Raw genomic sequence first — 56344 nt, forward strand, 5'->3', positions numbered from 1 at the left:
AGCCGCGTGTAGTAGCTGCGGCCGGCATGCAGCACCGGTGTGAAATCGCTGATCGAGGGCAGGATCAGCTGCACGTCGACGCCGCGCTGCGCGGCCTCGCACAGCGCGTCCACCATGTCGCGCCCGGGCGCGAAGTAGGCCATGGTCAGGTGCACGCTGCGCTGCGAGGCATCGATGGCGCTCAGCAGCATCGCGTAGATCTGGTTGTACTCGTCGTCCGGCGTCGACGGCAGGATGCGCACCAGCTGCGCGCCGACCGGCCGGGTCGCCGCGGCGGCCGGCGGGGGCAGCGCGCCGCGGCAGCCCTGCTGGCGCCAGGTTTCGCGCAGCAGCTCCTCCAGCGCGACGGCGGCGCTGCCGCGCAGCAGGATCTGGGTGTCGCGCCAGCCCTCGTCGGCCGGGGCCGAGGCCGCCGGTGCTGCCGGTGCTGCGGCGGGCGCACGGCGGCCGAAGGAGCCGAGCGCGTAGACCGCGCTGATATTGATGCCGCCGGTGAAGCCGGTCGCGCGGTCCACCACCAGGATCTTGCGGTGGTCGCGGTGCGTGATGTCCCAGTAGCCGGGGCGCGCGGCGGGGCCGACCGGATTGAAGGCGCAGACGGCGATGCCGGCGGCGGCCAGGCCGTCGAAGTAGGCGCGATCGGTGCCCCGCGAGCCCAGCGCGTCGTAGAGCATCGCGATCTGCACGCCCTGTTCGCGCTTGCGCTTGAGCAGCGCGGCCAGTTCCTGCGCGATCGGCGCATGCTCGACGATATAGCTCTCCAACAGCACGGTCGAGCGCGCCCGCTCGATGGCCTGGAACATCGCGGCGAAGGTGGCGGGCCCGTCGATCAGCAGCCTGGCCTCGTTGCCGGCATGCAGCTGCACCGGGCCGAGGCCCGCCATCGCGGCCAGGTGGCGCTGCATCAGCGAGGCCTTGCCCTGCTCGCCGACGCGCTGCAGCAGGGCCGCGCGCGCCTCGGGGCCGAGGCGGCCGCGATGGCTCTGCACGGCGACCTGGCGCGCCACCGCGCTGCTGGATGTCGCGGCGGGCGGCGGGGGCAGGTCGGCCCGTGGCACGATGGTTTTGAGGGAAGCGCAGGCGCCCAGCCCGAAACTCAGCAGGCAGCTCAGCAGGCAGGCCAGCAGGCAGCGGACGGGCGCCGGGTCCGGGTCCATGACTCAGCCATCCAGCACGCCGGCGACGACGGGGATGACAGCGAAGATGAGGACCCTGCTGCGCATGATGTGACTCCTGCCGAGTTTGGAGGGCGAGCCGTGGCGGCCCGGGCTGTGAGCTTCACTCTAGGATCCGCCCCCCGGGGCCCGGCATCGGTGTTGCGCACCCATCCCTGTAGGACGGCGCCGCGTCCCTGCGCGGCGGCCCGGCCCGGTGTAACGCGGGGTGACGCCGGTAATGCCGGGTAATTCGGGCGATGCGGCATCGTCCTACAGCGCCAGGGGGCAGGTCCCGACAACGACGCTCCGCCGCGCTTCCTAGCATCTGTGCATGGACAGTCTCGAACCCACCCCCTGTTTCATCCCACCCCATGGCGCGCCTCCGAGCGCCAATACCGCACTCGACGCCGCACTCGATGTCGAACTGCTGCTCAGCACGCCGCTGAGCATCGTGGTGCGCGCGCGCGCCGAGTTCGACGATGGCTCGGCCGCGCAGGAGGCGGGGCTGGTCATTCCGCGCCAGTCCTGTCGCGGCGATCGGCCCTGTCGCGCCGCATTGCTGGCCGCGGCAACGCGGTGCGCGGCGCGCCTGGCCCGCTGCGGCAAGGGCATGCGGCGGGTCAGCCGGCTGCAGGTCCGCGTGCAGGGGCGCTGGCAGGCGCTCGATGTGGCGCGCGCGGCGCGCCGTCAGGACGGCCGCTGATCGGCCTCAAGGAGAACTCATGGTCAAGACCCTATCGATGCTGGCTCTGGCCCTGCTTGCGGCAGCGGCCGAGGCCAGTACTCTCAGCATCTACCAGCAAGAGCGTGCCGACTGCCTGGCCGGTCGCAGCACGCAGGATCGCCAGACCTGTCTGAAGGAGGCCGCTGCCGCGCAGGCGGAGGCGCGCAGCGGTCGGCTCGAGTCCGGCGCCACCGCGCGCCAGCTGACCGACAACGCGCTGGCCCGCTGCAAGGTGGTGCCGGCCGAGGATCGCGCCGCCTGCGAAATCATGGCGCTGGGCGGCGGCAAGCGCAGCGGCTCGGTGGCCGAAGGCGCCGTGCTCAAGGAACTGGTGACGCGCAGGATCGAGCCCGCGCCGCCCGAGCCGGCATCCGCGCCGGCGCGCTAATCCTCCCGTTAATCCCCAAGCGGCACGATGCCGAACAGGAGAACGCCATGCTGATCAAGAAACTGGCCTTGCTGGCCGCCGCTTCTCTGGCCACCGCCGCCATCCAACGCTGGTGGACCGGCGCGCTCGGGGCGGCACGGCGACGCAAGCAAGAGCAGCGTGAGGCCGTGCATCGCTGGGAGGACGAGGGCGGGTTGGTGCCCGAGGTGGAGGCCCAGCTGCCGCCGGTGCCGAGCGCCAGGGTTGTGCCGCGCCGCACCCGCACCCGCGCCGCCCACTGAGCGCCGGGGGCTACCCCGCCACCCGAAAAGAGGCTAGAACGCTGCTGTGATCCCAGGGCCTCCAGGGAGGAGCCGGCATGGTCGAGGCAGCGGCGGGCACGCCGAGAGAGGGCGTGCCCATGGGCGTGGCGCATTGGGCGGTGCTGGGCCTGGCCTGGCTGGCCGGTAGCGCGCTGCTGCAGCGTGCGGCACAACTGCCGGATGCGCGCCAGCTGGCGATCGAGGGGCTGCTCCTCGTTCCGCTCTGCCTGCTGCTGCGCCAGGCGCGACGCGCCGGCTGGCGCTGCCTGCTGGCCGCATTCGCCCTGATATTGCTGGCCCATCTGCATGCCGCCTGGCGCGCCCAGCTGCGGCTCGCCGACGAGCTGCCCGCGGCCTGGGAGGGGCGCGACCTCTGGCTGGTAGGGCGCATCGATGCCCTGCCGCAGCCCATGCTGGGGCAGGGCGGAGCGCCGGGCTGGCGCTTCGCCTTCGCGGTCGACGCGGCCGAGGATGCGGCCGGCGGCGGCACGCCGGTGCGGCTGCCACGACGCCTGCTGCTGAGCGCCTATGCGCAGCCGGGTCAGGTCTTGCCCCAGGCCCTGCCGGCATGGCAGGCCGGCCAGCGCTGGCGCTTGCTGGCGCGGCTGCGCCGGCCGCATGGCCTCTCCAACCCGCATGCCTTCGACTACGAGCTGTGGCTGTTCGAGCAGGAACTGCGCGCCACCGGGCAGGTGCGGCGCTGGCAGCTGCTGGAGCCGGGCAGCGCCTGGCACATCGACCGCTGGCGCCAGCGCCTGCGCGAGGCGATACAGCGCCGCGTTGCCGACCCGGACCGGGCCGGCGTGCTGGTGGCGTTGAGCCTGGGCGAGCAGGCGGCGATCGCGCGCGCCGACTGGAGCCTGTTCCGCGCCACGGGCACGGGGCATCTGATGGCCATCAGCGGGGTGCATATCACGATGCTGGCCTGGGGCGCCGCGCTGCTGGCGGCGCAGCTGTGGCGGCTCGGCGGGCGGGCCTGCCTGCGCCTGCCGGCGCCGACGGCCGGGCTGTGGGCCGGGGTGCTGGTGGCCCTGTTGTACGCGCTATTCTCGGGCTGGGGCGTGCCGGCGCAGCGCACCGTGTGGATGCTCGCCGGCCTGGCCCTGCTGCGCCAGGCCGGGCTGCGCTGGCCCTGGCCGCTGGCGCTGCTGGCCAGCGCCTGTCTGGTCTGCCTGCTCGATCCCTGGGCGCTGTGCCAGGCGGGTTTCTGGCTGTCCTTCGCGGCCGTGGCGCTGCTGATGGCCGGGGGCGCGGTCGGGCCGGGTTGGTACGCCAAGCTGTGGGCTGCGCTGCGCAGCCAGTGGGTGGCCACCCTGGGCCTGGCGCCGCTGACCCTGATCTTCTTCCAGCAGATTTCCCTGGTCGGGCTGGCCGCCAATCTGCTGGCGATCCCGCTGGTGAGCCTGGTGATCACGCCGCTGACCCTGGCCGGCGCGCTGCTGCCGGCGGCATGGGACGCGGCCGCCTGGCTGCTGGACCTGCTGATGGCCTATCTGCGCTGGCTGGCCGGGCTGCCCGCGGCGGTCTGGAGCCTGGCGGTGGCACCGGCCTGGGCCCAGCTGCTGGGCCTGCTGGCGGCCGCGCTGATGGTGTTGCCGCTGCCCTGGCGGCTGCGCGCCCTGGCCCTGCCGATGCTGCTGCCGCTCATATGGCCGGCGCTGCCGCGGCCGGCGCCCGGCCAGTTCGAGCTGCTGGCGCCCGATGTGGGGCAGGGCAGCGCGGTGCTGCTGCGCACCGCGCGCCATGCGCTGCTCTATGACGCCGGCCCGCGGTACACGCCGCAGGCCGACGCCGGCCAGCGCGTGCTGCTGCCGCTGCTGGGTGCGCTGGGGCAGCGCGAGCTGGATCTGCTGCTGCTGAGCCACCGCGACCAGGACCATGTCGGCGGCGCGGCCTCGCTGCTGGCAGGGCTGCCGGTGCAGGGCCTGCTGAGTTCGCTGGAGGACGGCCATCCGCTGCGCGCCGCCGGCCCGCCGCACCGGCGCTGCGAGGCCGGCCAGGCCTGGACCTGGGACGGTGTGCGCTTCGAGCTGCTGCAGCCGCCCGCCGCGAGCTACGGCCTGGGCCTCAGGAGCAATGCGCTGTCCTGCGTGCTGCGCGTCGTCGCCGGCTCGGGGCGCGCCGTGCTGCTGAGCGGGGACATCGAGGCTGGGCAAGAACTGACCCTCGTGGCCGCGCTGGGTGCTGCGGGCCTGCGCAGCGATCTGCTGCTGGTGCCCCACCACGGCAGCAAGACCTCCTCCGCCGGGGCCTTGCTGGATGCGGTGGCGCCGCGCCTGGCCCTGGTCCAGGCCGGCTACCGCAACCGCTTCGGCCATCCGGCGCCGCCCGTGCTGGCACGCTACCAGGCGCGCGGCATCGCGGTGCTGAGCTCGCCGGATTGCGGCGCGCTGCATTGGCGCAGCGACGCCGCCGGCGCGCAGTGCCAGCGCGCGCTGGCGCCGCGCTACTGGCACGATCGGCCGTCGCGGGCCGAGGGGCCGGAAGGCCCGCCCGAGCCCGATCAGGGCTTCTGAGCGTCCGGCGGGCTGCCGGCCTCGCGGTAGCCGCGCAGCGCCCGGCCCATCTCGATCACCGCCATCGCGTAGTAGCTGGACCAGTTGTAGCGCGTCAGCACATAGAAATTGGCCGTGCCGGCCACATAGACCGGCGCGGCATCGCCCATCTGCAGTTCCACCAGGGCCAGCGGGCCGGCATGGGCCGCGCCCTCGTCGGCCAGCCGTGCCCCCGCCTCGGCGAACTGCGCGGCGCTGAAGGAGGGCACGATGTCGGGTGCCAGCAGGCGCGCGCGCTCGGTGCTGTCGACCGGCGCGGCCACCGCGTAATGCGTGGGAAGACCCGGCTGCCAGCCATGCTGGAACAGATAATGCGCCACCGAACCGATCGCATCGGCCGGGCTGGCGGCCAGGTCCACATGGCCGTCGCCGTCGAAGTCGATCGCGTAGCGGTTCCAGCTGCCCGGCATGAATTGCGGCCAGCCCATCGCGCCGGCATAGGAGCCCTTGACGACCAGCGGGTCCAGCCCCTCGCGGCGGCACAGCTTCAGGAATTCGGCCAGCTCCTCGCGGAAGAAGGCACTGCGATCCCGGCGTCCGGTCGGGAAGTCGAAGCTCAGGGTGGCGAGCGCGTCCAGCACCCGGAAGCCGCCCATGACGCGTCCGTAGAAGGTCTCCACGCCGATCAGGCCGGCGATCAGCTCGGCGGGCACGCCGAAGCGCGCCTCGGCCCTGGCCAGCGCGGCCTCGTTGGCGTTCCAGAAGGCCAGGCCGGCCTGCAGGCGGCGCGGCTCGACGAAGCGGGCGCGGTAGGCGGCCCAGTCCTTGGCCGTGCCGGCCGGCGGCGGCATGATCAGGCGCTGCACCACGGCCTGGCGGCGCGCCTGGGCCAGCAGGGCGCGCAGCGGCGCCTCGTCCCAGCCTTCCCTGGCCGCCAGCTCGGCAGCGAATTCCATCAGGTCGGCGCGCTCGCCGTACTGCGGTGCGGCGACCATGGCCGCGGGTGGTTGGGCCTGGCGGCGGGGCTTGTTCTTCGCGGTGGCCAGCGCCGCCGCGGGCAGAGCGAGGGTCAGGGCGATGGCCAGAGCGAGGGGCAGGGCGGCCGGCAGGGCCAGGGACGGTCTTGGGGTCGGCAACAGCATCAGTTCGGATTCCGGGTCTGAGCGCGCAGCATACGGCTTGCGGCGCGAAACTCGCGCAGCCAGCGCCGGCGCGCCAGCCAGCCCTCGGCGCCGGGCTGCTCCCGCGCGGCATAGCGCGCCAGCTCCAGCGCCAGCAGCATGCGCGCCGGCGTCTCGGCCGCGGCGCCGTGGCGCGCCGTCAGCAGCGCGGCCCATTGGCGCGGTGCCTGGTGGGCCTGGGCCTGCACGTCCAGGCGCCCGAGCTCGCGCAGCAGGGCGGCGCGCTGGCGGCTCCAGCCGTCGTGCGGGCGGTTCTGCCAGGCGATCCAGGCGCTGCCCAGGCCGGCCAGCAGGGCGATCAGGGCCGCGCTCAGCTGGGCCAGCGCCTGCCAGTCGGGCGCGCTCCAGCCCAGGCGCTTGAGCAGATCGAACTGGTCGTTGCGCGAATAGTTCAGCACATGCTGCTGCCAGCGGTTGTTCAGGTTCTCCCAGCCGCGCCGCAAGCCCTGCAGGCCTTGCCACAGCGCCGGACTGAACTGGCCCATCGCCCCGGCCAGCGCGCCGGGCGGCGGCCGCAGGGGCCGGCCGGCATTGACGCGCTCCGGCGCCACCGCGGCCGTCGGATCGACGCGCCGCCAGCCGCGGCCTTCCAGCCACACCTCGGCCCAGGCATGGGCCTGGCTGTTGCGCACCACCAGATAGCCGTCCTGCAGCTCGCGGTCGGCGCCCTGGAAGCCGGTGACGACGCGGGCCGGCAGGCCCAGCGCGCGCATCACGACCACGAAGCCGGCCGCGAAATGCTCGCAGAAGCCCAGGCGCCGGTCGATCCAGAATTCGTCGATCAGATGCGGCGAGACCTCGCCATAGCGGCCGGGCGCCAGCGTGTATACATAGTCGGCCGTGGCAATGTGCTGCAGCACCGCGCGCACGGCCGCCGGGCCGTACTCGGCCGGCGCCTGCGCGGCCAAGCGCTCATGGCGCAGCGCGGCCGCCCAGGCCAGGGTGCGCGGGTTCAGGCCGGCGGGCAGCTCCAGATACGGCGACAGGTCGGCACCCACACGAACGGGGCCGCTGTCGTAGTCCAGATAGGCCTGGGCCTCGACGCGCAGCCGCTCGGTGATGGGGCGCGGCGACAGCCACTGCAGCTCGGCGCCGCGCCACAGGCTCAGGCCACCGGCCAGCTCCAGGCGCGCGCCCGGCGCCTCGGGGCCGGACTCCAGCAGGGGCAGCACCGACAGGCGCAGCGGCTCCATCGTCAGTTCGTAGCGCAAAACCTGGCCCCGCACGCGCGGCGCCGGCCCGCCCGCCGCGAAGGAGTTGCCGGGGTTGCCAGGGTTGAGCGGGCGCCAGCGGCTGCCGTCGAAGCGGCCCAGCACCGGGCCGCGGAAATACAGGGCCTGGGGCGGCGGCGGCGGGCCGGCGAAGCGCAGGCGCATCGCGATGCTGTCGTCGTTGGCGATCTCGCTCATCGCGCCGAACTGCAGCTCGCTGGACAGGCCGGTCCTGCCCACCGCGTCGGCGGGCACACCCCACAGCGGCGCGATGCGCGGGAACAGCAGGAACAGCAGCACCATCAGCGGCAGGCCGATCGCGGTGGTGCGCGCGGCCTGGGCCGCGGCCAGCCTCAGGCTGGGCTGGCCCACCGGCATCTGGGCCAGCACCAGGGCGCTCAGCAGCGCCCAGACGCTGATCAGGGTCCACAGCCCGGTCAGCAGCGACTGCGAGTAGAGGTACTGGGTCAGCACCAGGAAGAAGCCCAGGAAGAAGACGACGAAGGCGTCGCGGCGCGCGCGCAGCTCCAGGGTCTTCAGCGCCATCAGCATCACCAGCATGGTGATGCCGGCCTCGCGGCCGAGCAGGGTGCGGTGGGTCGTCAGGGTCAGGCCGGCCGTCAGCACGATCAGGGCCAGCAGGGGCCAGCGTCCCGGCAGCGGCGCGCCGCGCCAGGCCAGCTGGCCGCGCCACAGCAGGATCAAGAGGGTCAGCGCGCTGCACCAGGGCGGCACATGCTCGGCATGGGGCAGCACCGTCGCGGCGATCGCGCCCAGCAGGAACAGGGTGTCGCGCGCCTCGCGCGGCAAATGGGCCAGGCGCTGGCGCAGCGCGGGGCGCGGGCCGGCGCGGCTCATCGCGGCGCCTCCGCCGGCGCCGCGGCCAGCAGCTCGAGCGCCGCCTGGCGCTGCAGCGCCCCGCTGTCCGGGGCCAGGTCCGGCTGGGGCAGCGGCGCCAGGCGCAGCCCCCAGGGCTGGCCCAGGCGCTCGGCCTGCAGCACCCAGGCGGTCAGGCGCGACAGCCGCGCCTCCCAGTCCAGACCGGCGGTCTCGGCCAGCGCCAGCCAGCGCTGCCGGCTGGCCGGGGCCAGGGTCTCGCGCACCAGCAACGGCGCGCCGGAGGCGCCGCCCTGGGCGGCCTTCTTCCACAGCACCTGGCGCATCGAGTCGCCCTGGCGGTAGGGGCGCACGCCCTCGAAATCCTCGCCGCGCACCAGCGTGCCGCCGGCCACCGCGCCGTCGCCGGGGCGCAGCGCCTGGGCCGGCAGGGGCGGCGCCGGTTCCTCGGGGCGCGGATAGATCCAGACCCGCGCGGCCGGCCGCCAGATGCTCCAGGCGCCGAACAGGCCCAGCGGGAAGCGCGTCTCGATGCGCAGCGCCGGCAGGCCCTGCAGACCGCGCGCCGGCGCCGGGCAGCTCAGGCGCAGCAGCGCATGGCCGAGGGCCGGCACGTCCACCCAGGCCGGTTCGCCGCCGCCGTCCAGCACGCGCACGCCGACGCCGAAGCGCGCGCGGCCGCTGTTGTGCAGGCGCAGCTCCAGCTGCAGTTCGTCGCCGGCGAAGCCCGGCGCCGGTGCCTTCAGGTCGAGGCCGAGGCCGCGAAGATTCGCATGGGTGGCATGCATGGACGCGAAGCCGGCGCCGGCCAGCAGAAAGGTCAGCGCATAGCCCAGGCTCAGCTGCTCGTTGATCGAGGCCAGCAGCAGCACGCCCAGGGTGGCGCAGAAGAACAGGCCCGGCCGGCTGGGCAGGATGTAGATATTGCGCTGGCCCATCAGGTGGGTGTCGCTCAAGGGATGGCGGGCCTGCCACCAGGCGCGCCAGCGCTGGCGCAGACTCATGCCCGCGCTTCCTGCATTCCCGAGCGGACGCCGCTGATCCGGCTTTGCCGGGCAGCCGGCGTCGCCCCCTTGAGGGGGCGCGCGAAGCGCGTAGGGGGTGGGCTCACGGCAGGGGAGTTGCTTCGATCATCGCGCGCACCTGCTCGCGGGCGCCGCGGCCGGCGCCGGCCTTGGGGCGCAGGCGATGGGCGATGGTCTGCGGCAGGATGGCCTGCACATCGTCGGGCGAGACATAGTCGCGCTGGTCCAGCAGGGCGCGGGCGCGCGCCGCGCGCAGCACCGCGAGGCCGGCGCGCGGGCTCAGGCCCTCGACGAACCACCGGCCCGAGCGGGTGGCGGCCAGCAGGGCCTGCAGATAGTCCAGCAGCGGCGGCGCCGCGTGCACGCGGCGCACCGCGGCCTGGGCGGCCAGCAGATCGGCCGGGCTCATCACCGGCCGCAAGGCCTTGATCGCGTCGCGGCTGTCCACGCCGGTCAGCAGCTCGCGCTCGGCGCGCTCGTCGGGATAGCCCAGCGAGATGCGCATCAGGAAACGGTCCAGCTGCGACTCGGGCAGCGGATAGGTGCCGAGCTGCTCGCTGGGGTTCTGGGTGGCGATCACGAAGAAGGGCTGGGGCAGGGCATGGGTCTGGCCGTCGACGCTGACCTGCTGCTCCTCCATCGCCTCCAACAGCGCGCTCTGGGTCTTGGGGCCGGCGCGGTTGATCTCGTCGGCCAGCAGCACCTGGGCGAATACCGGACCGGGATGGAAGGCGAAGCGGCCCTGCTCGCGCTCGTAGACGCTGACGCCCAGCAGGTCGGAGGGCATCAGGTCGGAGGTGAACTGCACGCGCGAGAAGCGCAGCCCCAGGCAGACCGACAGGGTGTGGGCCAGCGTGGTCTTGCCGACGCCGGGCAGGTCCTCGATCAGCAGATGGCCGCCGGCGATCAGGCAGGCCACGCAGTCCAGGATCTGCGCCGGCTTGCCCTTGATGATCGTGCTAATCTGCCGCTGCAGTGCGTTGAGTTGCTGAACCAGCGCGGCCGACTGGAGTGGGGCTTCTTGCATCATGCGAGCGACCATAACTCAAAACATTCGACGCGAATCCTTGTATTGCCGCCATGTCCACAGCCTTCATCAGCCATCCCGATTGCCAGCGCCATGACATGGGCGGAGGCCACCCCGAGTGCCCGCAGCGCCTGGCGGCGATCGAGGACTGGCTGATCGGCACCGGGCTGGACGTGGCGCTGCAGCGCGTCGACGCACCGACCGTCAGCCTGGCGGCCGTGGAGCGGGCCCACAGCCACCACCATGTGGCGCATCTGCGCGACCTGCTGGAGTCGCTGGCCGCCAGCGGCGAATCGCGCGCATTGGACCCCGACACGATCGCCAACCCCTACACCTGGTCGGCCGCGCTGCGCGCCGCCGGCGCGGCCGTGCATGCCACCGACCTGGTGCTGGATGGCCGGGCCGAGAACGCCTTCTGCTCGGTGCGGCCACCCGGCCACCATGCGACGCGCGACCAGGCCATGGGCTTCTGCTTCTTCAACAATGTGGCGATCGCGGCGCGCCATGCGCTGGACACGCGCGGCCTGAAGCGGGTGGCGGTGGTGGACTTCGACGTGCACCACGGCAACGGCACCGAGGACATCCTGGCCGGCGACGAGCGCGTGCTGATGGTGGGCATCTTCCAGCATCCGCTCTATCCCTACTGCGGCGCCGTGCCCAAGGGCGAGAACATGCTCAATGTGCCGCTGCCGGCCTACACCAAGGGCGCCGAGGTGCGCGAGATGGTCGAGGCGATGTGGATGCCGGCGCTGGAGCGCTTCAGGCCCGAGATGATCTTCGTCTCGGCCGGCTTCGACGCCCACCGCGAGGACGACCTGGGCCAGCTGGGCCTGGTCGAGGCCGATTACGAATGGATCACCTTGCGCATCATGGACGTGGCGCGGCGCCACGCCCAGGGCCGCATCGTCTCCTGCCTGGAGGGCGGCTATCACCTGGGCGCGCTGGCGCGCAGCGTGGGCGTGCACCTGCGCGCGCTGGCCGGGCTGTAGTCTCGCCCCGCGTCGGCCGGCCGGGCCGGCCGTGGCGGCTACTTGCGGTTCAGCAGGGCCTGCACATGTTCGACCGGCATCGCATAGCTGATGCCGGTCGGCGCGCTCAGCGCGGATTCCCGGGTGCCCTTGATCAGCACCATGCTGACCACGCCGATCACCTCGCCCGTGCCGGTGTCGAACACCGGGCCGCCGCTGTTGCCCGGGTAGGCCGTGACATCGAGCTGCAGCACCTCGAAGCTGCCCTGGCGCAGCTGGCTGATGGCGCGCGCATTGAGGGCCTGTGCGCCCACGGCCGGCAATGCGATCGCGGTGCGCGCCGCGAGGATGCCTCGGTGCGTGACATGCGAGAAGCCCAGCGCGCCGCCCACCGGGAAGCCGATCAGCGCGATCTCGCTGCCCTCGCGCAGCGCTGCGTTGGCCGCCAGCCTGAGCGGCGGCAGCGGCGGGCCGTCGAAGCGCAGCAGGGCCAGGTCATGCGCCGCATCGACGGCCACCACGCTGGCCTCGCGCTGGCGCCACTGGCGCTCGCCGTCGTAGACCTGCACGGCCATGCGTCGCTCGCCGCCGGCGCTCTGGTCGGGCGGCAGCAGCACATGGGCATTGGTCACCGCATGGTTGCCGTCGCCGACCGCGAAGCCGGTGCCGCGGAAGCCGAAGCGCGGGCTGTCCAGCAGGCCGAAGCTGCCGACCAGCAGCACCGAGGGCTTGGCGCGCGCCACCAGCTCGGGCAGGGGTTCGGCATGGGCGCGGCCGGCCAGCGGGGGCAGCAGCGCCAGCAGCGCGGCCGCCAGCAGCGGGCGCCGCCGGATTCTCGATAAAGCGGGAGGGCTCATGGCTTTCCAGGTGGCAGGCTTCTACCCCGCACGATAGCAAAGCGGCCGGTGGGCGCGCGCGACGCACCGACAATGCGGGCATGAACCAAGCGATGACCGTTACCGAACTGCAGGCCCTGTGGCAGGCCCTCCTGAAACCCGCCGCCCTGACCGAACTGGCTCTGGTGCTGGCCTGCCTGGCGCTGGCCTGGCTGATCGTCTGGCGCCTGAAGACGCGCCTGGACGGCCAGCCGGGGCCGCAGTCGGTGCTGTTCGGCCGCCATGTGGTGGACGGCGTGCTGTTCCCGGTGCTGGCCCTGCTGCTGGCGCTGGGCGCGCGGCGCCTGTTGCCGGGGCTGGGCATGGCGCCGGCGCTGTTCAAGCTGGCGGTGCCGGTGCTGGTGTCGCTGCTGGCGATCCGGCTGACCGCGCGGGTGCTGCGCGCGGCGCTGCCCGAGTCGGGCTGGGTCAGGCTGGTCGAGCGCAGCGTGTCCTGGCTGGCCTGGGGCGGCTCCATCCTCTGGATCACCGGCGTGCTGCCGGTCGTGCTGGACGAGCTGGACCAGGTGCGCTGGAAGATGGGCGCCAACCAGGTCTCGCTGCGCGCGTTGCTGGAGGGCGGGCTGACCGCGGTGCTGGTGCTGGTGCTGGCGCTGTGGCTGTCCTCGGTGATCGAGGCGCGGCTCTTACGCAATGTCACCAGCGATCTGTCGATGCGCAAGATCGGCGTCAACATCACGCGTGCCCTGCTGCTGTTCGTCGGCCTGCTGTTCGCGCTGTCGGCCGCCGGCATCGACCTGACCGCGCTGGGCGTGCTGGGCGGTGCCCTGGGCGTGGGCATCGGCTTCGGCCTGCAGAAGCTGGCGGCCAACTATGTGAGCGGCTTCGTGATCCTGGCCGAGCGCTCGCTGCGCATCGGCGACATGGTCAAGGTCGACAACTTCGAGGGCCGCATCAGCGACATCAAGACCCGCTACACCGTGATCCGTGCGCTCAATGGCCGCGAGGCGGTGGTGCCCAACGAGATGCTGATCACGCAGCGCGTCGAGAACAGCTCGCTGGCCGATCCGCGCGTGGCGCTGAATACGGTCGTGCAGGTCGGCTACGGCACCGACCTCGACGCGCTGATGCCGCGCCTTGCCGAGGTGGTGGCGGCGGTGCCGCGCGTGCTGGCCGAGCCGGCACCGGCCGTGCAGCTCTCCAGCTTCGCGGCCGACGGGCTGGAGCTGACCCTGAGCTTCTGGATCGCCGACCCGGAGAACGGCGCGGGCGGTGTGCGCTCGGATGTCAACCTGGCCCTGCTGCGCCGTCTGAACGAGTTGGGGATCGAGATCCCGTTCCCGCAGCGCGTGCTGCACCGCGCCCGGCCCGCCGCGTGATTTGTGCCCGCTTTCCCGCGGGTCGTGCGGGCGTCCGGGCCGAACGTCTCCTTACCATCCCCGCAGTTTCATAACTCGAACAGGGGACGACGATGAGATTCATGCAGCGTGTGAGTCTGGCGCTGGCGGTGCCGGCCGGACTGGTGCTGGTGCTGGGTGTGGTGGTCGCCATCGGCACGCATTCGATGGAGCGTCTGCTGGGCGACTATTTCGCTCACGAGGATGCCCTGGCCGCCGAGGTCAACGAGATGTATGCCCAGGGCCTGCAGATGGGCCAGGCGCTGCGCAATATCGTGCTGGACCCGGCCAACAAGAAGGCCTACGAGAACCTGGACGCCGCCGCCAAGGCCTACGACAAGGCCGAAGGCCTGGCTCGCGCCGCCGCCCAGGCGGAGCAGGGCGCCAAGCTGCAGGCGATGGCCGGCATGCGCAGCAAGCTGGCCGATGTGCAGCAGCAGGTGCGCGGCCTGGCCCAGCAGGATGCCGCCACGGCCGCCGCGCTGCTGAACAAGCAGGAGACCCCGGCCTGGCGCGAGCTGCGCGCCGAATTGCTGGAACTGAAGAAGGCCAGCGGCGCCGACAAGGAAGCGGCGCGGACGCGGGCCGCGGCCGCGATGGGCTCGGCGCGCTGGACCGTGCTGGGCCTGGTGGGCCTGAGCGTGATCGTCGGCCTGGTGGCGCTGCTGGCGCTGCGCCGCCATGTGCAGCGCGAGCTGGGCGGGGACCCGGCCATCGCGCGCGAGGTGCTGGAGCGCGTCGCCGCCGGCGACCTGCTGGCCGCCGTGCCGGTGGCGCAGGGCGATGCGTCCAGCATGATGGCCGCGCTGCAGCGCACCCGCGACGCGCTGCGCGCGCTGGTGGCCGATGTCAACGAGACGGCGCAGAGCATCGCGCTGGCCTCCGGCGAGATCGCGGCGGGCAACCAGGACCTGTCCGGCCGTACCGAGCACCAGGCCAGCAGCCTGCAGCAGGCGGCCTCTTCGATGGACCAGCTGAGCTCCACCGTGCAGCACAACGCCGAGTCGGCGCGCCAGGCCACCTTGCTGGCCAGCAGCGCCAGCGGCGTGGCCAGCCAGGGCGGTTCGGCGGTCGGCCAGGTGGTCAGCACGATGCAGGCCATCAGCGCGCAGAGCCACAAGATCGCCGACATCACCGCGGTGATCGACGGCATCGCCTTCCAGACCAATATCCTGGCCCTGAATGCCGCGGTGGAGGCGGCGCGCGCCGGCGAGCAGGGGCGCGGCTTCGCGGTCGTGGCCTCCGAGGTGCGCAGCCTGGCCCAGCGCTCGGCCCAGGCGGCGCGCGAGATCAAGGGCCTGATCGCCGAGAACGTCGAGAAGGTGGAGGACGGCGCGCGCCAGGTGCAGCAGGCCGGCCAGACCATGGGTGAATTGGTCGGACAGGTGCAGCGCGTCTCCAGCCTGATCAGCGAGATCTCCAGCGCCACCAGCGAGCAGAGCGGCGGCATCCAGCAGGTCAGCCTGGCGGTCGGCCAGCTCGACGAGGTGACCCAGCAGAACGCCGCGCTGGTGGAGCAGAGCACGGCCGCGGCACAGAGCCTGAGCCAGCAGGCCGAACGCCTGAGCGCGCTGGTCAGGGTGTTCCGGGTGGCCTGATCAAGCCTGTGGTCAAGCGGGCCGACGGTGCTCGTGGCGCCACCAGGCAACCAGGCCCGCGGCCCCCAGCAGCAGGGTCGCGCTGAAGGCCGCGGGGCGGCCCAGCAGGGCCAGGCTCAGCAGGCCCGCGCCGGCGTACAGCGCCGGCAGCTTTTCATACCAGAACGTCGAGATCCACATCGCCCCTCCCCGGGTTCGTCGCAGGCGGCGTCCCGGCGTCGGTGCCGCAGGGCGCCGCGCTTTTTCGTGGGGATGACCGATGCGGGATCTTGCCCCGGCAAGACCCGACCCCGCCATCCTCCCTGAGAGGGAGGCGCCCCGCGGCGCCGCGTCAATGCGCCGTCATCGCGGCGGGCGGGCCTGGTAGTCGCCGGCGGTGGAGATCACCCAGGCGGCGGGCTGCAGATGGCGGCGCAGCGCGGCATTGACCTCGTCCAGGCCGATGCTGCGCAGGCGTTTCTCGTCGCGGTCCAGGCGCGTCCAGTCCTCGTCGCTGTCGAACTGCTCCAGCAGCAGGCCGGCCAGGGCGGCGTCCTCGCTGCGCAGGCGCCGGCGCGCCTGCAGCAGTTCGTTGCGCGCGTGTTCCAGCTCGGCGGCGCCGAAGCCCTGGCTCAGCAGATTCGTGATCTCGGCCTGCAGGCCGGCCAGGATGCGCTCGCGATTCTCCGGCGCGAAGTTGGCGCTGACCAGCCAGGCGCCGGCCTCGTCCCAGCGCTCGGCCTGCAGCTGCGAGCCGAGGCGGTAGCTCAGGCCGTCCTGCTGGCGCAGCCGCCGCGCCAGGCGCGAATCGATGCCGCCGCCCAGCATCTGGTTGGCCAGCAGCAGGGCGGGGTAGTCGGCCGCGTCGTTGGACAGGCGCAGCTCCTGGCGCATCAGCAGCACGGCATTCGCCTTGTCGCCGACCTGCACGTCGACGCGCAGCGGCGGCACCGGCCGGTACGGCGTGCGCCAGCGCTGGAAGGCCGGTGCCGCGGGCTTCTTCCAGTCGCCGAACAGGCGCTCGATCTCGGTCTCCAGGCCCTCGGGCAGGGAGCCCACCGCGGCGATCTCGGCGCTGTTGGCCGACCAGTAGCGCTGGTAGAACTCGCGCACATCGGCGAGCTCGGTGGCGCGCAGCTGCTCCAGGCGCTCGGCGCGGCTCCACAGATAGCCGGGCTGGCCGGGGTTCAGGCCGCGCGCCTGGTTGTAGTGCTGGCGGACCTGCTCCTGGCGCAGCGACTCGGGGTCGCGGCCGCCGGAGGCGAGCGCGGCCAGCGCCTGGCCCTTGAGCCGCGCGAAGGCCGGCTCCGGCAGGGCGGGCTGGCGCAGCAACTGCTGCACCAGGGCCAGCAGGGGCAGCAGGGTGTCGCGCTCGGCCTGCAGCAGCAGGGTGGCGCCCTGCGGGTGGCCGCCGATCGTGAAGCGACCCTTCAGCCTGACGGCCTCGTCCAGCAGGGCTTGGCGGTCGCGGGTCGCCGTGCCCTCGGCCAGCATGCGGTCGACGAAGGCGGCGCCGCGAGCCTGGGTCACCTCGGGCAGCGCGGCCCAGCGCAGGCGCATCTGCAGCAGCACCGCATCGCCGCGGTTCTGTTTGGGCAGCAGGGCCAGCTTGATGCCGCTGGGCAGGCTCAGGCGCTGGGTGCGCGCCTGCAGCGCGGCGGGGCTGGGGTCGAAGACCTCGCCCTCGGCCAGCAACTGGTCGAGTTTCAGCCCATCGAGGCCGGCGTCGCGCGCGCCCACGGCCGGGATCTCGACCCGGTCGGCCTGCTGGACCGGCAGATAGCGGCCCAGGTTGCGGTTGGCCGGGCGCAGATAGCGGGCGGCGACGCGCCGCACATCGTCGATGCCGACGCTGCGCACGCCATCCAGGGTCTTGAACACCAGGCGCCAGTCGCCGGCGGCCACCGCCTCGGACATCAGCAGCACCGCCTGCTCGGGCGTCTTGAGGATCTGGCGGTAGCCGAGTTCGAACTGGGCGGCGATGCGCTGCACCTCCTCGGGCCCGAAGCCCTCGCGGGCGCGGTTCTCCACCTCGTCCAGCAGGCGGCGCTCCAGCTCGGCGAGGTTGGCGCCCGGCGCCGCCAGCGCGCCGACATTGAAGAGCCCCGGATCCCAGCCGCCGCAGCCCCCGGCGAAGACCTGGGCGGCCAGCTTGCCCTCCACCAGGCTCTTGTGCAGGCTGCCGCCGGGCGCCTGGGCCAGCAGACGGCTCAGCACCGCCAGTGCGGCGCAGTCCGGGTGGGCGAAGGCCGGCACATGGTAGGCCGCGAGGAAGAGCGGTGCGCCGCCGACATGGCGCAGGCTCACCATGCGTTCGCCGTCCTGCGGCGGCTCGACCGTGTAGACCTCGGGCAGCGCGGCGGCCGGGCGCGGCAGCGGACCGAAGCTCTGCTGCACCAGGGCCAGGGTGCGCGCCTTGTCGATCTGGCCGGCCACCATCAGCACCGCGTTGTCGGGCCGGTAATGCTGGCGGTAGAAGGCCTGCAGGCGCTCGATCGGCACCTGCTGCAGATCGCTGAGGGTGCCGATGGTGGGCTGCCCATAGGGATGGAAGCGATAGGCCACGCTGGTGACGCGCTGGCGCAGCAGCTGGGCGGGGTTGTTCTCGCCGATCTCCAGCTCGTTGCGCACCACCGGCATCTCGCGCTCGAGGTCGGCGCGCAGGATGTTGGAGCGCAGCATGCGGTTCGCTTCCAGCCGCAGTGCGAAGGCGAGCGTCTCGTCGTCGGCATTGAAGCTGCTGAAGTAGTTGGTGCGGTCGGCGGTCGTCGTGCCGTTGAAGCGCATGCCGCGGCGGCTCAGCTCGCCGGGGATGTCGGCGTACTCGGGCGTGCCCTTGAACAGCAGGTGCTCCACCAGATGGGCCATGCCGGCCTCGCCGGCGCCCTCGTGGCGGCTGCCGACCTTGTAGACCAGGTTCACCGTGATGGTCGGCTTGGAAACGTCGGGGAACAGCAGCAGCTGCAGGCCGTTGGCGAGCCGGTACTCGTCGATGCCGCCGAGTTCGCGCACCAGCAAAGGGGGCGCAGGCGCCGGTGCCGGGGCGGGCGCCGCCACCACCGTCGCCGCGGGCTTGCCCGGCTTCCTGGCCGGTGCGGCCAGCGCGGCGCCGCTCAGGATGGTGACGGCCGCGATCAGCAGAGCGCTGCGCCCCCGGAATCTGCTCATCGATGCTCCCCGACGGATTGGCCGGTCGAGTGTAGGCGCAAGAAAAAGGCCACCGCTGGGCGGTGGCCTGATGGGCGCGGCGCGCCGGACGGGATCAGCCGGCCGCCACCGGGATCTTGACGGCCTTGCCGCTGGCGATGCGCTCCTGCCACTCGGCCGGGCCGGTGATGTGAGCGCTGGTGCCGCCGGCGTCCACCGCCACGGTGACCGGCATGTCCACGACGTCGAACTCGTAGATCGCTTCCATGCCCAGGTCCTCGAAGCCGACCACCGGGGCGGACTTGATGGCCTTGGACACCAGGTAGGCGGCGCCGCCGACGGCCATCAGGTAGGCGCTCTTGTGCTTCTTGATCGACTCGATCGCCACCGGGCCGCGCTCGGCCTTGCCGATCATCGCGATCAGGCCGGTCTGCTCCAGCATCATGTCGGTGAACTTGTCCATGCGCGTGGCGGTCGTGGGGCCGGCCGGGCCGACCACCTCGTCGCGCACCGGGTCGACCGGACCGACGTAATAGATCACGCGGTTCGTGAAGTCCACCGGCAGCTTCTCGCCCTTGGCCAGCATCTCCTGGATGCGCTTGTGGGCGGCGTCGCGGCCGGTCAGCATCTTGCCGCTGAGCAGCAGGGTGTCGCCGGGCTTCCAGCTGGCGACCTCTTCCTTGGTGAGCTTGTTGAGGTCGACGCTCTTGCTCTTGTTGTAGTCCGGCGCCCACTTGACGTCGGGCCACAGGTCCAGGCTGGGTGCTTCCAGATAGCTGGGGCCGGAGCCGTCCAGCACGAAGTGGGCGTGGCGAGTGGCCGCGCAGTTCGGGATCATCGCGACCGGCTTGGAGGCGGCGTGGGTCGGGTAGGTCTTGATCTTGACTTCCAGCACGGTCGTCAGGCCGCCCAGGCCCTGGGCGCCGATGCCCAGCGCATTGACCTTCTCGTAGAGCTCGATGCGCAGCTCCTCGAGCTTGTTTTGCGGGCCGCGCTCCAGCAGCTCGTACATGTCTATGTCGTCCATCAGGGACTCTTTGGCCATCAGCATGGCCTTCTCGGCGGTGCCGCCGACGCCGATGCCCAGCATGCCCGGCGGACACCAGCCGGCGCCCATCAGCGGCACGGTCTTGAGCACCCAGTCGACCAGGTTGTCGCTGGGGTTCATCATCGCGAACTTGCTCTTGTTCTCCGAGCCGCCGCCCTTGGCCGCGACCATCACGTCCACCGTGGCACCCGGCACCAGGCTCATGCTGATGACGGCGGGCGTGTTGTCCCTGGTGTTCTTGCGCTCGAAGATCGGGTCGTTCAGCACCGAGGCGCGCAGCTTGTTGTCCGGGTGGTTGTAGGCGCGGCGCACGCCCTCGTTGACCGCGTCCTCGATCGAGCCGGGGAAGTCCGCGAAGCGCACGTCCATGCCGATCTTCAGGAACACGTTGACGATGCCGGTGTCCTGGCAGATCGGGCGGCGGCCCTCGGCGCACATCTTCGAGTTGGTCAGGATCTGCGCGATCGCGTCCTTGGCCGCGGCGCTCTGCTCGCGCTCGTAGGCGCGGGCCAGATGCTGGATGTAGTCGGCCGGGTGGTAGTAGCTGATGTACTGCAGGGCGGCGGCGACGCTGTCGACGAGGTCGGCGTAGCGGATGGTGGTGCTCATGGCGTGAGGTCCAGTCGGGAAAAACTCTGAGAAACTGGACCGCAAGTTTACTGAACCAGGGGAGGACCTGCCGATGACGCCGGGATTGAGGAAGTTTTTTGCCAGTGAATCGAGCGGCGGCATCGTGCTGGCGATCGCCGCGCTGGCCGCGCTGATCATCAGCAATTCGCCCTGGGCACCCCTGTACCAGGCGTTCACGCAACTGCCGGGCGAACTGCGCATCGGGCCGGCGGGTTCGGAGAGCGCCCTGATGCTGAGTAAACCGCTGATCGTCTGGGTCAACGACCTCTGGATGGCGGTGTTCTTCCTGCTGGTGGGGCTGGAGATCAAGCGCGAGTTCGTCGCCGGCGAGCTGTCGACCCGCTCGCAAGCGGTGCTGCCGGCCGTCGCCGCGCTGGGCGGCATGGTGGTGCCGGCGTTGATCTATGCGGCGATCAACTGGGGCGACGGCGAGGCGCTGCGCGGCTGGGCCATTCCGGCCGCCACCGACATCGCTTTTGCGATCGGCATCGTGATGCTGCTGGGCTCGCGGGTGCCGGCCTCGCTGAAGATCTTCCTGACCGCGGTGGCGATCATCGACGACCTGGGGGCCATCGTCGTGATCGCGCTGTTCTACACCCATCAGCTGTCGCCGCTGATGCTGCTCGGGGCCGGGGCTTGCCTTGCCGTGCTGGCGCTGCTGAACCGTGCCGGCGTGAGCCGGGTCGACGTCTATCTGGCCGTCGGGCTGCTGATGTGGCTGTGCGTGCTGAAGTCCGGCGTGCATGCCACGCTGGCCGGCGTGGCCACCGCGCTGTTCATTCCGATGCGCGCCAGGGAGGATGCCGGCCATTCGCCGCTCGAGACCCTGGAGCATGGCCTGCATCCCTGGGTGGCCTTCGGGGTCCTGCCGATGTTCGCGTTCGCGAATGCGGGGGTGTCGCTGCAGGGGCTGCAGCCCGCGGACCTGCTCGATCCGCTGTCGCTGGGCATCGCGCTGGGCCTGCTGCTGGGCAAGGCCGTGGGCGTTTATGGCAGCTCCTGGCTGATGATCAGGCTCGGGCTGGCCGCCAGGCCGGCCGGCGCGAGCGCCGCGCAGTTGTTCGGCGTCTGCGTGCTGTGCGGCATCGGCTTCACGATGAGTCTGTTCATCGGCGGCCTGGCCTTCGCGGGCCTGGACGCCGGCTTCGAAACCCGCGTCAAGCTCGGCGTGCTGGGCGGCTCGCTGATCTCGGGCGCTTTGGGCGCGCTGATCCTGGCGCGGGCACGCCCGCCGCGCTGAGCGGGTTCAGTGCTTGTTGTCGCCGCCGCCGTGCGCGGGGCCGGACAGCAGGCGGTCGGTGGCGGCGATGGCCAGCGCCGACAGCAGGAAGGCGATATGGATCAGGGTCTGCCACAGCAGCGTCTTCTCCGCGTAGTTGTCGGCGTTGATGAAGGTCTTCAGCAGATGGATCGAGGAGATGCCGATGATGGCGGTGGCCAGCTTGACCTTCAGCACCGAGGCGTTGACATGGCTCAGCCATTCCGGCTGGTCGGGGTGGCTCTCCAGGCCCATGCGCGAGACGAAGGTCTCGTAGCCCCCGACGATCACCATGATCAGCAGGTTGGAGATCATCACCACGTCGATCAGGCCCAGCACGACCAGCATCAGGATGGTCTCGTTGAGCTTGGCGATCGGCTCGTAGCCGATGATGGCGCCGGCCACGTCCTTGATCGGCGTGGCCTTGTAGCCGATGCTCTTGACCAGCATGGCCAGCGCGTCCTGATGGCCGAAGGCGGCCTCGATCAGGTGCACCAGTTCGGTCCAGAACTGGAACACATAGACGCCCTGCGCCAGGATCAGGCCCAGGTAGAGCGGCAGCTGCAGCCAGCGGCTGGCGAAGATCAGATTGGGCAGGGGACGCAGGGGGCGCTGGCTCATAGGGTTATCGCGTATCGATGATGGGGCTTTGACGGGGGGCGATTCTAGGCCGGGCCCGTGACAGGGCCGCTAGAGTAAGGGGTTCGTCAGAGACCGCACGCACAGTTGCGCCAGTTTCGCAATAACGGCGTGCCCGAGGAGACAAGCGATGACACAGAGCAAGCAATATCTGCCCAGCCCCGCCTGGGTGGCGTCGGCCCATGTCAAGGGCATGGAGGGCTATCTGGCCCTGGTGGCCGAGGCCGAGGCCGACCACGAGGCCTATTGGGCGCGTCTGGCGCGCGAGCTGGTCAGCTGGCAGACCCCTTTCACCAAGGTGCTGAACGACAGCGATGCGCCGTTCTTCAAGTGGTTCGAGGACGGCCGGCTCAATGTCTCCTACAACTGCCTGGACCGCCAGATCGAGGCCGGCCTGGGCGACAAGATCGCGATCATCTTCGAGGCCGACAACGGCGATGTCAGCAGGGTCAGCTACCGCGAGCTCTTGAACAAGGTTGCGACCCTGGCGAATGCGCTGAAGGCGCGCGGCGTCAAGAAGGGCGACCGCGTCGTCATCTACATGCCGATGTCGGTGGAGGGCGTGGCCGCGATGCAGGCCTGCGCCCGTATCGGCGCCACGCACTCGGTGGTGTTCGGCGGCTTCTCGGCCCAGAGCCTGCGCGACCGCGTGCAGGATGCCGGCGCGGTGATGGTGATCACGGCCGACGAGCAGCAGCGCGGCGGCAAGGCCCTGCCGCTGAAGGCCATCGTCGACGAGGCCCTGGCCGACAACAGCTGCCCGAGCTGCAAGGACGTGATCGTCTACCAGCGCACCGGCGGCAAGATCGCCTGGGTCGAGGGGCGCGACCGCTGGCTGCACGACGTGCTGGCCGGCCAGAGCAGCAGCTGCGAGCCGGAATGGGTGGAGGCCGAACATCCGCTGTTCCTGCTCTACACCTCGGGCTCGACCGGCAAGCCCAAGGGCGTGCAGCACAGCACCGGCGGCTATCTGCTGCATGCGGCGCTGACCACCAAATGGACCTTCGACCTGAAGCCCGACGACGTGTTCTGGTGCACGGCCGATATCGGCTGGGTGACCGGCCATACCTACATCACTTATGGCCCCTTGGCCCTGGGCGGCACCGAGATCGTGTTCGAAGGCATCCCGACCTTCCCGGATGCCGGCCGCTTCTGGCAGATGATCCAGAAGCACAAGGTCTCGATCTTCTACACCGCGCCCACCGCGATCCGTTCGCTGATCAAGGCCGCCGAGACCAACGAGGCGGTGCATCCCAAGAACTACGACCTGACGAGCCTGCGCCTCCTGGGCTCGGTGGGCGAGCCGATCAATCCGGCCGCCTGGGAGTGGTATCACCACCATATCGGCGGCGGCCGCTGCCCGATCGTCGACACCTTCTGGCAGACCGAGACCGGCGGCCACATGATCACGCCGCTGCCGGGCGCGACGCCGCTGGTGCCGGGTTCCTGCACCTTGCCCTTCCCGGGCATCGCGGCGGCCATCGTGGACGAACTGGGCAACGACATGCCCAACGGCCAGGGCGGCATCCTGGTGGTCAAGAAGCCCTGGCCCTCGATGATCCGCACCATTTACGGCGACCCGGAGCGCTTCAAGAAGAGCTACTACCCGGCCGAGCTGAAGGGCTATTACCTGGCGGGAGACGGTGCGATCCGCGATGCCGAGACCGGCTACTTCACGATCACCGGCCGTATCGACGATGTGCTGAACGTGTCGGGCCACCGCATGGGCACGATGGAGATCGAGTCGGCCCTGGTCGGCTGCACCGAGCTGGTGGCGGAGGCGGCCGTCGTGGGCCGGCCGGACGACACGACCGGCGAGGCGATCTGCGCCTTCGTCGTGCTGAAGCGCCCGCGCCCGACCGGCGAGGAGGCCAAGGCGATCGCCAAGCAGCTGCGCGACCATGTGGCCAAGGAGATCGGCCCGATCGCCAAGCCCAAGGACATCCGTTTCGGCGACAACCTGCCCAAGACCCGCAGCGGCAAGATCATGCGCCGCCTGCTGCGCTCGGTGGCCAAGGGCGAGAGCGTGACCCAGGACACCAGCACCCTGGAAAATCCCGCGATTCTTGAGCAATTGGGTCAGGCCTACTGAGCCCCGACAGTCAAGAAGCAAAAGGCCCGCGAAAGCGGGCCTTTGCACATCCAGCGGGGCTCGCAGATCCGGCTTTGCCGGTCTGCCGAGCCCGCCCCCTTGAGGGGGCGCGCGCAGCGCGTAGGGGGTGGTCTTACTTCACCGTCAGCACCCATTGAGCCAGCTGCTTGGCCTCTTCGGCGTTGACCTGGGCATTCGCCGGCATCGGCACGGGGCCCCAGACGCCGGAGCCGCCCTTGACGATCTTGTCGGCCAGCTTGGCGACGGCATCCTTGTCCTTGCCGTACTTGGCGGCCACATCCTTGTAGGACGGGCCCACCAGCTTCTTGTCGAGGGCATGGCAGGCCATGCAGTTCTTCTTCTGCGCCAGTTCGGCGTTGGCATAGACGGCCGGAGCGGCCATTGCGGCGGCCATTGCGGCCAGGGCGATCAGAGAGGACTTCATGGCTTCCTTTCTTTCTTCCATTCAGCTGGGTTGGGGTGAGGCAATCTGCACTACATTCCTGGCAGGACAGCCGTCAGGCATTGTAGTGTCGGCGCCCGGAGTCTGCCGGGCCGCAACAGGAGTTGGGCGCAATGTGGTTCGTGGGAATAGGCCTGGTCTTGCTCGTGCTCAAACTGCTGGGCGTGTCACCGGTCGGCGAATGGAGTTGGCTGTGGGTGCTGGCCCCGTTCGGCCTGGCCGTGCTGTGGTGGGCCTGGGCCGATGCCAGCGGCCTGACCCAGAAGAAGGCCATGAGGCGCATGGACGAGAAGAAGGAAGCGCGGCGTGAGAAGTCGCTGGAGGCGCTGGGGCAGGGCGAGAAGCAGCGGCGGCGCTGACCGGCCGGCCGGCGTGAAACAGAGAAGGGCGCCATGGGCGCCCTTTGTCATCGCTGCTGCGGTCGAAGCTCAAGCAAACTTGTGACGCCGGCTCTGGCGAGCCGGCGCCCAAATTCGATCTGCAGTCGCTGCGCGAATTCAGGCCAGGCCCGCAGCGGTCCTGGCCGAGCCCGCTTTGCGGGCTCAATCGAATTTGTCCAGCACCGCCCCCGAACTGGCACTCGACGCGCATTTGGCGAACTTGGCCAGCACGCCCCGCGTATAGCGCGGCGCCGGCTGTTTCCAGGCCGCACGGCGCCTGGCCAGCTCGGCCGCGTCCACATGCAGCTCCAGCTGCAGCCGGTGTGCGTCGATCGTGATCGAGTCGCCTTCCTGCACCAGCGCAATGTTGCCGCCCTCGTAGGCCTCGGGCGCCACATGGCCGACCACCATGCCCCAGGTGCCGCCGGAGAAGCGGCCGTCGGTGATCAGGCCGACGCTCTCGCCCAGGCCCTGGCCGATCAGCGCGCCGGTGGGCGCCAGCATCTCGGGCATGCCCGGGCCGCCCTTGGGTCCCAGATAGCGCAAGACCATCACGTCGCCGGCCCTGATCTGACCGGCCATGATGGCGGCCAGCGCGCTCTGCTCGTCGTCGAACACGCGCGCCGGGCCGGTGATGACCGGGTTCTTCAGGCCGGTGATCTTGGCGACGCAGCCCTCGGGCGAGAGATTGCCGCGCAGGATGGCCAGATGGCCCTGCTCGTACATCGGGTCGGCGACCGCGCGGATGACGTCCTGGTCGGCGCGCAGCTCCGGCACCTCGGCCAGATTCTCGGCCACGGTCTTGCCGGTGATCGTGATGCAGTCGCCGTGCAGCAGGCCGGCCTTCAACAGCAGCTTCATCACCGCCGGGATGCCGCCGGCCTTGTGCAGGTCCACCGCCAGGTATTTGCCGCTGGGCTTCAGGTCGCAGAGGACGGGGATCTTCTTGCGCATGCGCTCGAAGTCGTCGATGGTCCAGTCGACCTCGGCCGCATGGGCGATCGCCAGGAAATGCAGCACCGCATTGGTCGAGCCGCCGGTGGCCATGATCACGGCGACGGCGTTCTCGATCGCCTTCTTGGTGACGATGTCGCGCGGCTTCAGGTCCCTTTTGACCGCCTCGACCAGCACGGCGGACGCCTTCCTGACGTTCTCGACCACCTCGTCCTCGACATTGGACATGCTGGAGGAGTAGGGCAGGCTCATGCCCAGGGCCTCGAAGGCCGAGCTCATGGTGTTGGCCGTGTACATGCCGCCGCAGGAGCCGCTGCCGGGGATCGCGCGCTTCTCGATCTGGCAGAAGTCCTCTTCGCTCATCTTGCCGGCGCTGAACTGGCCGACGGCCTCGAACACGCTGACGATGTTCAGGTCCTGGCCCTTGTAGTGGCCCGGCTTGATGGTGCCGCCATAGATGTAGATGGCCGGCACATTGGCGCGCAGCATGCCCATCATGCCGCCGGGCATGTTCTTGTCGCAGCCGCCGATCACCATCACGCCGTCCAGCCATTGGCCGCCGACGCAGGTCTCGACGCAGTCGGAGATCACCTCGCGCGAGACCAGGCTGTACTTCATGCCCTCGGTGCCCATCGCCATGCCGTCGCTGATGGTCGGTGTGCCGAACAGCTGCGCATTGGCGCCGGCGGCCTTCAGGCCGATCACGGCGGCATCGGCCAGCTTCTGCAGGCCGGAGTTGCAGGGCGTGATCGTCGAGTGGCCGTTGGCGATGCCGATCATCGGCTTGCCGAAGTCCGTCTCCTGGTAGCCCATGCCGTAGTACATGGAACGGTTCGGGGCGCGGGCCACGCCCTCGGTGATGTTCTTGGAGCGGCGGTTGAAGCTCATGGGGCTTGTCTCCTGACGGAAAGGCTTGGGTGAATGCCGCAGTATGGGCTGTGCCTGATCGCTGATCAAATATATTATTCAGTCTAGATTAATACGTTAAACATGAATGATTGAGCTGCGAAGCCTGCGCCAGTTCCTGGCGGTCGCCGAGGAATTGCACTTCGGCCGCGCGGCCGCGCGCTTGCACATGACCCAGCCGCCGCTGACCCAGGCGATCCAGAAGCTGGAGGCCGCCCTGGGCGTGCCGCTGTTCGAGCGCAGCAGCCGCTCGGTGGCCCTGAGCGCCGCGGGCGCGGCCCTGCTGCCGGAGGCACGACGCCTGCTGGCCGAGGCCGAGGGCCTGCCGGCCCTGGCGCGCGCGGCGGCCGAAGGGCGGCGCGGACGGCTGCGCCTGGGTTTCGTCTCGACCGTGGGTTTCGGCGAGCTGCCGCGCTGGCTGCGCAGCTTTCGCGAGCGGCAGCCCGACATCGCCCTGAGCTTGCGCGAGGCCACCTTGGACGTGCAACTGCAGGGCTTCGCCGCGGACGAGCTGGATGCCGGTTTCGTGATCCATGCGCCGGATGCGCTGCCGGCCGGCTTCGAGGCGCTGGCCATCGCGCGCGAGCCCCTGGTGCTGGCGCTCAGCGAACAGCAGCAGGAGCTGGCGGCGCGCGAACGCCTGCCGGCGACCAGCATCCTGCACCTGCCGCTGGTGATCTTCCCCCGCGACATCGCGCCCTCGCTGTTCGATGCGGTGCTGGCCTTCTACCGCGCGCAGGGCGCCGCACCGGTGATCGCGCAGGAGGCCATCCAGATGCAGACCATCGTCAACCTGGTCTCGGCCGGCATGGGCGTGGCCTGGGTGCCGGCCTCGGTGATGGGATTGCAGCGCACGGGCGTGGTCTACCGGCCGGTGGCCGGTGCGGTGCCGGTCAGCGCCACCAGCCTGATCTGGCGCCGCGATGCCTCTCCGGCGGTGCAGCGCTTCGTCGCCCATGTGCGAGCCTGCCTGAAGCCGAACTGAGCCCCCTTATGATGCGCGACCTGTCCATCCGAGAAGCGCCGCCATGCTGGTTCACCCCCAGTTCGATCCCATCGCCATCAAGCTCGGCCCGCTGGCCGTGCATTGGTACGGTCTGACCTATCTGGCCGCCTTCGGCCTGTTCCTCTGGCTGGCCAATCTGAAGGTGCGCCAGCCGCAGTTCGCCGCCGCCGGCTGGGCCAAGCGCGATGTCGACGACCTGCTGTTCTTCGGCGTGCTGGGCGTGGTGCTGGGCGGGCGCCTGGGCTATGTGCTGTTCTACAAGCCGGACTACTACCTGCACCACCTGGGCGAGGTGCTGGCGGTCTGGAAGGGCGGCATGGCCTTCCATGGCGGTCTGCTGGGCGTGATCGTGGCGATGTGGCTGTTCGCCAGGCTGCGCGGCCGACGCTTCTTCGAGGTGACCGACCTGATCGCGCCCTGTGTGCCCACCGGTCTGGCCGCGGGCCGGGTCGGCAACTTCATCAACGGCGAGCTGTGGGGCAGGGCGGCCGATCCCTCGCTGCCCTGGGCCATGGTGTTCCCGCAGGCGCAGGATGGCGCTGGTGGTCTGGGTGTGGCGCGCCATCCCTCGCAGGTCTACCAGTTCCTGGGTGAAGGCCTGCTGCTGTTCGTGCTGCTGTGGTTCTATGCCAGGAAGCCGCGTGCGACGGGGCAGGTCTCGGGCATGTTCCTGATCGGCTATGGCATCTTCCGCTTCCTGGCCGAGTTCTTCCGCGAGCCGGACGACTTCCTGGGCCTCAGGGCGCTGGCGCTCAGTCAGGGACAATGGCTGTCCCTGCCGATGATCGCCGCCGGCATCGCGATCTGGCTCTGGGCCGGCCGCCGCCGGCCTTCCTGAATCCCGCTCTGCTCCCATGCGTCAAATCTTCTTCGATACCGAAACCACCGGCCTGTATGCCGAGAACGGCGACCGCCTGGTCGAGATCGGCTGCGTCGAGATGGTCAACCGCCAGCTCACCGGCAACAACCTGCATCTCTACATCAACCCCGAACGCGCCAGCCACGAGGAAGCGCTGCGGGTGCACGGCCTGACCGAGGAATTCCTTTCCACCAAGCCCAAGTTCGCCGAGATCGCCACGCAGTTCCTGGACTATGTGGCCGGTGCGGAGCTGGTGATCCACAACGCGCCCTTCGACCTCGGTTTCATCAACGCCGAGCTGAAGCGCCTGCGCCGCCCGCCGATCACCGACATCGCCGGCGGCGTGCGCGACACCCTGCTGATGGCGCGCGAGATGTTCCCCGGCAAGGCCAACTCGCTGGACGCCTTGTGCCGCCGTCTGGAGGTGGACAACTCGAACCGGACCTTCCACGGCGCGCTGCTGGATGCCGAACTGCTGGCCCAGGTCTATATCAACATGACCCGCGGCCAGGACTCCCTGGTGATCGACGAGAGCGAGGGAACGTCCAGCCAGGCCGGTGGCGATCTGCAGATCGAGGCGGTCGATTTCAGCCGTTTCACGCTGCCGGTGCTGACGCCTACCGAGGCCGAGCTGACGGCTCATGAGGCCGCACTGGCCGAGCTGGACAAGGCCAGCGGCGGCAAAAGAATCTGGCAAGTTTCTTGATTGATCAGGAAAAGCCATGGCATAATCGCGGGCTTCCCGGTTAGCAATTGCTTGGCAACAGGCGAATGCAGCGACACCAGACCGGGCGGTTAGCTCAGCGGTAGAGCACTGCCTTCACACGGCAGGGGTCGCAGGTTCGAACCCTGCACCGCCCACCAGGTTTGTCGTTGCTGGTTTTCCGGCTAAGGAAATACCCATTCCTGTATCCGTCTTTGCGAGTGCAAAGACGGCCGCAAGGGCGGTTAGCTCAGGGGTAGAGCACGACATTCACACTGTCGGGGTCGGGGGTTCGAAACCCTCACCGCCCACCATCTCAGGACCCGCGCAGCGTCAGTTGCGTGGGTCTTTTCATTTGTCCCGTGGTTTCCCGAATCCGCCCGAAACGCCCCGTTCGGGTCGCGGATTCGTACTTTGGGACCAATTTTGGCCCACTGCGCTCCGAACGGTTTTCGCCGACAGGCACAACTCGGAGATCGACATGGCCACCTACGACAAGCGGAACTATCAGACCTGGCGCATCACAGGCAGTAACCTGCCGCCTGGTCCACGCACCTTTGATGACGAGGCGCTCGCCAAAGCGCATCGAGATGAACTGCTGAACGCCGGGCATGCAGACGTTCGCATCAAGGCGTTCAAATCGGTGAAGTGGCGGGTGCGCATTCGCCTCGCCGGGGCGCCGGAGTTTTCCCGCCAGTTCCCGACTCGGGAGAAGGCCGAGGATTGGGCGAGGGCGCGCGAAGGGGAGATCGTCAAGCGTGAGGCGATCGACTATCGGGCGGCGGATCGGCATTCCCTCAGCGACCTCCTCGGGATGTACGACGAGAAGTGCTTGGCCGGACGTGACGTCCACGATCCTGACAAGGTCCGCATTCGCAAGCTGAGGGAGCATCCGGTCAGCCAGTGGCGCATGCCCAGCCTGACGGCCAAGGCCATTGCGGACTATCGCGATCAGCGGTTGCTGGTGGTCAAGGGCAGTACGGTCAAGAAGGAGATCGAGCTGATCTCCCGTGTGATCGCGAAAGCCCGCAAGGAATGGGGCGTTCATCTGCCCGCCAATGTTGCCTCGGGCACGCTGGTGGCTCGTCCGGAAGCGCAGGATGGCGACGAGCGTGATCGTCGTCTTGCAGAACAGTTCCAGCCAGCGGGTGCAACCCGCTCAGCCGATGGACAGGACCGGCGTTGCAAGAATCCGCCTGAGGCCTTCGAAGCCGATCCGGAGTTGGATGCCTTGCTTCAGATGCCTCAGACCGAGCAGCAGCCGAGTTCGAAGCCTGGTGCAGAGCAAGCGCAGGCACTGGCCAAAAAGATCTTCAAGAAAGAATGGGTCGTTCTGGCGGCGTACGTTGACGCCCGAGATCGTTGGGTGAGTTTTTGGGCGTGTGTCAGGGAGCAGCAGCGGAGCGGCAACCTTGTTTGTCCTAGCTACACCGATGCAATCGACGTACAGCTCTTGAATGGCTACGACTCGGCATGGCCCGACCTGAAGGAGGATCAGGAGGCCATTGGGCTGGCTTGCTCGGAATGGCCGCAAATACGCGAAAAGTTGCTCAAGTTCTGGAAGAACGGCAAGGCGGCCATGCCCCTTGGCGTCTTCATGCTCTGGCCGCGGCTTGTTGCCGACCTAGGTCGCTGGGAGTCGCTGGACGAATCGCGGCGACAGCAGGTGGGGCACGCTGTCTTTTCACTATCGTCAATTGGATGGACTCGCTGGTTCATCGACCAAGCGCTGTTGGTATGCCCGGCTCTGGTGGACGAATTTGAGGGCTTGGACACGGCGTCGAGAAAGAAGGCCAGTGTGGCATCTCGCCAGCAATCGTCAGAAGAGGCAGCGGCCACCATTTCAGCGGGGCAAGAAGCAGTTACCCATGCCGATGCCGATGCCGATGCGGGTGCGGGTGCGGGGGATGTCGTTGCAAGCGTTGGCGACCGGTGGTCGAGCCTGGGTGCCGAGGTTGCCGCCATCCACCAGGCTTGGACGGATGAGCCAGCCCGGGACTTGTTGGCCAGGGCCCTAGCGTTGGGTGAGAGTGCAGCGCAGTTGCTGGCTGCCATTCCTGAAAAGGTTGCTTCTCCGCAGGAAAACTTAGAGGTTGGCCTAGATGCGCTGCGGGTGCGGTTGCTGGCTGCCACCCAGCAGGAGAGCCTTCATTGGTTCGGAACAGATGAGCTGGAGGGCGTGCTCGCTCGCTGGCGCCTCGCAGCCAAGGAGGCCGCGAGCGACGTCGAAGTTGTCTCGCTGGTCACAGACGCTGTGCAAGCACAGAGTAGATTTGCCAGCGCAGCTATCGAGCTGCAAGTCGCGCAAGCCCAGCTCGCTGAAACCAAGCTTGCATTGGCGAAGCTCGACGAAGAACAGAGCGGCAACGTGAGCTTGGCCCTCCGCATCGGTCTGGCCAAGCGCAGGGATGGCGCCAGCGAGGCCAACAGCCAAGCTGCCCGCCGGGAAACCGAAGCCATCTTGGCAGTGCTTGCCGCAGTCTCGCCCAGGGGTGCCCATTTCGACCTGGGCGTCAACTACGTCCTGATGCTGTCCGAGTACGAGCAGGGACATGGGAAGCCCGAGGACGTTGACGCGGGCCATGCTGAGACGCAACGCTGCGCGGACACACTTCCTCCCGCTGCGATCCTCCCGCCGACTGCAGCGGAGCAGGGGCTCGCGACGCTGCCCGGGGCCGATATCGAGGCAGAGTCAACTGAAGCTGGTGGCGAGTCCAAGGCCGAAGCAGCTGAGCCGGTCAAACCGCAAGAAGTTGAATCCGTGGCACCCTGTGCCAGCGCTGATGAAACTCTTGCGGCAGCGGCAATTCCGCCCTCAGCTTCGGTGCTGGATGAAGCAACTGATTCGCCTTCCTCCGTATTCGCCTCCGTCGAGGCATCTGCTGAGCCGGCGTCAGGTCAGGCTGCTGGCGAATTCGGTGCGGCTGAGGTTGTGGATGCCGGCGCGCGTGAGGTCGCTTTCACGGACGAAATTGGAGACAGGTGCCGTCCCATCTGGTCGCTGCTGCGTATGGGCAATCCCAATGTGCTGTTGCTCCTGGGTAGCCGTCAGGAAATCGAGAACACCCTTGGTGCTGAGCGCGAGCCCCGGATCGAGTTTGAGTCAACGATCTTCCGACCTGCTCTCGGCAGGCGCGTCGACGACCCGGCCCGTAGCCCGCTGACCTACAGGCAGCTGGACGAAGTGGTCCAGATGCGCAATTCCGTGCTGTTGGTCGCTGGGAGCGTGGCTTCTGGACTCAACAACCTCCTCGCGGGTTTGCGGGAGCAGCCAGGCATGTCCGACACGGGTCGATTTGTTCAAATCGACCGGCCAACGACCCGCGCCGCCTTCTCGCAGGAGCTCGACAAAGAGGTCCAGAAGCGGGTTGGCGAAGGCGTGACGGTCATGCTCGTACCTGCGACGGTTCCATGGGACGCTGAATGGGTTCTTGCTACCAGGGCGAAGCTGAAGGCTTTGAGGTCAACAACGAGCTTCGTCTCGGTGGTCTTTGCGGCCGACCCCATGCAGCTTTGGACCTTGGCCGCTCCTGTTCCCGACCAGGCGCAGTGGGTGGAGCCGTGGCTGTCAATTCTTCCGTGGTCGCGTGGATTTGTCCGTAAGTGGCTTGAAGAGCTCCAACTTCCTGTGGAGGAGGCAGACCGGCTTTACGAGTTGACGGGCAACTGGGGTGGGCTCCTTGAGGCTGCTGCGCGCGTGAAGACCGGTGCTGCCCACTCCCTTGATTTCGTCCAGAACATAAGCCGCCTAGACACCACAAGCTCATGGTCCGTCAGATTTCGGCGCTGGCGCTCTGGGATTTGAACCTGGCCGACTACCTGGCCACCCAGCCGGACACCGTCCTTTTCGACGTCAAAACGGTACTCGAAGCCGCGCGCGCGGCACTGGATGTGAACTTCGCACTCAAAGACGAGGTCTGGGAGGCCGGCGGCTCCGACCAAGTTGATGGTGCAGAAATGACGCATCCGTTCGTCCTGGTCGAAAAAGGCGACCCAGAACGGGAGCTCGAAAGAAGGCTGTGGACAGCGCAGGCGGCGGAGCTTCTGCCCATGATTGAGGTTCGCAGGCGCGAGCTGCTGAGGGGGCTCGAGCGTCAACTGGTCTGTCCGTTCGACCTAGACGGGGAGCAGATACTTTCGCTGGACGAGCTCGAGATTGGGCGACTAGCGCTTGCTACCCAAAGGCACGGGCTCAGAGGGGACCTCCGGACTCGAGCTGAATGGCTAGCCCGCTGCCGCAACAAGCTGGCCCACCTAACGTCCCTCACAAGCGGCGACGCGCTCGACGCCAGGATGTATGGCTAGTTACGGCTCTAGTTTTCCAAAGCTCACCAGAGGGTAGGCTATGTGACCGGCGCATCCAGGAATGGGCCTGATGGTTCCGCGCAGGTTCTCGCTGATCCAGTTGGCGACGTCCTATGGTTCGATCTCCAAAACCGGAATCGAACATGACGGCTCGGAATGTTCCTGTTTTTCGTCGAAATGTTGCATTTGACGAATGAACGGAACATACTCCAGCCATGCTCGCCGATACTCACACCCAGCGTGTTCTGGATCTGGCTCGCCAGAAGGGGCTGCTGCGGGCCAATGATCTGGACACTATCGATGCTCCCCGAGTTGTCCTGACGCGCATGACGGCTGCAGGCCTGCTGGACCGCGTGGGGCGGGGCCTCTATCGTCTGCCGAGTCATCCGGGGTCGGAGGACGAAGGCCTTGCGGCCGTCGCCACCAAGGTGCCGCAGGCCGTGTTCTGTCTGCTGAGCGCACTGCAGTTCCATGAGCTGACGACGCAGCTGCCGCGCCAGATCTGGATCGCCATGCCTCGCGGTAGCCACCTGCCGCGCATCGACTACCCGCCGATCAAGATGGTTCAGATGACGGGCGATGTCTATTCCGAAGGCATCGAAGCCGTCGATCGTGATGGCGTGATGCTGCGTGTTTACGGCGTCGCCAAGACGGTGGCGGACTGCTTCAAGCATCGCAACAAGATCGGCCTGGACGTGGCGCTGGAGGCGCTGAAGGAGGTGCGGGCCAAGCGCCTAGTCACGGCGGATGAGCTGTGGCGCTACGCGAAGGTCTGCCGCGTGGCCAACGTGATGCGCCCCTATTTGGAGGCCATCGAATGAGCGATCTTGCGGCTTCCGTGCGCGCCCGCCTGCTCAACGTCGCCAAGGCGCAGGGCGCGGACTTCAACCAGGTGCTGGTGCGCTTTGCGCTGGAGCGCATCCTCTACCGCCTGAGCCGGTCCGAACACGCGGACCGTTTTCTGCTCAAGGGTGCCTTGCTGTTCACGCTCTGGTACGACATGCCGCACCGGGCCACGCGCGATGCCGACCTGCTGGGCTTCGGCGCCAGCGATCTGGAATCCGTGGCCCGGACCTTCCGCGACATCGCCAGCGTCGCGGTGGACGACGGCATCGTGTTCGATCCCCACTCGGTTCTCGCCGAGGAAATCCGCAAGGACGCCGGATATGCCGGCGCGCGTATTCTGATCAGCGGCGAACTGGCCAAGGCGCGGTGCAAGACGCAGATCGACATCGGCTTCGGCGATGCCGTGACGCCAGGCCCCATCGAGGCGACCTATCCGGTGCTGCTGGGTGATCTGCCGGCGCCGCGCTTGCGCACCTATCCGGTCTACACCGTCGTCGCGGAGAAGCTCCACGCCATCGCACTGCTGGGCATGACCAACAGCCGCGTGAAGGACTATCTCGACCTGTCGGTCCTGCTGGCGCGCGAAGCCCTGGACATCGACCTGCTGGCACAGGCGATCAAGGCCACCTTCGAACGCCGCGGCATGGCCGTGCCCGCCACGCTGCCCGTCGGCTTGACCGACGAGTTCGCGCACGATGCCTCTCGACAGGCGCTGTGGTTTGCGTTTCTCAAGAAGAACGAACTCGCCTCAGAACCCTTGGCTGACGTTGTGGAGCGACTGCGGGCTGCCCTGGAACCAGCGTTGAGCAGCGCCGCCCGATAACGGCCATTTCATAGACGCAGCCCAGCGTCACTCGGTGGCGGATTCCATGTGGATTTGCATGGAGACCCCAACGATGACACGACGTCGCAGCTGCTGCGGCGAGACCTTCCAACATCGCCCGCAAGTCCAGACCAAGCCTTCTGCTCCTCGCCCGACTGCCAGCGTACCCGCAAGCGCCAGTGGCAGCGGAACAAGCTCCAATCCGATCCCGACTATCGGATCAACCAGCGCGCCGCCCAGCAGGCGTGGTCGCAACGCAACCAGGACTACTGGCGCAGCTATCGCGCCGCCAGGCCCAACTACGCGCAAAGCAATCGCGCGCAGCAGCGGCTGCGCGATGCTGGTGTGCGGAAGCAGCGTGCAGACGTCGATCCTGCAAACATGGATGCCTGCGGTCTGCCGCCAGGCCTTTATCGCATCACGCGCCACCCGGCTTTCCCTCCGGGCAACAGCGATTCGTGGGTCGTCGAGATCACGCCGGTGTGCGCGACATATCCGCGCAAGATGGATGCGTCAAGAGATGACTTGATCGACACCCCGGCGGTCCGAGGAGCGCAACCCGGCCCAAGCGGCCCTCAACTTCCTGCTCTTCATGGTGATGGCCCCGAGCTCGTTCTCCTCGGGCGTGCTGGTGACGACACAGGGCTGGACCTGGCTCAACATCAGATCCTTGCTGCCCCTGGCGCTTGCCGCGGCCGGCCTGATCTGGCTGAGTAGCCGACGGATCAAGGCATGGCGGCGCGCTGAGGCTTTCAATCTGGTGTCAACCGCTGCTGTCTACCGTCTATGGTTTTCAAGGTCATGGTGCCGCGAATCGGTTGTTCCGCGCTGATGCGGCCTACACCTTCTCCTGCGTTGAAATGCCGGCACCACCTAAGCTCTATATGGTCGACTTGGCTCTGCTGCACGACGGCCGTAAGAGAGAGACAGTGAACCACTCCATGGCGCGATCGAGGTCAAAGTCCTGCGGATAACGGAGCTTGAAGGACACCATCCCGAGCAGTGCCGCCTTCAGTGCCTTGCTTGCCTGCTTGACGTCGAGACTGGATGGAAGGTCGATCTCGCCTGCTGCATGTGCTTGGCCAAGCACGGTCTCGATCTGGCGTCGATGGGAGTCGTTTGCGTCCCGCAACGCCGCCCGAAAGTCTTCGTTGGCGGCGGTCCACTCGGTCTTGTGAAGAAGCAGGTCAAGGACATGACGCTTGGGTCCGGCCTGATCGAGGTCCGCGACCCAGGCTTGTATCAGATGGCACAGCCGCGTCGACGGCGAGGGCGACTCGGCACCATCGAAGTACCCGGCCGAACTTGCACCCCAGGCAGCCAGCCTGCAGACGCCCGCAAACAGGTCTGCCTTGTCCTTGAAATGGAAGTAGACAGCCCCGCGCGTCACGTTCGCACGCGTGGCAATCTCAGAGAGACCGGGCGATGCATAGCCTTGCTCGGTGAACACTTCCAGCGCCGCTAACAGGATCTGCTGGCGCGTCTCCTGGGCTGCCGTTGCGGTGCGCTTCACCATGAATGACTACCTTGAACTGAGCGGATTGAGGGCGGGCGATGCGAAATGGCCGTGCGGATTGCGCCAAGTCACTGAAATTGCTGTTCGATCCGCGGGGAGAGGCCTGGCGACGGTATCCGTTGCCGAGTGAATTATCGAGCCAGCTGCGGCAAATCGGACCGATCAAGACCTAGTCGAGACCATATCGAGACGACTCGCCCGGGCGCGGCGCGCCACACTGCGGCCCATGCCAACTGACATGCGACCGGCCGGCAACGCGAAGATCGGCATTGCAGCGCGCTCGTGCGGCGCACCACAGCGGCCTATGGCCGCCGGGGCATGGTTTCGATGCAGTAGCCACCAGGACATCCCATGAGAAACAACGGTCCCGTTACCGGTCGCGAGTACCTGCTCCCCCCGGGGCAGAGCCTGATGTCGACCACCGACCTGAAGGGGCGGATCACGCATTGCAATGCCGCCTTCGAGCAGGCCAGCGGTTTCACGCGCGAGGAACTGCTGGGGCAGCCGCACAACATCATCCGGCATGCCGACATGCCGGAGATGGCCTTCGCAGACATGTGGCGCACGCTCCAGAGCGGCCAGGCCTGGTCCATGCTGGTCAAGAATCGCCGCAAGAACGGCGACCATTACTGGGTACTTGCCAATGTGACGCCCCTGCTGGACGAGGGCCGCGCCGTCGGCTATCTGTCGGTGCGGACGGTGCCGGGCCGGGCCGAGGTCGCACAGGCGGAAACTCTCTACACCAGCCTGCGGGCGGATGAATCACGCGGAATTCGTCCGCTCTTTGCCATCCAGCGCGGACAACTGCTGCGCACCGGCTGGCGGGGGGGCGCGCTGCACGGCGTGGCACAGCTGCGCCGCGCGGCGGGCGTCGTGCCCGTCCTGCTCGCGACGGTGCTGGGCGCCTGCCTCGGTGCCGCCTTCGGCCCGGCGATCGGAGCGGCCACCACGCTGCCGCTGGCCCTGCTGGCGACCCTGGCTCACCAGCGAATGCAGGAGGCGCCGCTGCGCACCTTGTCGAGCTTTGCCAGTGACGTTGCGGCAGGGGACCTGACCCGGCGCGTGGCGGTGGACGGTGGCCGGCTGGCGCGTCAGCTGGGCGGCTCGCTGGGCCAGCTCAGCGTCAATCTGCAGGGCATGGTGGGCGACGCGCGCGCCGAAGTCGTGGCGATGGAGGCGGTGGTGGCGGCGGTCGTGTCGGGGAAGGATTCGCTTGCCGTCAGCACCGATGCCCAGGCGGCCGGCCTGCAGCAGTCCGCTGCCGCGCTCAAGCAACTGACCGAGACGGTTCGGCAGAACGTCCAGGCCGCCGAGCAGGGCGCCACGCTGGCCGAGCAGACCCTGGCGGTGGCGCTGCGCAGCACCGCCAGCGTCGACCATATGCGCTCCACCATGCGCGAGATCAACGAATCGACCGCGAAGATCTCGGACATCACGCAGGTCATCGACGCGATTTCCTTCCAGACCAATATCCTGGCGCTGAACGCTGCGGTCGAGGCGGCGCGAGCGGGCGAGCAGGGCAAGGGCTTCGCCGTCGTCGCGCAGGAGGTCAGGGCGCTGGCGGCGCGGACCACGGCCGCGGCCCGGGAGATCAAGGAGCTGAGCCAGGGTTCGCAGAAACGGGTGGCGGCGGGCGTCTCCGAGGTTGGTGGCGCGGCGGCGGCCATTACCGATACGGCCTCCGCGGCGACCCAGTTGCGCGAACTCGTCGATGGCGTCCACCGTGCCAGCCGCGAGCAGTTGCAGGCCATCTCCGAGATCAGTGCCGCCGTCGAATCGCTGGACGACATGACCCAGCGCAACTCCACGCTGGTGGAGCGGCTCTCCGCCTCCGCCGACACGCTGTCCGGGCAAGCCAGAACCTTGGCCGCCTCGGTCAGCCTTTTCCGTATCTAGGCACGCTCCTCATCATGCGAATCCTTACTCGCAGCGACGCGTTCAATCGCTTTCTTTTCGATCAGGCGCCGGATGCGCTGCTGGTCTACGACGTCGAGCTCGGCCGCTTCGTCGACGCCAATCCGGCTGCCGCAACGCTGTTCGAATGCAGCGTCGAGGACCTGCTGCGCTGCGGCCCCGAGGCCTTCCACTATGAAGAGGGGCAGGAGGCCAGGCAGGCCCGGCAAAGGGTCACCGACCTGTCCATGCAGGTGCTCGCTGGGCAATCGATGATGCGCGAGGTCTGGCTTCGCACGGCGACCGGTCGGCAGCGCTGCTGCGAGCTGCGGCTGGTGCGCCTGCATGGCGTGCAAGGCGGGCTTGTGCGGGCCAGCTACATCGACGTGACCGAGCGGCGCCAGGCCGAGGCCGAGCTCCAGGCCAGCCGTATGCAGCTGGCCGAGGCGGCACAGGATCGGCAGGCCATTCTCGACAACGTGCTCGAGGCCATCATCACCACCGACTCGCGAGGGCTGGTGACATCGTTCAACCGGGCTGCCACCCGGATCTTCGGCTACGCGCCGGAGGAGGTGATTGGCCGGAATGTCTCGATCCTGATGCCGCAGCCCGACCGCGTACACCACGATGGCTACATGGCGCGCTACGCGTCGACGCGCGAGCCGCGCGTCATCGGCGTGGGGCGCGAGACCCAGGGCCAGCACAAGTCCGGCCTTGTCTTTCCCATGCATCTTTCGCTGTCGGCGATCGAGCGGGAGGGGGACCTGAGCTACGTCGGCCTGATTCGCGACATCTCGGCGCAGAAGGAAGCCGAGTCGCAGATCGAGCGGCTCGCGTACTACGACGCTTTGACGGGCCTGCCCAATCGCCGGCTGCTACTGGACCGCCTGGCTCATTTGCAAAGTCGGTTCGCCACCTGCGACGGCCATGCAGCGCTGATCTGTGCAGGTATCGATCGGTTCAAGAGCGTGAACGACACCCTGGGCCACGCGGTTGGCGACGCGCTGCTGCGGGCGATCGGTCAGCGTCTGAAGGATTGCCTCGGCGAGCAGGGCCTGGTCGCCCGACTGGGCGGCGACGAGTTCGCGCTGCTGATCCACGATCTCGCCCCGGATCCCGATGCGGCCGAGCTGGAGGCGACGCAATGGTGCCAACGGCTGCTCCAGCTGATCAGGCGCGAGCACGATCTTGCCGGCCACGAGCACCGGACAAGCGCCAGCCTGGGGGCGCTGCTGATTCGCGACTGCCGCGAGTCGCCCGAAGCCTTGCTGGCGCATGCAGACCTTGCCATGAACCAGGCGAAATCCGAGTCGCGTGACACCTATCGCTTCTACAAGACCGAGATGGGCCGCTCGGCGGCCCTGCGTGCAACCCTGCTGAACGACCTCCGGCTGGCACTGCATCGGCAGGAGCTGGTGCTGATGTACCAGCCTCAGGTGGACGAATGGGGTGAAATGCTGGGCGCCGAAGCCCTGGTGCGCTGGCGGCATCCGACCCGCGGTATGGTGTCGCCGGCCGACTTCATCCCGCTGGCCGAGCAGAGCGGCTTCATCATCGAGATCGGCCAATGGGTGCTGCGGCAGGCCTGCGACACCCTGGCCAGATGGCGAAGCAGTCGACAGACAGCGCTGCTGTCCATCGCCATCAACATCAGCGCGACGGAATTCCGCGACCCCGGCTTTGCGCCCGCGGTGTCGCGCGCCCTGGCGATCAGTGGGGCCGACCCGCGCCGCCTGAAGCTGGAGCTCACCGAGAGCGTGCTGACCGTCGACCTCAGCGATCTGGCGCAAAAGCTTTCGGCGTTGAAGCGCATGGGGGTCGGGCTGTCGCTCGACGACTTCGGCACCGGCTACTCCTCGATGGCATATCTGCGCGAGCTGCCCTTGGATCAGTTGAAGATCGACCGCAGCTTCATCGTCGAGATCGATCGCAGCGCGCGTGACGAGGTGCTCGTGCGCGGCATGGTCGACATGTGCAAGGTGCTGGGGCTTTCGGTGATCGCCGAGGGGGTCGAAACCCTATCTCAGCGCGAGCGGCTGCTGGCCTGTGGCTGCACATGTTTCCAGGGCTACCTGACCGGTCGGCCGATGAGCGCAGAGGATCTACACCAAGTCATCGGGGCAGAGGTCTGCGAGCCGGCCTGAACGGCTGCGCTCAGCCGCTAGGCCCGGCCTCCGGCTCGACCTGGATTGGCTGTGTCACGCCGGAGTCGAGGGGCTTGCCGTCACCTTCAGCAGAACGGGTCGTGGCGCAGCGCACCACATTGCGGCCAGCGTGCTTAGCGGCATAGCAGGCTTGGTCGGCCGCCGCGAGCACCTCGGCAAGCGACAGATGGCCGGAGTCGATCTCGACGATGCCGATGCTTGCCGTCACACGCAGTGTCGGATCGCTTTCGCAGACCCCTTCCAGCGCGATCCCGTAGCGCATCTGCTCGGCGATCAACAAGGCCCGGTCCAGGGCGCAACCCGGCAGCAGGACCGCGAATTCGTCGCCCCCCAGCCGGCCGACCGTGTCCCCCGAGCGCACACAGTCGCGCAGTACATGGGCCACCTTCTTCAGGATGACATCGCCCGCCGCATGTCCGGCGCCGTCATTGACCTGCTTGAAGTGATCGAGGTCGATGAAGAGGGTGCAGGCTGCGTCGCGGCGCCGCCGGTCGGCCACCAATTGCCCCAGCCGCCGTTCGAACTCGCGTCGATTGACGAGTTCGGTGAGCGGGTCGTGCGCCGCTCGCCACAGCAGATCCTCCCGTTGTCGGCGAGCGTCGGTCACGTCGGAGACGATCCAGATCGTGCGGCGCTGAGCACCGAAGATTGCCGCCCCATGCAAATAGGCCCACAGCGTCGAGCCGTCGCGGCGGCAGAGCGGTACTTCCGTCTGGAAAATGCGGCCCTGCGCAAAGGTCGCCTCCGCCTGCTCGCGCAACTCGTCACGCGAAACCTCGGGAGCCAGCAGCACCTCCCAGTGACAGGTCAGCGTCCCCGACTCGTACCCAAGCAGCCGTTCGAGCTGGCTGCTCGCGAGCTCGATGCGGTTCTCGCTGGTGAAGGCAATGCCCACCGGCGCATGGGCCATGACCGCCTGCATGCGTTGCAGCGCCTGCTCGATGTCGGCCCGGCTGGCCGCCAACTGCTCGCTGACATGCTTCAGAACCCGTGATAGCTGGCCGACCTCGCCACCGGCCTCCGGCCAACCGAGCTGGGGCGGGTACGAGGTGTCCAGGGCGAGCAACGTGCGCCGCCGCAGCAATCCCATCGGTCTCAACAGCCAGGCGGTCAAGCCAAAGATGGCCAGCGCGCCCACGCCGCCGACGGCCACGCCAATCGCCATGGTCCTGTTCACGGCACGGCTGGCAGCGCCGTAGATCTCCGCGGCATCCGCAATCCGGAAGACCATCCAGTCCGTGCCGGGCACGGCCGCCATGGCGACAAAATTCCGGCCGAAGCGTCCCGACCATGGCGCGGGCTCAAGGGGGCTGCCCATGGCCCGCCAGCGGGCGACGCTCTGGCGCAAGCCGGGATCGTCGTCGACCAGGGTCAGCAGCCGCTGCTCGTCCGCATGAGCCAGGACATAGCCCTGCTGGTCCGCCACGATGGTACGGACATGGTCATCGTCAAGGCCGGCGGCCCGCACGAGATTGGTGAGAAAGTTGGCCTTGCGCAGGTCCAGCGTGCCCGCTAACACAGAGGGTGTTTGACTGTCCGAGGGCAGCGGCATGGTGATCCACAACTCCAGCGCACCGGCCCCGGGCTGAGCGCGCAATGGCGGAGACACCCGGCCGAAAAACTGATCCGAGGCTCGCGCCCCGTCCTGCGCCAAGACCGCGACCCGGTTGAACAGGACGCCGAGTACCGCCTGACGGTCCAGGAAGGTCTCGATGGTTGATGGGCCGGCGGCTTGGTGGCGCGGCCAATGCTGTGCCGATGCACTCAGGGCGCGCTGGCGCGTGACGACGGCGGCTGACAGCGTGGCGGCGAGTTGGGCCGCGCCGAGATTCGTGCCCAGAAGCGCTTCCTCGGTACCTTTCTGCAGTTCCCGGACGGCCAGGAAGGCCATGGCGGCGACGCTCAAGGCGATCAGCAGCGCACAGGCAAGGGCAAGTCTCAGTTTCAGGGAACCCAACATTTCGATACTCGGCAGCTTCCCCAGCGACGGTCTCGCGAACCCGTGGACCACCCGCTCACCACTTACGGGGCACCAAGGTTCGGCGAAGGTATTCTCCATCCGCTCCGACCCTCGCCGCACCACCTGCCTGGGCGGTCACGAACGCAAGGCCAGGATCTCGGCAACTGCCGGGCTGGGATCGTCCTTGTACAGGGCCAGCAAGGTTTCGAACCGTTCCGCCCCCTGTACCGGCAGCCGGTGACGTCGCCCAGAGGCCAGCGCTTGCAGCTCGAAGAACGTGGCCCCTTGCGAGCGGGCGATCTCGACGGCCTGCTGCAGCGCAGCACTGGCCTGGTTCACATCCCAGCGGGCGAACTCGGACTCCGCCCGCAGTTGCAGCAGGGGCGAATGCAACATCGTCTCGCCCACCTCGTCGGTCAGGGCCAGCCCCGCCTCGATCGAGGCCTCCATCTCGGTCTTGCGGCCTGCCAGCCGGCAGGCCATGGCGTAGTGGTAATGGAAGCCGCAGAGGCCCGAACGCATGCCAAGCTCCCGTGCCGTCTGTGCGGCGGCCTCCATCTCGCCGAGCCCCTCGTCGACGCGCCGAAGTGCCACCAGGGCCTGGCCATGCAACCAAGCGAAGCCGCTGCGCCGCTCCGGCAGCGCGTGATCCTGGATGACGTCGTAGAGGCGCTCGGTCAGGGCGTGGACGGTCTCAAACTCGCCGGCCAGCGCATGCATGATCGACGCCGCGTACAGGGCTGTCGCTTCGCTGAGCGGATGGCGGTTGTTGAAGGCCAGCGCTACCGCGTGCTCGGCCATCTGGCGCGCACGCAGCGGCTGCCCCGCGATCCAGTAGACCAGGGCGAGCCCCTCGGCGGCCTCCACGCCCGGATCCTGCACGAAGCTGGTCAGGGGCAGTTCGGCCGACACGCGGGCATAGATATCCAGGGCCTCCTCAAGGCTGTGCCGGGCCCCCCCGAAATCGCCGGTCAGCATCTGGATGATGCCCATCGCGTTCAGTCCTGCAAGCCGCAGTGCGGCATCCTCGCGCCGCGTGGCGAGGTTCAGCATATCTGCCGCCAGTGCACGCGCCTGGGGGAATTCGGCGCGTGCGAAATAGACCCACCAGCAGCCCTGCAGGGCGCGCTGCCAGGCCGGACTGTCCTGCGGGCCGAGGGCGCGCGCCTGTTCGAAGGCCGTCGTCACCGCCGGTGCCGTGATGACCTCCTGCCGGGTCAGGGCCACGGCCTCCTGTACACGCAGCTCGAGCTCCAGCGCCGGGTTCAGGCGCCCGGCGGCCATCTGCAGGCCCTGCCGTGCAGCCAGCAGGGCTTCGCGCGGCGCGCCGCGCTCCATGGCGCGCTCGGCCACGACGACAAGCTGGGTCGCAGCCTCGACCGGTGCATCGCCGTGCTCGAAATGCAGGGCCAACTCGGCGGCAATTTCGGCCAGGTTCGAGCCATGGGTGGCGGCCAGCGCCGCCGCCCACTGCCGATGCCATTGCAGGCGCTGCAGGGCCGGCAGACGCTCGTACAGGACCTGCCGGTAGATGGCATGGCCGATGCTGTAGCGCGCCGCAAGGCGCCCGTCGTCCAATGAGGCCGTGCCACTGCAGCGCAGCCAGGGCAGTCCGGCAACGGCCTTCTCCAGCTGCGCATGCACCTCGTCGGGGTCCAGTTGCAGAACCCCGGCGAGGGTCAGGTGCAGAAACTCGATGCCACCCACGCTGGCGGCCCCGAGGGCGCGTTGCAGCGCGGGTGGCAGCCTGCCGAGCTGACCTTCGATGACCGCGGCAATGTTACGGGGCACAGCCAGCTCCTGGTCGGGCAGGCTCCAGCGCCCGTCGTCCCAGGACAGATTGCCGGACGCCACCAGCTCATCCAGGACGGCCACCACAAACAAGGGCAGTCCCGAACTGTGCTCGTGCAGACGCCGCACAAAGGACTCGGCGACTGGCTGCCCGATGCGTGCGGCCAGCAACTCGCCCAACTCGACTTCGGAGAGAAACTCGAGATCAACCTCCAGGCACAGCCGGCGCAGAAGCAACTCCTGCCGCAGCGCGGCGAGCGGGTGCTCTCTCAGGATCAGTTCCGTGGGTCGCAGGGTGCCGAGGATCATCAGGGCGCCGGGCCCCCGCCGCCGCGCCAGATAGTCCAGCAACTGGACCGTCGCGTGATCGCTCCAGTGTAGATCCTCGATCACCAGCAGTAAGGGCTTGCCGGCGCTTGCGCGATCAATCAGCTCACCGAACTCGCGCAGCATCCGTTCCTGGGTGGCCCCGGCCACCTCGCGCTGCAGTTCCCGCCGATCCTCGTCGCGTACGTACCAGGGCAGCTGCAGCAGCCAGGTCGGCGCGACGCGTCGCATCAGATCGACAAATGCCGCGCCACCGTCTTCGCGACACAGGCCGTTCAGGGCCTCGAGTATCGGCATATAGGGCTCGGCGCCGCCATGGTGCTCGATGCACTGGCCATGGGCTACCGCGATGCCGGCATCCGCGACGAAACGCTCAACCAGCGCACTCTTGCCGATGCCTGCCTCGCCGGCGACGAAAACGAGCTGGCGTCGTCCGGCGCGAGTCATCTCCAGCGCGGCCCGGAGCCGGCTCAGCGCGTCGCCGCGGCCGATCAGCCGGACCGCTGGCGAGACGAGCGCTGCGCCGGCCGGTGGCAAGGCTTCCTGTGGCCGTGAAAACGCACCCATGGCCTGGTCCACGGGCGCGATGAAGCGATAGCCCCGACGCGACACCGTCTGGATGAAAACCGACTCGCGGGCGTCGTCCCCCAGGGCGTGGCGCAGCTGGCTCACTAGGTTTTTCAGGGCGGCTTCGTTGATATGCCGGTGCCCCCAGACCGCGTCCAGCAGTGCGTCCTTGGTCACCAGTTGTCCGGCCCGGCGCACGAGCTCGCACAGGACCTGGAAGGCACGGGGCGCCACCTCGACAGCCTGGGCATCGCGTTCGAGCCGTGCCTGCGCCTCGTCAATCACAAACCTGCCAAACCGGGCGCGCAACGGTTCTCTTTCTTCCATGGTTCGCACTGTAACGCGTCGTACCCGGTACCGAACCGAGACCGATTCAAGACGACTCGTGCGCGGCCAGTCCCCAAACTGCCGGGCATGACGCTGAACCCAAATCCAATCCATCCAGCCGCGGGCGCCTATGTGCTGCGCCTGCACAGGGATGCCCGCCCGGCAGACGGCCTGCTGATGGGGCGCATCCAGCATGTCGCCAGCGGCGACTGGGCCGATTTCTCGAGCGGTGGCGAGCTGCACGACTGGCTGGCCCGGCATTTCGCGCAACTGCAAACCAAGGCGGCGCAAGCCGAGGACCCATCCCCATGAGAACTGCAATGACCACGTTCTCGGCCCTGCTGGCAGCGCTGGTGCTGGTGGCCACCGCCGCGCAGGCGCAGCCGCCCGGCATCGTGGCCTACCCGGCCCAGGGCCAGTCCGACGAGCAGCAGCGCAAGGACCAGGAAGCCTGCGAGCTGTGGGCCAAGCAGCGGGCCGACCAGGCGGCCGCCAGCGCCGACGCGCCCGCCCGCTCGGCCAGTGCACCGGCCGCCCAGTCCGCGCCGACCCGACGGCCTGTCCTGCCAAGCCTGCCAGCCCTGCCCAACTTTCCCGGCTTGCCCCAGTTGCCTCGCCCGCCGTCCCAGCCGGACGCGCAGATCAGCGCCTCGGCAGATGCCGCATGGCAGCAGGCGGCCGAGACCCTGCGCCAGCATCAGACGGCGGCCGGCGACACCCAGCAGCCCCTTTATCAGCGAGCGCTCGCGGCCTGCATGACTGGCCGGGGCTACAGCGTCAAGTAGTCATGCGAATGAGGAGAACAGCAATGAAAGTTCAATGGGCCTTCGCGCCCCTGGCCATCGCCGGCCTGCTGGCAGGCTGTCAGCGCCATGAGGCCGAACTCGTCGAGGAGATCCGTCCGGTGCGCACCGTCGTCGCCGGACAGAGCGAGGGCTCGATCGGCATCGGCTACTCGGGCGAGATCGTGGCGCGCCATGAGAGCCAGCTGGGCTTCCGGACGCCGGGCAAGGTCGCGGGCCGCCTGGTCGATGTCGGCAGCGTCGTCAAACGCGGCCAGGTGCTGATGCGCCTGAATCCCGAGCAGGAGGCCCTGCAGGTCGCCGCCGCCGGCGCCGATGTCGACGCCGCCAGGAGCCGCGTGGCCCAGGCGCGGGTCGATCTGCAGCGCACCGAACAGCTGCTGACCCGCCAGTTCGCCTCGCGCGCCGAGCTCGATCAGCACAAGCTGGCGCTCGACCAGTCCGAGGCGCAACTGCGCGCGGCCCTGGCGCGGCGCGAAGCCCAGACCAATCAGCAGGGCTACACGACGCTGACCACCGATCGCGACGGCGTCGTGACGGCGGTGACGGCCGAGGTCGGCCAGGTCGTCGCGCCCGGTCATCCGGTGGTGGCCGTCGCGGCGGACGGCGAGCGCGAGGTCGCGATCAGCATTCCCGAATCGCGGGTTGACGAGTTGAGCAAGGCCAAGGGCATGCGGGTATCCGTCTGGGCGCATCCGGGGCACAGCTGGGAGGGCGCCTTGCGCGAACTCGCCCCTAGCACCGACAGCATCACCCGCACCTACTCGGCGCGCATCTCGATCCGCAATCCCGACGCGGCCCTGCTGCGGCTGGGCATGACGGCCTCGGTGACGGTGCAGGGAGGCGAGGGCGTTAGCGCCATCCGCCTGCCGCTGACGGCGGTGGTCGATCGCGAGGGCCAGCGCCAGGTCTGGGTCGTCGATCCGAAGACCTCTCGGGTCGCGCTGCGCATGGTCAAGCTGGGTGGCACCCAGGACGATCGGGTCCAGGTTGTCGAGGGCCTGTCGGCCGGCGAGACCGTGGTGAGCGCGGGTGTGCACATGCTGCAGCCCGGCCAGCGCGTCAAACTGGCCGCCGTGCAGGCTGCCGCGAACGCCAGCTCGGGAGCCGCCAAGTGAAGGGCCTCAACCTCTCCGAATGGGCGCTGAAGCACCAGCAGATGGTCGCTTTCCTGCTGATCCTGCTGACCGTGGCCGGCCTGTTCGCCTATGGCCGGCTGGGGCAGAAGGAGGATCCCGAGTTCACCGTCAAGACCATGGTCGTCCAGGCCTTCTGGCCCGGCAGCTCCTCGCAGCAGATGGCCGAACAGGTGACCGACCGGATCGAGAAGAAGCTGCAGGAGGTCGCCGAGATCGACTATACGGCCACCTATGTGCGGCCCGGCGAGACGCTGATCCGTGTCAATCTGCGCGAGGGCACTGCGCCCAAGGACGTGCCCGACGTCTGGTACCAAGTGCGCAAAAAGGTCGGCGACATCAGCCACCAACTGCCGCCGGCGGTGCAGGGGCCGTTCTTCAACGACGAGTTCGGCGACACCTTCGGCAATCTTTACGCGTTGACCGGCGACGGCTTCAGCAATGCCGATTTGCGCCAGTTCGCCGATGCGGCCCGCAACGAGTTCCTGCGTGTGGCCGACGTCAACAAGGTCGACCTGGTGGGCAAGCAGGACGAAAAGGTCTACGTCGAGATCTCGACCGCCAAGCTGGCCTCACTGGGCATCGACCCGGCGTTGATCGCAGCCACGCTGGCCCAGACCAATGTGGTCGCGGCAGCAGGCACGGTCCAGACCAGCGGCGAGCAGATCCGCCTGACGGTCAGCGGCGAGTTCGACTCGGTCGATGGCATCCGCAACATCGGCATCCGTGCCGGTAACCGGACCTTCAGGCTCGGCGACATTGCCGAGGTGCGGCGCGACTTCATCGACCCGGCCCAGATCAAGATGCGCCATAACGGCGTCGAGGCGATCGGCCTGGCGGTCAGCATGCGCAAGGGTGGCGACGTGCTCGCCCTCGGGCACGAGCTCGATGCCACGGTCAAGCGCGTGCAGGCCAATCTGCCGGTCGGCGTGCAGATCCATGCCGTCAGTGACCAGCCGCGGGTGGTCGAGGAGTCGGTCCACGAGTTCAAGAAGAGCCTGGCCGAGGCGGTCATCATCGTACTGGCAGTGAGCTTTTTCTCGCTGGGCATGCGCGCGGGCCTGGTCGTCGCGCTGTGTATTCCGCTGGTGCTGGCGATGACCTTCCTGACGATGTATCTGATGAACATCGACCTGCAGCGGATCTCCCTGGGCGCGCTGATCATCGCGCTGGGCTTGCTGGTCGACGACGCCATCATCGCGGTCGAGATGATGCAGCTCAAGCTCGAGCAGGGCTGGGATAAGTTCCGCGCCGCGACGTTCGCCTACACCGCCACGGCCTTCCCGATGCTGACCGGCACGCTGATCACGGCCGCCGGCTTCCTGCCGGTCGGTTTCGCGAAGTCCGGAACCGGCGAGTATGTCTACTCGCTGTTCCAGGTCGTCGGCATCTCGCTGATCCTGTCCTGGATCGTCGCGGTCGTGTTCACGCCCTACATCGGCTTCAAGCTCCTGAAGGAGCATGCGCATGCCTCGCATGACGAGGACGCTGTCTACCAGCGCGGCTTCTATCTGCGCTTCCGCCGCTTCGTCGACCTCTGCCTGCGGCATCGCGTCCTGGTGGTCGGCATCACGGCGGCGGCCTTCGTCGGCTCGATCGCGCTGTTCAAGCTGGTGCCCCAGCAGTTCTTCCCGGCCTCGGACCGTCCGGAGCTGGTGGTCGATCTGTGGATGCCGCAGGCCTCCACCTTCGAGGCCAGTGCCCGCGAGGTGCAAAAGCTCGAGCAGGCGCTCAAGGGTGATCCGGATGTGGCGGCGGTGACAAGCTATGTCGGCAACGGCAGCCCGCGCTTCTACCTGCCGCTGGATGTTCAGACGCCCAACCTGAACCTGGGCGAGGTGATGGTCATGACCAAGGGCGGCGAGGCGCGCGAGCGCGTGCTGGCCAAGATTGAGCAGCTGTTCCAGAACGACCTGCCGAATGTACGCGGGCGCGTCAACCGCCTCGAGAACGGCCCGCCGGTCGGCTATCCAGTGCAGTTCCGAGTCTACGGCGAGGACCTCGGCCGCATCGCCGAGATCGGCGCCAAGGTGGCCACCCTCATGCGCGGCAATCCGCATGTGCGTCAGGTCAACCAGGACTGGGGCGAGCGGACTAAGCGGGTGCGCATCGACGTGGACCAGGACAAGGCTCGTGCGCTGGGCGTGACTTCGTACCAGATCAAGCAGGCGTTGGAGGCCTCGATCTCGGGCACGCCGATCACGCAGTACCGCGAGGGCGACCAGACCATCGACGTCGTGGCACGCCTTACGCAGACCGAGCGCAGCAACCTCGATAACCTGAAGGACGCCAAGATCTATCTGCGCGAGGGCAAGTTCGTGCCGGTCTCGCAGGTGGCGCGGCTGACGCTGGACAGCGAGGACAGCCAGCTCTGGCGTCGCAACCGCGTTCCGACGCTGACGGTGCGCGCCGACATCGCGGGCGCCGAAGGCCCCGACGTCACGCGGGCGCTACAGCCCAAGATCGACGAGCTGGCCAAGGCGCTGCCGCTGGGCTATGGCATCGACGTGGGCGGGGCCTACGAATCGAGCCAGAAGGCGCAGAAGTCGATCAACGCGGTGATGCCGGCGGCCCTGGTCGCGGTGCTGCTGCTGCTGATGATTCAGCTGCAGGACATGAAGAAGATGCTGCTGGTGCTGCTGACGGCGCCGCTGGGCCTGATCGGCGTCAGCGCGATCCTGGCGGCCTTCCAGATCCCGTTCGGCTTCGTCGCCATGCTGGGCGTCATCGCGCTGGCCGGCATGATCATCCGCAACTCGGTGATCCTGGTGGTGCAGATCGACGAGGACCTGGCGGCCGGCGTGCCGATGTGGACAGCGATCGTCGAATCGGCGGTGCGTCGGCTGCGCCCCATCGTGCTGACCGCACTGGCAGCGATCCTGGCCATGGTGCCGCTGACCCGCTCGGTCTTCTGGGGGCCGATGGCCTGGGCCATCATGGGCGGCCTCGCGATTGCCACGCTGCTGACCTTGATCTTCCTGCCGGCGCTCTACGCCTGCTTCTACCGGGCCCAGCGGCCCCAATCCCCCGACGCCGCCTAGGCGATGAAAGCACAGGCAAGAACATGAAACGGATGCACAAGACCGCCCGCTGGGCGGCATTGATGGCCCTGGCCCTGCAGGCCTACGCGGCCCAGGCCCTCGATCTGGTCGGCGCCTACGAGCAGGCCCTGCGCCACGACCCCACCAAGCTGGCCGCCAACGAGGCGCTGGCGGCCGGCCGCGAGAAGGCCGTGCAGGGCGACTCGCTGCTGAAGCCGCGCGTTGGCTTGCAGGCGAGTCTCGGCCGGCTGGGTGATCGCACCTCGGGCGAGAGCAGCGCGGGCACGGTCAGGCAGGCCACCGTGCAGCTAACGCAGCCGCTCTATGACGCCACGGCCCACGCTGAGAAGCGCCAGCTGCATCAGCAGGCCAGGTTGGCAGAGACCCAGTTCGACCGGGCCCAGCAGGGCCTGGCGCAGCGCGTCGCCGAGGCCTACTTCGGCGTGCTACAGGCCCAGGAGGCGCTGCGCGTTACGCTGGCCGAGAAGACGGCAGTCGCGCTGCAGCGCGACCGCGCGCAGGCGCGCTTCGATGTAGGCCGCGGCAAGGTCACCGATCTGCAGGAGGCCCAGGCGCGCCACGACCAGATCCTGAGCAAGGAGATCAACGTGCGCAGCCTGCTGGAACTGCGGCGAGCCCAGTTCGAGGAAACAACCGGAGCCAAGGCCGAGGGCGTGGCAACGCTGGCGGCGGGGCAGGCGGCCATGCCGCCCGAGCCCGACAACCTGCTGGCTTGGCAGCTCAAGGGCGAGGACCAGAGCACCATGGTGCAGGCCCAGCGTTCGCAGTTGGAGATCGCCGAGGCCGAGATCGGCAAGTACCGCGTCTCCGGGCGCCCGACCCTGAATCTGGTCGCCAGCTATTCGGCCAAGGGGCAGAGCGGCGACTTGTCGCCGGTGGCGGCGCCCGACAACAACCGCAACGGCTATGTCGGCCTGCAGTTCAGCATGCCGCTCTACTCGGGCGGCGGCCTCGACTCGAAGGAGCGCGAGTCGCACGCCCGGCGGCGCGAGGCCGAGCAGGCGCTGGCATCCGCCAAGCGCGATGTGCGCCTGCAGGTCCAGGACGCCTATCTCTCGGTCCGGACCGGGGTGTCGCGCATCGCGGCCGCCGAGCAGTCCCTGGTCTCGGCGCGCACAGCGCTGGAAGCCACCTCGCTGGGCCGCGACGTCGGCACCCGCACCGAGCTGGACGTGCTGGACGCGCAGCAGCGCGCCTTCGCGGCCGAGCTCGACCTGGTGCAGGCGCGGCTGGACTATCTATTGGGCCGCGTCCGACTGGCGGTGGCGGCCGGCGAGCCGGGCGACGGCGAATTGCGCGTCGTCAACGGCTGGCTGGGGACCCCCTGAGTCCATGCTGAGAAGCCAGAACCAGGCCGCCCGGGTTGGCGGCCTCGCACGGCGATGGCTGCCTGTCGGCGCTGCCTTCTTGCTGGCCGCCTGCTCGACCGCCAAGCCGTGGATGAACAAGCCAATCGAGCCGTCATCGGCGCTCGCGCCGGTGCCGACGATCTCGCCGGCGGCGAACGCGGCCTCGACGTCGATCATCGCCGCCGTCACCCTGTCTGGCGGCGGTGCGCGCGCGGCGGCTTTCGGTCTGGGCGTGCTGCAGGAGCTGAAAGCGACCCGCTTCGACTGGGACGGCCGCTCGACCAGCCTGCTCGACGAGGTCGGCCTGATCAGCGGCGTTTCGGGCGGCAGCGTGCTGGCGAGCTATTACGCCGCCTTTGGCGACGAGGTGTTCACCCGCTTTGAGCGCGATTTCCTGTTGGCAGATTTCCAGACCGGGCTGATCCGCGACGCGCTGTCGCCATCGACGCTGTACAAGCTCAGCTCGCCCTGGTGGGGGCGCAGCAACGCCTTTGCCCAGCGCCTCGACCCGGTGTTTCGCGGACGGACCTTCGCCGATCTGCGGGCGCGGCCCCGCCTGCTGGTGACCGCTACCGATCTCACCACCGGTGCACCCTTCGAGTTCACGCACGAGCAGTTTTCCCTGATCTGCTCGGACCTGGACAGCGTGCCGCTGTCCTTTGCGGTGGCCGCGTCATCGGCCGTGCCCCTGCTGCTGAGCCCTCTGACCCTGAGCAACTATGCCGGCAGCTGCGCCACGTCTGCGCCTGCGCCGTCGCCTGCGCAGGAAACTTCGCCCTCCGAGCCGAATCTGTCGGCACGTCTGCTGGACCTGGTGGCCGACACCTACCGCGATGCCCGGGAGCGGCCCTTCATCCATCTCGTTGACGGTGGCATGGTCGACAACCTCGGCGTGCGCGGCCTGTTGGAGCGTACCCTCGCCCGGGGCAGTTTCGAGGCCAGCTTCAAGGGCCTGCAGCCGGGATCGGTGCGCAAGATCGTGTTGATTAGCGTGAACTCGGAACGCGACACGGCCGAGCGCATCGACGGCAGCGACCGCGTGCCCGGCACCCTGCAGGTGCTGGATGCCCTGGTATTCGGCGCCGGCTCGCGCATGACGAAGGAGACGGAGATGATGGTCGATGACGTGGCGCGCCGCATGAACGAAGCCCTGAAGGCCGAGCGGGGACGCCCCGGCAGCCCCTTCGCGGCGGACGCTGAGATCCACGTGATCAATGTCGGTCTACGCCAGCTGCAGGATCCGGAGTTGCGTCGCAGCATGCTGCAGGTTCCCACGGCCCTGACCATCCTGCCCATCCAGGTCCGGCAGTTGCAGCGGGCCGGCCGCGAGGTGCTGCGCGAGTCGCCGGCCTTCCAGCGCCTGCGCCAGAGTCTCCAGGCCGGGCCCGAGGCGCAGGCCCCGATAGCCACAGCCGACCCGGCTGTGGCTCCATGACCTTGCGGACGTCGATCCGCTGATCCGATGCTTGGTCAGCTACAGCACTACTGGAGCGGCGGCTTTCTTGCCGCCAACGCCTTCATCGGCCTGAATCTGGTTGGCGCGTTGCTGCTGGGCATGCTGGTCGGCTATGAACGCTCTTTCAATGGTCGGGCTGCGGGCATGCGTACCTATGGGCTGGTCTGCATGGCATCGACCGCACTGACGGTCTTTGTCGGCCATGCGCCGCTGTGGTACGGCGGCTCGGCCCCGCACTTGATGGCAGATCCGACACGGGTGGTGCAGGGCGTCGTCACCGGCATCGGCTTCCTGTGCGCCGGCGTCATCATGAAGGACGGCATGAGCATCAGCGGCCTGACGACGGCCGCCTCGATCTGGGCGGCCTCGGCGATCGGCGTGCTGCTGGGCGTGGGCTTTTATGCCTCCGCCCTGCTGCTGGCCCTGCTGTGCATGCTCTCGATGTCCCTGCTGCACCGCGTGGAAGCGATGCTGCCGGGGCGGGCAACCCTGGATGTTTCCCTGACCTTCCGGCCGACCCATCCGCCGTCGTATGAGGTGCTGGCCGGGATCGCGGCATCTCGCGGCTATCGGCTGCTGCGTGACAGTCTGAGCATCAGCTTTGCCGACGGCCGTCCGGTCTGGCGCTTCAGCGTCGTGGCGCTGGACCGCGCTAGCGCCATGGCGCCGGCGGCATTGGCTGACGAGATCGCGGCCTCCGAAGGCGTGCTGAGTTTCAGCATATCTCCGGTGCGCAATTGAACCTGGTGCATGGCAGGGGGCTACTTCGCACGTCTGTAGGAAGCACGCGAGGCGTGGTCAAGGGCCGGCTCGATGCCCTTGATCGGCAAAGAGAAACCGAAGGGCTTGTTTGATGCGCGCCCGTGGACCGGGCGCCGCGTCGGCTTCGCGTCTCACGGTCGCGCATTGGCGCGAGGGTCCGATGGGGGACCGTGAATAACCGGCGCTGCATTCCTGCAAGTTTGAGCAGGGGTGGCGGCCTTGGCCGCAGCTACCTTGGCATGCGGCAAGCCTCATGCGACTGCCTTTCCAAGCTGCAGCCGCTCAATCAGCGTATCGACCTCCCATGGGCGTAGTTTCACGCTCGTCGGCATCCCGTCGTTCGAATACGCCCAAAACTTGACATAGCCGTCCTTTGTCCAAACGCTGATTGAAGCGCCATCTGCCGTTTCCAGAATTTTTTGGTTCAGCAACAGGTCACGCTTGGCCCGCTGCGGGGTCTCACCGTGACCATATTGACTGACATCCTCTTGACCGTCGAAATGCGCCGAGTAGGCGTGATCGGGCGCTGCGGCGGGGCGTTCGCCGAATGCCTCGACAATGATTTTTCGCATCGAATGAATTGCGTTATTGGTTGTAAACGGTAAGCACCACGGCGCAGCAGATCGAGAATGTCACCACGGCGGTGAGCCGGTGATACGAGATTTTTCGGATTTGTGCATCGTGTATTCCAGGCCGTAATTAATTGCGGCGTTGGGGTGGCCCATGATTCGTGCCAAGCTCTGCGCCTGGGATTGCCCGCTCATTCAACTACCTCCTTCGCGAGCTGAAGCAGTTCGATCAGGGTGCCGGCCTCTGCGGGCAGGAGAGAGAATCGTGTGGCATTGCCACTGCTGGAACAAAGCCAGACGTTGACCCGGCCCGCAGTCGGCCAGGCGCAGATAGATGCGCCATCGGACGTTTCCACGAAGTCTGGGTTCAGCAGGAACCTGCGCTTGGGATTGAGGAGGGAATCTACGTACCTGAAGCCTGCCGTGTCGCTCCGGTTCCCAAAAAGGGCGGAATAGGGACGGTCTCGTTCAAATACTCGGGAACATGTTTGCGTGACAGCGATGTTTTGCATTAATGTCCTCCTGGTAGTTGATTGAAAATGGACAAGATCGCAGTAATGGCGATACAAAACAGCGCAATAACGTTGAGTGTTCGGTGACCGATGTCATCCAGAGTGCGCGCGGCCCTGATGCGACCGAATGTTTTGGAAACTCCGCCCGACCCAGCGTGTGGAGAAATCCGGTCGAGGCCGGTTGCAGCTTGGAAAGAATGCTTGTTCATCAGGTTTCTTGTGGTTTTGTTTTGATGAAATGAATGCTAGTTGGTCGCATAGTTCTTGCCCATCCATGTGAACAAAATGGGGCGTTTTGAATTTCGAAACAATTGGCCATTGCGCTGGGAAGGCAACACACGGGGCCGGTCTACCGGCGAGCTTGGCTGTGGCGCGGCGATCGCAGGGGCTGTGATCCGCAAACAGCCAAGCAAGCGCGCCTCCTGAGAGGCGTGCCGACGGGTGCTTCCGCTTGACGCCCTGGTCCAGCAGCAGGTCGTCAAGCTTTGCATGTCAGCCGATCAAGGCCTTGGACTGTTCCGCGTAGAGCACGAGATGATCCAGAAACTCCCGCGTGCGCGGCGGCATGTGCCGCCGGCTGGCGAAGGCAGCGATCAGCGTGAAGCGCTCGGCAATCCAGGGAGACAGCACGCGTCGAAGCTCACCGCTGCGCAGCATCGGCGCTGCCACTTGGAGCGCCTGGCTGCTGATTCCGGCACCGTCCAGGGTGCTGCGCAGCACCGCGTCGTGGTCGTTGCAGCTCAGCACGGGGCTGATGCCGACGGCCTCCTCGCGGCCCCGGTCGGTTTCGTCGACCAGGCGAATCGAGTCGGGATCGATGCCGGGCAGGCTCAGGCGCACCACGGCGTGTGCGCTTAGTTCCTGGGGAGCGAGGGGCTCGCCGTGCTGGCGAAGGTAATCCGGCGACGCGCACAGGATGGAGGTGGTCTCGACCACGTTGCGGATGACGGCGTCGGGCGGGACGG

Annotated in this window: 47 protein-coding genes and 2 tRNA genes (2 of these 49 running past the window's edge); 29 read left to right on the plus strand and 20 right to left on the minus strand. The window is 68.4% G+C overall.

Features of this window, described 5'->3' with window-relative positions; all coding sequences use genetic code 11:
• Positions 1-1157, minus strand: partial view of a phospholipase D-like domain-containing protein gene (locus tag AC07OQ_RS13325; RefSeq protein ID WP_495053607.1) — the 5' portion only. 298 nt of this gene lie to the left of the window's left edge; 1157 of the gene's 1455 nt are visible here — the first part of the coding sequence; the start codon lies at positions 1155-1157; the stop codon falls past the left edge of the window.
• A 331-nt stretch (positions 1158-1488) separates the two neighbouring features.
• Between AC07OQ_RS13325 and AC07OQ_RS13330 the strand changes: the two genes are divergently transcribed.
• The 4 genes from AC07OQ_RS13330 to AC07OQ_RS13345 all read left to right on the plus strand — a co-directional run bounded on the left by AC07OQ_RS13330 (position 1489) and on the right by AC07OQ_RS13345 (position 5087).
• Entirely contained in the window at positions 1489-1860 is a 372-nt protein-coding gene (locus AC07OQ_RS13330) for a hypothetical protein (RefSeq protein WP_495053608.1), read from the plus strand.
• Between the two features lie 19 nt (positions 1861-1879).
• Complete coding sequence (locus AC07OQ_RS13335) at positions 1880-2269, plus strand: hypothetical protein (RefSeq protein WP_495053609.1); 390 nt, start codon at positions 1880-1882, stop codon at positions 2267-2269.
• A 47-nt stretch (positions 2270-2316) separates the two neighbouring features.
• Positions 2317-2550: a hypothetical protein gene (locus AC07OQ_RS13340; RefSeq protein ID WP_495053610.1), complete on the plus strand. Its 234-nt coding sequence runs from the start codon at positions 2317-2319 to the stop codon at positions 2548-2550.
• A 77-nt stretch (positions 2551-2627) separates the two neighbouring features.
• A complete protein-coding gene (locus tag AC07OQ_RS13345) occupies positions 2628-5087 on the plus strand; it encodes a DNA internalization-related competence protein ComEC/Rec2 (RefSeq protein WP_495053611.1) in 2460 nt (819 codons plus the stop codon).
• Here AC07OQ_RS13345 and mltB read toward each other — a convergent pair.
• The 4 genes from mltB to AC07OQ_RS13365 all read right to left on the minus strand — a co-directional run bounded on the left by mltB (position 5075) and on the right by AC07OQ_RS13365 (position 10350).
• The gene (gene mltB, locus AC07OQ_RS13350) at positions 5075-6208 is read right to left on the minus strand and encodes a lytic murein transglycosylase B (protein WP_495053612.1); all 1134 of its coding nucleotides are present in this window, start codon (positions 6206-6208) and stop codon (positions 5075-5077) included. The two genes, AC07OQ_RS13345 and mltB, sit on opposite strands and share 13 nt — an antisense overlap.
• Complete coding sequence (locus tag AC07OQ_RS13355) at positions 6208-8316, minus strand: transglutaminase TgpA family protein (RefSeq protein ID WP_495053613.1); 2109 nt, start codon at positions 8314-8316, stop codon at positions 6208-6210. Before AC07OQ_RS13355 ends, mltB begins: the two co-directional genes overlap by 1 nt.
• Positions 8313-9299 (minus strand): DUF58 domain-containing protein, encoded by a 987-nt coding sequence (locus tag AC07OQ_RS13360; RefSeq protein WP_495053614.1) that lies wholly within the window; start codon positions 9297-9299, stop codon positions 8313-8315. The genes AC07OQ_RS13355 and AC07OQ_RS13360 overlap by 4 nt, the downstream gene beginning before the upstream one ends.
• 103 nt (positions 9300-9402) lie before the next feature.
• A complete protein-coding gene (locus tag AC07OQ_RS13365) occupies positions 9403-10350 on the minus strand; it encodes an AAA family ATPase (RefSeq protein WP_495053615.1) in 948 nt (315 codons plus the stop codon).
• A 50-nt stretch (positions 10351-10400) separates the two neighbouring features.
• Here AC07OQ_RS13365 and AC07OQ_RS13370 point away from each other — a divergent pair, with 50 nt between their 5' ends.
• Entirely contained in the window at positions 10401-11336 is a 936-nt protein-coding gene (locus AC07OQ_RS13370) for a histone deacetylase family protein (RefSeq protein ID WP_495053616.1), read from the plus strand.
• A 38-nt stretch (positions 11337-11374) separates the two neighbouring features.
• On the opposite strand, the gene AC07OQ_RS13375 is transcribed toward AC07OQ_RS13370, so the two are convergent.
• Positions 11375-12172, minus strand: coding sequence for a S1C family serine protease (locus AC07OQ_RS13375; protein WP_495053617.1), 798 nt, complete (start codon positions 12170-12172; stop codon positions 11375-11377).
• A gap of 80 nt (positions 12173-12252) precedes the next feature.
• Here AC07OQ_RS13375 and AC07OQ_RS13380 point away from each other — a divergent pair, with 80 nt between their 5' ends.
• Together AC07OQ_RS13380 and AC07OQ_RS13385 are read left to right on the plus strand one after the other, a co-directional pair.
• Positions 12253-13530: a mechanosensitive ion channel family protein gene (locus AC07OQ_RS13380; protein WP_495053618.1), complete on the plus strand. Its 1278-nt coding sequence runs from the start codon at positions 12253-12255 to the stop codon at positions 13528-13530.
• Positions 13531-13631: 101 nt separating this feature from the next.
• Complete coding sequence (locus AC07OQ_RS13385; RefSeq protein WP_495053619.1) at positions 13632-15146, plus strand: methyl-accepting chemotaxis protein; 1515 nt, start codon at positions 13632-13634, stop codon at positions 15144-15146.
• 12 nt (positions 15147-15158) lie between these two features.
• On the opposite strand, the gene AC07OQ_RS13390 is transcribed toward AC07OQ_RS13385, so the two are convergent.
• The 3 genes from AC07OQ_RS13390 to AC07OQ_RS13400 all read right to left on the minus strand — a co-directional run bounded on the left by AC07OQ_RS13390 (position 15159) and on the right by AC07OQ_RS13400 (position 19929).
• Positions 15159-15326: a hypothetical protein gene (locus AC07OQ_RS13390; RefSeq protein ID WP_495053620.1), complete on the minus strand. Its 168-nt coding sequence runs from the start codon at positions 15324-15326 to the stop codon at positions 15159-15161.
• A 162-nt stretch (positions 15327-15488) separates the two neighbouring features.
• Positions 15489-18293, minus strand: coding sequence for a M16 family metallopeptidase (locus AC07OQ_RS13395; protein ID WP_495053621.1), 2805 nt, complete (start codon positions 18291-18293; stop codon positions 15489-15491).
• A gap of 94 nt (positions 18294-18387) precedes the next feature.
• Entirely contained in the window at positions 18388-19929 is a 1542-nt protein-coding gene (locus AC07OQ_RS13400; RefSeq protein WP_495053622.1) for a fumarate hydratase, read from the minus strand.
• A 73-nt stretch (positions 19930-20002) separates the two neighbouring features.
• Between AC07OQ_RS13400 and nhaA the strand changes: the two genes are divergently transcribed.
• Positions 20003-21190 carry a Na+/H+ antiporter NhaA gene (nhaA, locus tag AC07OQ_RS13405; RefSeq protein WP_495053623.1) on the plus strand — a complete coding sequence of 396 codons (1188 nt, stop codon included), beginning with the start codon at positions 20003-20005 and terminating at the stop codon, positions 21188-21190.
• A 6-nt stretch (positions 21191-21196) separates the two neighbouring features.
• On the opposite strand, the gene AC07OQ_RS13410 is transcribed toward nhaA, so the two are convergent.
• Entirely contained in the window at positions 21197-21829 is a 633-nt protein-coding gene (locus AC07OQ_RS13410) for a TIGR00645 family protein (protein WP_495053624.1), read from the minus strand.
• 148 nt (positions 21830-21977) lie between these two features.
• Here AC07OQ_RS13410 and acs point away from each other — a divergent pair, with 148 nt between their 5' ends.
• Positions 21978-23939 carry an acetate--CoA ligase gene (acs, locus tag AC07OQ_RS13415; RefSeq protein WP_495053625.1) on the plus strand — a complete coding sequence of 654 codons (1962 nt, stop codon included), beginning with the start codon at positions 21978-21980 and terminating at the stop codon, positions 23937-23939.
• A gap of 133 nt (positions 23940-24072) precedes the next feature.
• On the opposite strand, the gene AC07OQ_RS13420 is transcribed toward acs, so the two are convergent.
• Positions 24073-24384: a c-type cytochrome gene (locus tag AC07OQ_RS13420; protein WP_495053626.1), complete on the minus strand. Its 312-nt coding sequence runs from the start codon at positions 24382-24384 to the stop codon at positions 24073-24075.
• A gap of 131 nt (positions 24385-24515) precedes the next feature.
• Between AC07OQ_RS13420 and AC07OQ_RS13425 the strand changes: the two genes are divergently transcribed.
• A complete protein-coding gene (locus AC07OQ_RS13425; protein ID WP_495053627.1) occupies positions 24516-24761 on the plus strand; it encodes a TIGR04438 family Trp-rich protein in 246 nt (81 codons plus the stop codon).
• Between the two features lie 183 nt (positions 24762-24944).
• On the opposite strand, the gene ilvD is transcribed toward AC07OQ_RS13425, so the two are convergent.
• Positions 24945-26624: a dihydroxy-acid dehydratase gene (ilvD, locus tag AC07OQ_RS13430; protein WP_495053628.1), complete on the minus strand. Its 1680-nt coding sequence runs from the start codon at positions 26622-26624 to the stop codon at positions 24945-24947.
• A 106-nt stretch (positions 26625-26730) separates the two neighbouring features.
• Between ilvD and AC07OQ_RS13435 the strand changes: the two genes are divergently transcribed.
• The 10 genes from AC07OQ_RS13435 to AC07OQ_RS13480 all read left to right on the plus strand — a co-directional run bounded on the left by AC07OQ_RS13435 (position 26731) and on the right by AC07OQ_RS13480 (position 35901).
• A complete protein-coding gene (locus AC07OQ_RS13435) occupies positions 26731-27627 on the plus strand; it encodes a LysR family transcriptional regulator (RefSeq protein ID WP_495053629.1) in 897 nt (298 codons plus the stop codon).
• Positions 27628-27670: 43 nt separating this feature from the next.
• Positions 27671-28486: a prolipoprotein diacylglyceryl transferase gene (lgt, locus tag AC07OQ_RS13440; RefSeq protein ID WP_495053630.1), complete on the plus strand. Its 816-nt coding sequence runs from the start codon at positions 27671-27673 to the stop codon at positions 28484-28486.
• Positions 28487-28502: 16 nt separating this feature from the next.
• Positions 28503-29213, plus strand: a complete 711-nt coding sequence (gene dnaQ / locus AC07OQ_RS13445) for a DNA polymerase III subunit epsilon (protein ID WP_495053631.1) — start codon at positions 28503-28505, stop codon at positions 29211-29213.
• Between the two features lie 83 nt (positions 29214-29296).
• Positions 29297-29371: transfer RNA gene (locus AC07OQ_RS13450), tRNA-Val, on the plus strand.
• A gap of 78 nt (positions 29372-29449) precedes the next feature.
• Positions 29450-29524: transfer RNA gene (locus AC07OQ_RS13455), tRNA-Val, on the plus strand.
• Positions 29525-29691: 167 nt separating this feature from the next.
• Positions 29692-33015 (plus strand): hypothetical protein, encoded by a 3324-nt coding sequence (locus tag AC07OQ_RS13460; RefSeq protein WP_495053632.1) that lies wholly within the window; start codon positions 29692-29694, stop codon positions 33013-33015.
• Entirely contained in the window at positions 32976-33515 is a 540-nt protein-coding gene (locus AC07OQ_RS13465) for a hypothetical protein (RefSeq protein ID WP_495053633.1), read from the plus strand. Before AC07OQ_RS13460 ends, AC07OQ_RS13465 begins: the two co-directional genes overlap by 40 nt.
• A gap of 215 nt (positions 33516-33730) precedes the next feature.
• Entirely contained in the window at positions 33731-34336 is a 606-nt protein-coding gene (locus AC07OQ_RS13470; protein WP_495053634.1) for a type IV toxin-antitoxin system AbiEi family antitoxin domain-containing protein, read from the plus strand.
• Positions 34333-35184, plus strand: coding sequence for a nucleotidyl transferase AbiEii/AbiGii toxin family protein (locus tag AC07OQ_RS13475; RefSeq protein ID WP_495053635.1), 852 nt, complete (start codon positions 34333-34335; stop codon positions 35182-35184). The genes AC07OQ_RS13470 and AC07OQ_RS13475 overlap by 4 nt, the downstream gene beginning before the upstream one ends.
• A gap of 54 nt (positions 35185-35238) precedes the next feature.
• Positions 35239-35901, plus strand: a complete 663-nt coding sequence (locus AC07OQ_RS13480) for a hypothetical protein (protein WP_495053636.1) — start codon at positions 35239-35241, stop codon at positions 35899-35901.
• A gap of 163 nt (positions 35902-36064) precedes the next feature.
• Here AC07OQ_RS13480 and AC07OQ_RS13485 read toward each other — a convergent pair whose 3' ends face one another.
• A complete protein-coding gene (locus AC07OQ_RS13485) occupies positions 36065-36700 on the minus strand; it encodes a TetR family transcriptional regulator (protein WP_495053637.1) in 636 nt (211 codons plus the stop codon).
• A gap of 351 nt (positions 36701-37051) precedes the next feature.
• Here AC07OQ_RS13485 and AC07OQ_RS13490 point away from each other — a divergent pair, with 351 nt between their 5' ends.
• Together AC07OQ_RS13490 and AC07OQ_RS13495 are read left to right on the plus strand one after the other, a co-directional pair.
• Entirely contained in the window at positions 37052-38596 is a 1545-nt protein-coding gene (locus AC07OQ_RS13490) for a methyl-accepting chemotaxis protein (protein WP_495053638.1), read from the plus strand.
• Between the two features lie 14 nt (positions 38597-38610).
• Positions 38611-40737: a putative bifunctional diguanylate cyclase/phosphodiesterase gene (locus AC07OQ_RS13495; protein ID WP_495053639.1), complete on the plus strand. Its 2127-nt coding sequence runs from the start codon at positions 38611-38613 to the stop codon at positions 40735-40737.
• Positions 40738-40747: 10 nt separating this feature from the next.
• On the opposite strand, the gene AC07OQ_RS13500 is transcribed toward AC07OQ_RS13495, so the two are convergent.
• Both AC07OQ_RS13500 and AC07OQ_RS13505 read right to left on the minus strand, forming a co-directional pair.
• Positions 40748-42718, minus strand: a complete 1971-nt coding sequence (locus AC07OQ_RS13500) for a sensor domain-containing diguanylate cyclase (protein ID WP_495053640.1) — start codon at positions 42716-42718, stop codon at positions 40748-40750.
• A gap of 135 nt (positions 42719-42853) precedes the next feature.
• Positions 42854-45730, minus strand: a complete 2877-nt coding sequence (locus AC07OQ_RS13505; protein ID WP_495053641.1) for an ATP-binding protein — start codon at positions 45728-45730, stop codon at positions 42854-42856.
• An 87-nt stretch (positions 45731-45817) separates the two neighbouring features.
• Between AC07OQ_RS13505 and AC07OQ_RS13510 the strand changes: the two genes are divergently transcribed.
• From AC07OQ_RS13510 to AC07OQ_RS13540, 7 genes are read left to right on the plus strand one after another with little or no spacing between them, the layout of a single operon-like run.
• Positions 45818-46042, plus strand: coding sequence for a hypothetical protein (locus AC07OQ_RS13510; protein WP_495053642.1), 225 nt, complete (start codon positions 45818-45820; stop codon positions 46040-46042).
• Positions 46043-46050: 8 nt separating this feature from the next.
• The gene (locus AC07OQ_RS13515; RefSeq protein WP_495053643.1) at positions 46051-46515 is read left to right on the plus strand and encodes a hypothetical protein; all 465 of its coding nucleotides are present in this window, start codon (positions 46051-46053) and stop codon (positions 46513-46515) included.
• 23 nt (positions 46516-46538) lie between these two features.
• Positions 46539-47651, plus strand: a complete 1113-nt coding sequence (locus AC07OQ_RS13520; RefSeq protein ID WP_495053644.1) for an efflux RND transporter periplasmic adaptor subunit — start codon at positions 46539-46541, stop codon at positions 47649-47651.
• Complete coding sequence (locus AC07OQ_RS13525; RefSeq protein ID WP_495053645.1) at positions 47648-50710, plus strand: efflux RND transporter permease subunit; 3063 nt, start codon at positions 47648-47650, stop codon at positions 50708-50710. Before AC07OQ_RS13520 ends, AC07OQ_RS13525 begins: the two co-directional genes overlap by 4 nt.
• A gap of 32 nt (positions 50711-50742) precedes the next feature.
• Positions 50743-52059 (plus strand): TolC family outer membrane protein, encoded by a 1317-nt coding sequence (locus AC07OQ_RS13530; protein ID WP_495053646.1) that lies wholly within the window; start codon positions 50743-50745, stop codon positions 52057-52059.
• 4 nt (positions 52060-52063) lie between these two features.
• On the plus strand, positions 52064-53515 hold the full coding sequence (locus tag AC07OQ_RS13535; RefSeq protein ID WP_495053647.1) for a patatin-like phospholipase family protein: 1452 nt from the start codon (positions 52064-52066) through the stop codon (positions 53513-53515).
• A 27-nt stretch (positions 53516-53542) separates the two neighbouring features.
• Entirely contained in the window at positions 53543-54277 is a 735-nt protein-coding gene (locus AC07OQ_RS13540) for an MgtC/SapB family protein (RefSeq protein WP_495053648.1), read from the plus strand.
• A gap of 272 nt (positions 54278-54549) precedes the next feature.
• Here the strand turns inward: AC07OQ_RS13540 and AC07OQ_RS13545 are convergent, their stop codons facing one another.
• The 5 genes from AC07OQ_RS13545 to AC07OQ_RS13565 form a co-directional block, all read right to left on the minus strand.
• The gene (locus AC07OQ_RS13545; protein ID WP_495053649.1) at positions 54550-54870 is read right to left on the minus strand and encodes a hypothetical protein; all 321 of its coding nucleotides are present in this window, start codon (positions 54868-54870) and stop codon (positions 54550-54552) included.
• Positions 54871-54930: 60 nt separating this feature from the next.
• Positions 54931-55062, minus strand: coding sequence for a hypothetical protein (locus AC07OQ_RS13550; protein ID WP_495053650.1), 132 nt, complete (start codon positions 55060-55062; stop codon positions 54931-54933).
• Entirely contained in the window at positions 55059-55379 is a 321-nt protein-coding gene (locus tag AC07OQ_RS13555; RefSeq protein WP_495053651.1) for a hypothetical protein, read from the minus strand. Before AC07OQ_RS13555 ends, AC07OQ_RS13550 begins: the two co-directional genes overlap by 4 nt.
• Positions 55379-55588, minus strand: a complete 210-nt coding sequence (locus AC07OQ_RS13560) for a hypothetical protein (protein WP_495053652.1) — start codon at positions 55586-55588, stop codon at positions 55379-55381. The genes AC07OQ_RS13555 and AC07OQ_RS13560 overlap by 1 nt, the downstream gene beginning before the upstream one ends.
• A 283-nt stretch (positions 55589-55871) precedes the next feature.
• Positions 55872-56344: the 3' portion of a LysR family transcriptional regulator gene (locus AC07OQ_RS13565; RefSeq protein WP_495053653.1), read on the minus strand. Its footprint extends 442 nt past the window's final position; only the last 473 of its 915 coding nucleotides appear in the window; its start codon lies off the right edge, out of view; its stop codon occupies positions 55872-55874.

The sequence above is a fragment of the Roseateles sp. GW821-FHT09B06 genome (genome assembly GCF_059418245.1).

Bases quoted from the DNA above. Each gene is read 5' to 3' on its own strand.
- AC07OQ_RS13470 (WP_495053634.1), top strand. From the start codon at position 33,731: ATGCTCGCCGATACTCACACCCAGCGTGTTCTGGATCTGGCTCGCCAG.
- AC07OQ_RS13530 (WP_495053646.1), top strand. From the start codon at position 50,743: ATGCACAAGACCGCCCGCTGGGCGGCATTGATGGCCCTGGCCCTGCAG.
- AC07OQ_RS13365 (WP_495053615.1), bottom strand. From the start codon at position 10,350: ATGATGCAAGAAGCCCCACTCCAGTCGGCCGCGCTGGTTCAGCAACTC.
- AC07OQ_RS13540 (WP_495053648.1), top strand. From the start codon at position 53,543: ATGCTTGGTCAGCTACAGCACTACTGGAGCGGCGGCTTTCTTGCCGCC.
- AC07OQ_RS13555 (WP_495053651.1), bottom strand. From the start codon at position 55,379: ATGCAAAACATCGCTGTCACGCAAACATGTTCCCGAGTATTTGAACGA.
- AC07OQ_RS13475 (WP_495053635.1), top strand. From the start codon at position 34,333: ATGAGCGATCTTGCGGCTTCCGTGCGCGCCCGCCTGCTCAACGTCGCC.
- AC07OQ_RS13505 (WP_495053641.1), bottom strand. From the start codon at position 45,730: ATGGAAGAAAGAGAACCGTTGCGCGCCCGGTTTGGCAGGTTTGTGATT.
- AC07OQ_RS13360 (WP_495053614.1), bottom strand. From the start codon at position 9,299: ATGAGTCTGCGCCAGCGCTGGCGCGCCTGGTGGCAGGCCCGCCATCCC.
- AC07OQ_RS13545 (WP_495053649.1), bottom strand. From the start codon at position 54,870: ATGCGAAAAATCATTGTCGAGGCATTCGGCGAACGCCCCGCCGCAGCG.
- acs (WP_495053625.1), top strand. From the start codon at position 21,978: ATGACACAGAGCAAGCAATATCTGCCCAGCCCCGCCTGGGTGGCGTCG.
- dnaQ (WP_495053631.1), top strand. From the start codon at position 28,503: ATGCGTCAAATCTTCTTCGATACCGAAACCACCGGCCTGTATGCCGAG.
- AC07OQ_RS13460 (WP_495053632.1), top strand. From the start codon at position 29,692: ATGGCCACCTACGACAAGCGGAACTATCAGACCTGGCGCATCACAGGC.
- AC07OQ_RS13375 (WP_495053617.1), bottom strand. From the start codon at position 12,172: ATGAGCCCTCCCGCTTTATCGAGAATCCGGCGGCGCCCGCTGCTGGCG.
- AC07OQ_RS13485 (WP_495053637.1), bottom strand. From the start codon at position 36,700: ATGGTGAAGCGCACCGCAACGGCAGCCCAGGAGACGCGCCAGCAGATC.
- AC07OQ_RS13510 (WP_495053642.1), top strand. From the start codon at position 45,818: ATGACGCTGAACCCAAATCCAATCCATCCAGCCGCGGGCGCCTATGTG.
- AC07OQ_RS13330 (WP_495053608.1), top strand. From the start codon at position 1,489: ATGGACAGTCTCGAACCCACCCCCTGTTTCATCCCACCCCATGGCGCG.
- AC07OQ_RS13410 (WP_495053624.1), bottom strand. From the start codon at position 21,829: ATGAGCCAGCGCCCCCTGCGTCCCCTGCCCAATCTGATCTTCGCCAGC.
- AC07OQ_RS13490 (WP_495053638.1), top strand. From the start codon at position 37,052: ATGAGAAACAACGGTCCCGTTACCGGTCGCGAGTACCTGCTCCCCCCG.
- AC07OQ_RS13520 (WP_495053644.1), top strand. From the start codon at position 46,539: ATGAAAGTTCAATGGGCCTTCGCGCCCCTGGCCATCGCCGGCCTGCTG.
- AC07OQ_RS13560 (WP_495053652.1), bottom strand. From the start codon at position 55,588: ATGAACAAGCATTCTTTCCAAGCTGCAACCGGCCTCGACCGGATTTCT.
- AC07OQ_RS13340 (WP_495053610.1), top strand. From the start codon at position 2,317: ATGCTGATCAAGAAACTGGCCTTGCTGGCCGCCGCTTCTCTGGCCACC.
- AC07OQ_RS13355 (WP_495053613.1), bottom strand. From the start codon at position 8,316: ATGAGCCGCGCCGGCCCGCGCCCCGCGCTGCGCCAGCGCCTGGCCCAT.
- mltB (WP_495053612.1), bottom strand. From the start codon at position 6,208: ATGCTGTTGCCGACCCCAAGACCGTCCCTGGCCCTGCCGGCCGCCCTG.
- AC07OQ_RS13515 (WP_495053643.1), top strand. From the start codon at position 46,051: ATGACCACGTTCTCGGCCCTGCTGGCAGCGCTGGTGCTGGTGGCCACC.
- AC07OQ_RS13535 (WP_495053647.1), top strand. From the start codon at position 52,064: ATGCTGAGAAGCCAGAACCAGGCCGCCCGGGTTGGCGGCCTCGCACGG.
- AC07OQ_RS13465 (WP_495053633.1), top strand. From the start codon at position 32,976: ATGGTCCGTCAGATTTCGGCGCTGGCGCTCTGGGATTTGAACCTGGCC.
- AC07OQ_RS13335 (WP_495053609.1), top strand. From the start codon at position 1,880: ATGGTCAAGACCCTATCGATGCTGGCTCTGGCCCTGCTTGCGGCAGCG.
- AC07OQ_RS13345 (WP_495053611.1), top strand. From the start codon at position 2,628: ATGGTCGAGGCAGCGGCGGGCACGCCGAGAGAGGGCGTGCCCATGGGC.
- lgt (WP_495053630.1), top strand. From the start codon at position 27,671: ATGCTGGTTCACCCCCAGTTCGATCCCATCGCCATCAAGCTCGGCCCG.
- AC07OQ_RS13435 (WP_495053629.1), top strand. From the start codon at position 26,731: ATGATTGAGCTGCGAAGCCTGCGCCAGTTCCTGGCGGTCGCCGAGGAA.
- AC07OQ_RS13370 (WP_495053616.1), top strand. From the start codon at position 10,401: ATGTCCACAGCCTTCATCAGCCATCCCGATTGCCAGCGCCATGACATG.
- AC07OQ_RS13550 (WP_495053650.1), bottom strand. From the start codon at position 55,062: ATGAGCGGGCAATCCCAGGCGCAGAGCTTGGCACGAATCATGGGCCAC.
- AC07OQ_RS13390 (WP_495053620.1), bottom strand. From the start codon at position 15,326: ATGTGGATCTCGACGTTCTGGTATGAAAAGCTGCCGGCGCTGTACGCC.
- AC07OQ_RS13380 (WP_495053618.1), top strand. From the start codon at position 12,253: ATGAACCAAGCGATGACCGTTACCGAACTGCAGGCCCTGTGGCAGGCC.
- nhaA (WP_495053623.1), top strand. From the start codon at position 20,003: ATGACGCCGGGATTGAGGAAGTTTTTTGCCAGTGAATCGAGCGGCGGC.
- AC07OQ_RS13400 (WP_495053622.1), bottom strand. From the start codon at position 19,929: ATGAGCACCACCATCCGCTACGCCGACCTCGTCGACAGCGTCGCCGCC.
- ilvD (WP_495053628.1), bottom strand. From the start codon at position 26,624: ATGAGCTTCAACCGCCGCTCCAAGAACATCACCGAGGGCGTGGCCCGC.
- AC07OQ_RS13500 (WP_495053640.1), bottom strand. From the start codon at position 42,718: ATGTTGGGTTCCCTGAAACTGAGACTTGCCCTTGCCTGTGCGCTGCTG.
- AC07OQ_RS13385 (WP_495053619.1), top strand. From the start codon at position 13,632: ATGCAGCGTGTGAGTCTGGCGCTGGCGGTGCCGGCCGGACTGGTGCTG.
- AC07OQ_RS13425 (WP_495053627.1), top strand. From the start codon at position 24,516: ATGTGGTTCGTGGGAATAGGCCTGGTCTTGCTCGTGCTCAAACTGCTG.
- AC07OQ_RS13495 (WP_495053639.1), top strand. From the start codon at position 38,611: ATGCGAATCCTTACTCGCAGCGACGCGTTCAATCGCTTTCTTTTCGAT.
- AC07OQ_RS13395 (WP_495053621.1), bottom strand. From the start codon at position 18,293: ATGAGCAGATTCCGGGGGCGCAGCGCTCTGCTGATCGCGGCCGTCACC.
- AC07OQ_RS13420 (WP_495053626.1), bottom strand. From the start codon at position 24,384: ATGAAGTCCTCTCTGATCGCCCTGGCCGCAATGGCCGCCGCAATGGCC.